Annotated in this window: 41 protein-coding genes, 3 tRNA genes and 1 pseudogene; 12 read left to right on the forward strand and 33 right to left on the reverse strand. The window is 71.2% G+C overall.

The genetic code is table 11. The features are described 5' to 3' along the window. Nucleotides 1-89 precede the first annotated feature (89 nt). From AB0A65_RS26165 to AB0A65_RS26205, 9 genes are all read right to left on the reverse strand, one after another. Nucleotides 90-1,610: an extracellular solute-binding protein gene (locus AB0A65_RS26165; RefSeq protein ID WP_359955647.1), complete on the reverse strand. Its 1,521-nt coding sequence runs from the start codon at nt 1,608-1,610 to the stop codon at nt 90-92. Nucleotides 1,611-1,671: 61 nt separating this feature from the next. Then, a complete protein-coding gene (locus AB0A65_RS26170) occupies nt 1,672-2,313 on the reverse strand; it encodes a DUF624 domain-containing protein (RefSeq protein WP_359955650.1) in 642 nt (213 codons plus the stop codon). 307 nt (nt 2,314-2,620) lie between these two features. Then, nucleotides 2,621-3,304 (reverse strand): glycosyl transferase, encoded by a 684-nt coding sequence (locus tag AB0A65_RS26175; RefSeq protein ID WP_359955653.1) that lies wholly within the window; start codon nt 3,302-3,304, stop codon nt 2,621-2,623. Then, the gene (locus tag AB0A65_RS26180; protein WP_359955656.1) at nt 3,301-4,224 is read right to left on the reverse strand and encodes a carbohydrate ABC transporter permease; all 924 of its coding nucleotides are present in this window, start codon (nt 4,222-4,224) and stop codon (nt 3,301-3,303) included. The genes AB0A65_RS26175 and AB0A65_RS26180 overlap by 4 nt, the downstream gene beginning before the upstream one ends. Beyond that, a complete protein-coding gene (locus tag AB0A65_RS26185; protein WP_359955659.1) occupies nt 4,221-5,192 on the reverse strand; it encodes an ABC transporter permease subunit in 972 nt (323 codons plus the stop codon). The genes AB0A65_RS26180 and AB0A65_RS26185 overlap by 4 nt, the downstream gene beginning before the upstream one ends. Nucleotides 5,193-5,241: 49 nt before the next feature. Further along, the gene (locus AB0A65_RS26190; RefSeq protein WP_359955662.1) at nt 5,242-6,921 is read right to left on the reverse strand and encodes an extracellular solute-binding protein; all 1,680 of its coding nucleotides are present in this window, start codon (nt 6,919-6,921) and stop codon (nt 5,242-5,244) included. A gap of 285 nt (nt 6,922-7,206) precedes the next feature. Then, a tRNA-Cys gene (locus AB0A65_RS26195) sits at nt 7,207-7,280 on the reverse strand. 49 nt (nt 7,281-7,329) lie between these two features. Continuing rightward, nucleotides 7,330-7,401, reverse strand: a tRNA-Val gene (locus AB0A65_RS26200). A 24-nt stretch (nt 7,402-7,425) separates the two neighbouring features. After that, a tRNA-Gly gene (locus tag AB0A65_RS26205) sits at nt 7,426-7,498 on the reverse strand. Between the two features lie 132 nt (nt 7,499-7,630). Here AB0A65_RS26205 and AB0A65_RS26210 point away from each other — a divergent pair. The 6 genes from AB0A65_RS26210 (at nt 7,631) to AB0A65_RS26235 (ending at nt 16,795) form a co-directional block, all read left to right on the forward strand. After that, nucleotides 7,631-9,970 (forward strand): Tex family protein, encoded by a 2,340-nt coding sequence (locus AB0A65_RS26210; RefSeq protein ID WP_359955665.1) that lies wholly within the window; start codon nt 7,631-7,633, stop codon nt 9,968-9,970. Between the two features lie 49 nt (nt 9,971-10,019). Next, a complete protein-coding gene (locus AB0A65_RS26215) occupies nt 10,020-11,162 on the forward strand; it encodes a sensor histidine kinase (RefSeq protein ID WP_359955668.1) in 1,143 nt (380 codons plus the stop codon). Continuing rightward, the gene (locus AB0A65_RS26220) at nt 11,159-11,830 is read left to right on the forward strand and encodes a response regulator transcription factor (RefSeq protein WP_359955752.1); all 672 of its coding nucleotides are present in this window, start codon (nt 11,159-11,161) and stop codon (nt 11,828-11,830) included. The genes AB0A65_RS26215 and AB0A65_RS26220 overlap by 4 nt, the downstream gene beginning before the upstream one ends. Nucleotides 11,831-11,937: 107 nt before the next feature. Next, nucleotides 11,938-14,052: an MMPL family transporter gene (locus AB0A65_RS26225; RefSeq protein WP_359955671.1), complete on the forward strand. Its 2,115-nt coding sequence runs from the start codon at nt 11,938-11,940 to the stop codon at nt 14,050-14,052. A gap of 128 nt (nt 14,053-14,180) precedes the next feature. After that, nucleotides 14,181-14,714: an HdeD family acid-resistance protein gene (locus AB0A65_RS26230; protein WP_359955755.1), complete on the forward strand. Its 534-nt coding sequence runs from the start codon at nt 14,181-14,183 to the stop codon at nt 14,712-14,714. 77 nt (nt 14,715-14,791) lie between these two features. After that, the gene (locus tag AB0A65_RS26235) at nt 14,792-16,795 is read left to right on the forward strand and encodes an acyltransferase family protein (protein ID WP_359955674.1); all 2,004 of its coding nucleotides are present in this window, start codon (nt 14,792-14,794) and stop codon (nt 16,793-16,795) included. Between the two features lie 57 nt (nt 16,796-16,852). On the opposite strand, the gene argH is transcribed toward AB0A65_RS26235, so the two are convergent. From argH to AB0A65_RS26285, 10 genes are all read right to left on the reverse strand, one after another. Then, nucleotides 16,853-18,247, reverse strand: coding sequence for an argininosuccinate lyase (gene argH / locus AB0A65_RS26240; protein WP_359955677.1), 1,395 nt, complete (start codon nt 18,245-18,247; stop codon nt 16,853-16,855). Continuing rightward, nucleotides 18,247-19,458, reverse strand: a complete 1,212-nt coding sequence (locus AB0A65_RS26245) for an argininosuccinate synthase (protein WP_359955680.1) — start codon at nt 19,456-19,458, stop codon at nt 18,247-18,249. Before AB0A65_RS26245 ends, argH begins: the two co-directional genes overlap by 1 nt. After that, entirely contained in the window at nt 19,455-20,012 is a 558-nt protein-coding gene (locus tag AB0A65_RS26250) for an arginine repressor (RefSeq protein ID WP_359955682.1), read from the reverse strand. Before AB0A65_RS26250 ends, AB0A65_RS26245 begins: the two co-directional genes overlap by 4 nt. Further along, nucleotides 20,009-20,935: an ornithine carbamoyltransferase gene (argF, locus tag AB0A65_RS26255; protein WP_359955685.1), complete on the reverse strand. Its 927-nt coding sequence runs from the start codon at nt 20,933-20,935 to the stop codon at nt 20,009-20,011. Before argF ends, AB0A65_RS26250 begins: the two co-directional genes overlap by 4 nt. Continuing rightward, nucleotides 20,932-22,134 carry an acetylornithine transaminase gene (locus AB0A65_RS26260; protein WP_359955688.1) on the reverse strand — a complete coding sequence of 401 codons (1,203 nt, stop codon included), beginning with the start codon at nt 22,132-22,134 and terminating at the stop codon, nt 20,932-20,934. The genes argF and AB0A65_RS26260 overlap by 4 nt, the downstream gene beginning before the upstream one ends. Then, entirely contained in the window at nt 22,131-23,033 is a 903-nt protein-coding gene (gene argB, locus AB0A65_RS26265) for an acetylglutamate kinase (RefSeq protein ID WP_359955691.1), read from the reverse strand. The genes AB0A65_RS26260 and argB overlap by 4 nt, the downstream gene beginning before the upstream one ends. Continuing rightward, complete coding sequence (argJ, locus tag AB0A65_RS26270; protein WP_359955694.1) at nt 23,030-24,184, reverse strand: bifunctional glutamate N-acetyltransferase/amino-acid acetyltransferase ArgJ; 1,155 nt, start codon at nt 24,182-24,184, stop codon at nt 23,030-23,032. Before argJ ends, argB begins: the two co-directional genes overlap by 4 nt. Continuing rightward, nucleotides 24,181-25,194 carry an N-acetyl-gamma-glutamyl-phosphate reductase gene (gene argC / locus AB0A65_RS26275; protein ID WP_359955696.1) on the reverse strand — a complete coding sequence of 338 codons (1,014 nt, stop codon included), beginning with the start codon at nt 25,192-25,194 and terminating at the stop codon, nt 24,181-24,183. Before argC ends, argJ begins: the two co-directional genes overlap by 4 nt. A 148-nt stretch (nt 25,195-25,342) precedes the next feature. Then, nucleotides 25,343-25,993, reverse strand: coding sequence for a response regulator transcription factor (locus AB0A65_RS26280; RefSeq protein ID WP_359955699.1), 651 nt, complete (start codon nt 25,991-25,993; stop codon nt 25,343-25,345). Further along, nucleotides 25,986-27,152 (reverse strand): histidine kinase, encoded by a 1,167-nt coding sequence (locus tag AB0A65_RS26285; protein WP_359955702.1) that lies wholly within the window; start codon nt 27,150-27,152, stop codon nt 25,986-25,988. The genes AB0A65_RS26280 and AB0A65_RS26285 overlap by 8 nt, the downstream gene beginning before the upstream one ends. Nucleotides 27,153-27,267: 115 nt before the next feature. Here AB0A65_RS26285 and AB0A65_RS26290 point away from each other — a divergent pair, with 115 nt between their 5' ends. Then, nucleotides 27,268-27,675 carry a YrdB family protein gene (locus AB0A65_RS26290; RefSeq protein WP_359955704.1) on the forward strand — a complete coding sequence of 136 codons (408 nt, stop codon included), beginning with the start codon at nt 27,268-27,270 and terminating at the stop codon, nt 27,673-27,675. Here AB0A65_RS26290 and AB0A65_RS26295 read toward each other — a convergent pair. The 12 genes and pseudogenes from AB0A65_RS26295 to AB0A65_RS26350 form a co-directional block, all read right to left on the reverse strand. Further along, the gene (locus AB0A65_RS26295) at nt 27,653-28,117 is read right to left on the reverse strand and encodes a DUF4190 domain-containing protein (RefSeq protein WP_359955707.1); all 465 of its coding nucleotides are present in this window, start codon (nt 28,115-28,117) and stop codon (nt 27,653-27,655) included. The genes AB0A65_RS26290 and AB0A65_RS26295 overlap by 23 nt on opposite strands. 148 nt (nt 28,118-28,265) lie before the next feature. Beyond that, nucleotides 28,266-28,859, reverse strand: a pseudogene (locus tag AB0A65_RS26300) (phosphatase PAP2 family protein); the annotation flags it as partial. A gap of 23 nt (nt 28,860-28,882) precedes the next feature. Further along, nucleotides 28,883-30,283: a penicillin-binding transpeptidase domain-containing protein gene (locus tag AB0A65_RS26305; RefSeq protein ID WP_359955710.1), complete on the reverse strand. Its 1,401-nt coding sequence runs from the start codon at nt 30,281-30,283 to the stop codon at nt 28,883-28,885. A gap of 283 nt (nt 30,284-30,566) precedes the next feature. Next, complete coding sequence (gene pheT / locus AB0A65_RS26310) at nt 30,567-33,050, reverse strand: phenylalanine--tRNA ligase subunit beta (RefSeq protein WP_359955713.1); 2,484 nt, start codon at nt 33,048-33,050, stop codon at nt 30,567-30,569. Nucleotides 33,051-33,053: 3 nt separating this feature from the next. Continuing rightward, nucleotides 33,054-34,115 carry a phenylalanine--tRNA ligase subunit alpha gene (pheS, locus tag AB0A65_RS26315; protein ID WP_359955716.1) on the reverse strand — a complete coding sequence of 354 codons (1,062 nt, stop codon included), beginning with the start codon at nt 34,113-34,115 and terminating at the stop codon, nt 33,054-33,056. Nucleotides 34,116-34,262: 147 nt separating this feature from the next. Further along, nucleotides 34,263-35,066: an RNA methyltransferase gene (locus tag AB0A65_RS26320; protein WP_359955719.1), complete on the reverse strand. Its 804-nt coding sequence runs from the start codon at nt 35,064-35,066 to the stop codon at nt 34,263-34,265. After that, nucleotides 35,067-35,450 (reverse strand): 50S ribosomal protein L20, encoded by a 384-nt coding sequence (gene rplT / locus AB0A65_RS26325; RefSeq protein WP_359955722.1) that lies wholly within the window; start codon nt 35,448-35,450, stop codon nt 35,067-35,069. 48 nt (nt 35,451-35,498) lie between these two features. Next, nucleotides 35,499-35,693 (reverse strand): 50S ribosomal protein L35, encoded by a 195-nt coding sequence (gene rpmI, locus AB0A65_RS26330; RefSeq protein WP_359955725.1) that lies wholly within the window; start codon nt 35,691-35,693, stop codon nt 35,499-35,501. 70 nt (nt 35,694-35,763) lie between these two features. Next, the gene (gene infC / locus AB0A65_RS26335) at nt 35,764-36,402 is read right to left on the reverse strand and encodes a translation initiation factor IF-3 (RefSeq protein WP_359955728.1); all 639 of its coding nucleotides are present in this window, start codon (nt 36,400-36,402) and stop codon (nt 35,764-35,766) included. 350 nt (nt 36,403-36,752) lie between these two features. Beyond that, nucleotides 36,753-37,238, reverse strand: a complete 486-nt coding sequence (locus tag AB0A65_RS26340; protein ID WP_359955731.1) for a PH domain-containing protein — start codon at nt 37,236-37,238, stop codon at nt 36,753-36,755. 31 nt (nt 37,239-37,269) lie between these two features. Next, complete coding sequence (locus AB0A65_RS26345; RefSeq protein WP_359955733.1) at nt 37,270-37,665, reverse strand: hypothetical protein; 396 nt, start codon at nt 37,663-37,665, stop codon at nt 37,270-37,272. Then, nucleotides 37,662-37,970 (reverse strand): hypothetical protein, encoded by a 309-nt coding sequence (locus AB0A65_RS26350; protein WP_359955736.1) that lies wholly within the window; start codon nt 37,968-37,970, stop codon nt 37,662-37,664. The genes AB0A65_RS26345 and AB0A65_RS26350 overlap by 4 nt, the downstream gene beginning before the upstream one ends. Nucleotides 37,971-38,136: 166 nt before the next feature. On the opposite strand from AB0A65_RS26350, the gene AB0A65_RS26355 reads away from it, so the two are divergent. The 5 genes from AB0A65_RS26355 to AB0A65_RS26375 all read left to right on the forward strand — a co-directional run bounded on the left by AB0A65_RS26355 (nt 38,137) and on the right by AB0A65_RS26375 (nt 44,800). Continuing rightward, a complete protein-coding gene (locus AB0A65_RS26355) occupies nt 38,137-39,603 on the forward strand; it encodes an aminopeptidase P family protein (RefSeq protein WP_359955739.1) in 1,467 nt (488 codons plus the stop codon). Between the two features lie 369 nt (nt 39,604-39,972). Then, nucleotides 39,973-42,693 carry an aconitate hydratase AcnA gene (gene acnA / locus AB0A65_RS26360; protein ID WP_359955758.1) on the forward strand — a complete coding sequence of 907 codons (2,721 nt, stop codon included), beginning with the start codon at nt 39,973-39,975 and terminating at the stop codon, nt 42,691-42,693. Nucleotides 42,694-42,758: 65 nt separating this feature from the next. Next, a complete protein-coding gene (locus tag AB0A65_RS26365; protein WP_359955742.1) occupies nt 42,759-43,127 on the forward strand; it encodes a VOC family protein in 369 nt (122 codons plus the stop codon). Between the two features lie 94 nt (nt 43,128-43,221). Next, a complete protein-coding gene (locus tag AB0A65_RS26370) occupies nt 43,222-43,680 on the forward strand; it encodes a DUF3291 domain-containing protein (protein ID WP_359955744.1) in 459 nt (152 codons plus the stop codon). A 64-nt stretch (nt 43,681-43,744) separates the two neighbouring features. Further along, complete coding sequence (locus tag AB0A65_RS26375; RefSeq protein ID WP_359955761.1) at nt 43,745-44,800, forward strand: NAD(P)-binding domain-containing protein; 1,056 nt, start codon at nt 43,745-43,747, stop codon at nt 44,798-44,800. Here AB0A65_RS26375 and AB0A65_RS26380 read toward each other — a convergent pair. Next, entirely contained in the window at nt 44,797-45,672 is an 876-nt protein-coding gene (locus AB0A65_RS26380) for an endonuclease/exonuclease/phosphatase family protein (protein WP_359955747.1), read from the reverse strand. The two genes, AB0A65_RS26375 and AB0A65_RS26380, sit on opposite strands and share 4 nt — an antisense overlap. 47 nt (nt 45,673-45,719) lie before the next feature. Beyond that, complete coding sequence (locus AB0A65_RS26385; protein WP_359955749.1) at nt 45,720-46,646, reverse strand: endonuclease/exonuclease/phosphatase family protein; 927 nt, start codon at nt 46,644-46,646, stop codon at nt 45,720-45,722. Nucleotides 46,647-46,884: the final 238 nt, after the last annotated feature.

A 46,884-nucleotide genomic window follows, 5' to 3' on the forward strand; every position in this document is an offset into this window, starting at 1 on the left:
GTGTGGTTGTGCTTCGGCCTCCGTGTGGGGGGGGGGGGGGGGGGGGGGGGGGGGCCCCCCCCCGGGTCGGTCCGGCCCCGCACCGTCGGTCAGTCGAGGTCGGCGTACAGGTCGTTCATCTCCTGCACGACGTCGTCGCCGCCGCTGGAGTGCCACGTGTCGATCGCCGCCTGGAGTCCGGCGTCGTCGATCTGGCCCGCGATGTACTGGATGCGGGCGTCCGCGATGATGGTGTCGAGCTGGGCGCCGCTGGTGGTGTAGGTCGGCGACACGAGCCCGGCGGCCGGGTTGAACACCGCGTTCGCGAGGTCTTCGGCCTGGAGGTCGAGCCGCTGCTGGTAGAGCGCCTGGTCGTACTCGGTCTCCTGCTGGATCGGGTAGGCGTTGTAGCCGGCGACGTTCATGCCGAGCTGCGCCCAGGCCCCGGTGACCTGGTCGGTGAAGTCCTGCTTCGCGGTGTCGAACACGGCCTCGCCGTCCACGACGGAGAAGTTGTCCCCCTCGATGCCGTGGTTCATGAGGTTCTGGGCCTCGGTGCTGTTGAGCTCGTTGAGGGCCGTGAGGACCTGCTTGAGCTGGTCCTCGGTCTGCACGCCGGAGCGGGGGACGGCGAGGAAGCCGGAGTACCCGGAGGTGGGCAGCGCGTAGGTCCCGTTGGGTCCGTCGAGCTGGCCGACGAGCGCGACGTACTGGTCGTAGTTCTCGGGGTCCTGCTCCTTGAACAGGCCCGCGAGCTGGGTGGCGCGCGACTGGACGTCGATGATGATGCCGCCCTTGCCGTTCAGGAACGGCTCGTTCCAGGTGGCGGGGTCCATCGTGGCGTAGTCGGCGTTCACGTAGCCGTTCGCGACGAGGTCGCGCTCGTACTGGAGGGCCTGGAGCCACTCGTCGCTGGTGAAGGCGGGGACGAGCTCGCCGCCCTCCTCGCGCCACAGGTTGCCCGAGCCGTACCAGGTCTCGATGGCGTCGTAGGGGCTGCCGTTGCCGATGCCGCCCCAGGCGGGGTTGATGATCCCGTAGGTGTCGTCCTCGCCGTTGCCGTCGGGGTCGTCCTCGGTGAAGGCGCGGGCGATCTCGTAGAGGTCCTCGGTGGTCTCCGGCTGGGCGAGCCCGAGGTTGTCGAGCCAGTCCTGGCGGAGGATGACGCTGGTGCGCACCACGTCGCGGGCGCGGTAGACGCCGTAGACCTTCCCGTTGACGCTGGACGCCTCCTGCACCTGCGGGTTCTCGGTGACGAGGTTCGGGTAGTCGCCGGAGGCGAGGTAGTCGGTGAGGTCCCAGAACCCGCCGGCCTCGGCGGTCTGGACGAACGACTGGTCCTTGCCCTGGATGACCATGACGTCGGGGATGTCGTCGCCCGCGAGGACGGTGTTGGTCTTGCTGCCGTAGTCGGTGTTGGGCACCCACTGGACGCTGAGGTCGAGCCCGGCGAGGTCGCTGAGCGCCTTGTCGACCGGGTCGTCCTCCTCGGGCGGGACCGCGGAGAAGAACGGCGCCATGATCGTGAGCGACTCCAGCGGTTCAGCGTTGTCGCCGCCGTCCGAGCACGCGGTCAGCGCGAGGGTCGCGACCGCGAGCATCGCCACCGGTATGCGCTTTCTTTTCAACATGGGGGTTTCCTTTCTCAAGGGGATTTCCAGTTCGCGGTCCGGCGGCGGCGCCGGCGGACCGTCAGGCCGCGTCCGGCAGGTTCCGGTCGTTCGCGGCGAAGAAGGAGAGGCACAGCGCGGTGCACAGGTGGATCCACACGCCGACCGACAGCACCGGCAGGAGGCCGGGGACGAGCGCGGTGAGCGCGCCGACGAGCGCCGTCGTGGCGATGAGGAGGAGCGGGGCGCCGGGGAAGCGGAGCAGGAACTCCCAGGCCAGGCGCAGGCACCGGCCGCGACGCAGCTCGTAGTGGGCGTCCATCGCGAGGGCGAGGAGCAGGTGCGCGACGGCGACGGCGAGGGCGGCGACGAGCGCGGCCCGCAGCCAGGGGGTCCCGGCGGCGGCGAGGTTCCAGCCGAGGGCGGCGAGCACGAGCGCCGACGGGGCCGCGAGGAGGTTCGCGTGGACGAACCGGCGCCGCCACTGGGAGGCGAAGGCGCGCACGAGCTTCTGGGTGTCGCCGCGCAGGCGGGTGCGGCTGCACGCGGCCGCCGCGGCGAGCGCCGGGGCCCAGCCGAGGACGATCCCGCCCGCCAGGGTGGAGGCGATCACCAGGAGGTTCAGCGTGCCCACGTAGGCGATCGCGTCGAGCCGGCCGTACCAGCGCTCGGTCCGCGACCCGCCGGGCGCCGCCGGACCGCGAGGGGTGTCCAGTGTCGTCATGCGCGTGCTCCACATCTTCGTCGATGCGTCCGGGCGAGGGGCCCGGCGAGGGGTGCCGCGTCAGGGAGGCGCGGGTAGTACACACAGTTGAAAGGATTCAAACGTGATTGACACAATAGTTAACGATCAACTCCGCGTCAACAGTGCGCAGGTATCGCCCGCAAGGCCCCGAAACGGACCACTGTGGAGGGGTGTTCGGCGCGTCGGCCTTGAATCGGTTCAATCGCGCCGCGGACCGGGGCTCGGTGATGAACGGAGAGGCCCCGGAGCGGTTGGGGGGCATGGCCTCCCGACCGCTCCGGGGCGTTCAGGGCTTGGTGAACCGCGCGGTCACGTCGTCCATCGCGGGGCGGACGACGAGCCACAGGCCCGCGGCAAACGCCCACCCGGCGAGCAGGAGCACCGCCTCGGAGCCGGTGACGACGACCGCCGCGGCGACGACGAGGAGCGCGAGGACGCCGAGGGAGGTCTTCCAGGAGAGGAAGAACTCGGCGGCGGCCACGCGCAGCACGTCGCGGAAGCGGAACGAGAAGAACGACGTCACCGTGAGCAGGTGGCCCGACCAGACCGCGAGTGCGACGAGCAGGACCGCGGCGGCCGGGCGCAGGACCGCCCCGCCCGGCACGGTGCCCGCGAAGAGGACGTTCACGGCGAGGATGGCGGCCAGCGCGAGCACCGGCGCCCACCACGCGAGGGTGTCCTTCAGGTTGAGGCGCAGGCCGCGCAGGAGCGGCCGGGCCGGGCTCAGGTCCGGTTCGGCGGCCCAGGCGCGCTGGGCGTACAGGGCCGCCGAGAGGGCGGGCGCGACGGGCAGGAGCGCCGCGGTGAAGAGGACGGCGTTCCCGGGCTCGGGCGCGAGGAGCGTCCACAGGGCCACCGTGGGCAGGCCCGCTGCCGCGAGGAACGCGGCGAGGACGAGGTACCGGTAGACCGCGGCGGTGGCCCGGGAGAGCGTCCCGGGGCCGATCTCGTCGGCGTCGACTCGGCTCATCCCTTCACCGAGCCCAGCATCACGCCGGTGACGAAGAACCGCTGCACGAACGGGTAGATGCACAGGATCGGGATGACGGTGAGGATCATCGTGACCGCCTGGATATTGGAGGACACCAGCGCGGTCGTGGTCCCGGCCGCGGCGGCGCCTTCGGACGCGGAGGTGGAGGCGCCCGCGATGAGGTTGCGCAGGAACAGGGTCACGGGGAACAGCTCGCTCTTGTCGAGGTACAGGAACGCGGCGAACCAGTCGTTCCAGAACGCGACCGAGTAGAACAGGATCATCGTGGCGATGACGGCCTTCGACAGCGGCAGCACGATGCGCCCGAAGATCCCGTACCAGCCGAGGCCGTCGATCTGCGCGGCCTCTTCGAGCTCCTTGGGGAGGCTCTCGAAGAAGGACTTCATGACCAGGAGGTTGAAGACCGAGATCGCGCCGGGCAGGACGATGGCCCACATGGTGTTCTTCATCCCGAGCGAGGAGATGAGCACGTAGTTGGGGACGAGGCCGCCGTTGAAGAACATCGTGAACACGGCGATGCCGATGAGGGCCTTGCGGCCCTTCAGGTGCGGTTTGGAGAGCACGAACGCGTAGGTCGTGGTGAGGACCATGGCGATCGCGGTGCCGACGACGGTGTACAGCACGGTGTTGCCGTAGTTGCGCCAGAACGTCTCGTTCTGCATGACGGCGGCGTACGTGTCGGTGTTGAAGCCGACGGGCCAGAAGGACACCTGCCCGGCCTTGATGGCGCCGGGCGAGGAGAACGACTGGGCGAGCACGGTGATGAACGGGTACAGCATGACCGCGCAGAGGAGGACGAGGAACACCGCGTTGAACGCGCCGAAGACGCGGGTCCCGCGGGTCTCGCGGCCGCGGCTGGGGCCGCGGAGGACCCGCTCGGGGTCGATTCTGGTCGTCACCACAGGCTCGTCCCCACCATCCGCCGCGAGATCAGGTTCGCGGAGAGCACCATCACGAGGCCGATCAGGGCCTGGAACAGGCCGATCGCCGCCGCATAACTGAGATTGTTCGAGACCAGGCCGACCCGGTACAGGTACGTCGAGATGACGTCGGCGGTCTGGTAGGTCAGGGGGTTGTACAGGAGCAGGACCTTCTCGAAGCCGACGTTGAGGAACGTGCCGATGTTGAGGATCAGCAGCGTGATCATCGTCGGGCGGATGCCCGGGAGGGTCACGTGCCAGGTCTGGCGCCACCGGCCCGCGCCGTCGATCCGCGCGGCCTCGTACAGCGAGTCGTCCACGGAGGTGAGGGCCGCGAGGTAGAGGATCGTGCCCCAGCCGACGGTCTGCCACACCTCCGATCCGACGTAGACGGTGCGGAACCACTCGGGGCGCTGGAGGAACGGGATGCCCTCGCCGCCGAACGCCTCGATGATCTGGTTGACGGTGCCCTGGAGGGACAGGAGCTGCATGAGCATGCCGACGACGATGACCACCGACAGGAAGTGCGGCAGGTACGAGATCGACTGGACGATCTTCTTGAAGTGCCGCTTGCGGACCTCGTTGAGCAGCAGCGCCAGGACGATCGGCAGGGGGAAGCAGACCACGAGGGTGAGGCCGCCGAGGATCGCGGTGTTCGCGAAGACGTGCCAGAACGACGGGTCGTTGACGAACATCTCGATGTAGCGGAAGCCGACCCATTCGTCGCCGAAGATGCTCCCGCCGGGGCGGAACCTCCGGAACGCGATGACGTTGCCGACCATGGGGCCGTACTTGAAGATCGCGAAGAAGACGAGGGGCAGCAGGGCGAGGCTGTAGAGCTGCCAGTCGCGGCGGAACGCCTCGCGCCAGGTCTGGCGGCGCTTGCGGCGCCGCTGCGGCGGGGCGGCGGCCTTGAGGGGCGGCCGCTCGGTGTCGGTGAGGGTCATGCGTGCGCCTCCGGTCCGGGCCGGGGCCGGTGGGGCCCCGGCGGGCGGACTAGGAGTTCTCCTCCTCGAAACGGGTGCGGGCCCCGTTGACGAGGTCGACGTACTGCTGGAGGCCCTGGGCTTCGAGCTCGGCCACGTAGTCGTCCCATTCGGCGATGTCGCGGTCGCCCATGATGAAGCGGAGGGTGTTGGTGTCCACGGTGTCCTTCAGCGGGGTGGCGAGGAGCGACGCCTGCTCCAGCTCCATCTCGTCGAGGGGCGCGGGCGGGTTGGGGTCGCGCGGGGTGCGCGTGGAGAGCACGGAGTCGATGTACTCCACGAAGGTGGGCGTGTTGTAGGACTCCTTGAGGGCGCGGGCCTCGGTGGAGTCGGCGAACACGGAGTTCGACCAGCCGAGGTCGGCCTGGATGTCGGTCGCCGCGCCGGGGTTGATGTTGTAGGCGTCGAGGGAGAACTCGGGCTTGAGGGTGATCGTGCCGTCGGCGTCCTTCGTGTACGTCTCGTCCAGGACGCCCCAGCGGATGAGCTCGCGGGCGTCGGGGCTGTAGTAGAGCCAGTCGAGGAACTGGAGGGTGGCGAGGAAGTACTCGGACTCGGTGGCCTCGGTGTTGAGCATGAAGCCGTTCCAGAAGTTCCGCGGCTCCACGACCTGCCCGGCGGGGCCGCCGGGCGGGGCGATCTGGAGGACCTCGAAGTTGCCGTCGCCGACGGTGGCGCTCAGGGCCTGCGCGAACTCGATCGCGGTGCCGCTGGAGCCGGACGCGGCGAAGACCAGCTCGTTCGCGAACTTCTCGGGGACGCTGGCGCCCCCGCCGCCCGCGTCGGCCGCGGTGAGGGAGTCGGTGTCGACGAGGCCGTCGGCGACGAGGCCGCGGAAGAACTCGACCATCTGCTTGTAGCCCTCGGAGGCCGCCGTGTACTGGAGGCCGCCGTTGCCGTCGTCCATCATGCCGTCGCCGAAGCCCCATCCGGCCTGCGCGCCGAACGCGTGCGCGGCGTAGTTGAGCATCGACTGCGCCTCGAAGCCGTCGGCGAGCGGGTAGGAGTCGGGGTAGGCGGCCTTGATCTTGACGAGGGCCTCGCGCATCTCGTCCCAGGTCTCGGGGATGCCCCCGGCGACGGTCTCGAAGACGTCCTTGCGGACCACGAGCGTGAACACAGGGACGGAGACCTCCTGGAGGCCCGGCAGCATGTAGTACTTGCCGTCGGCCTGCTTGAGGTTGTCGATCATGTCGCCGAGGTCCCACTCCGCAACGTACTTCTGGAAGTTCGGCATGTGCTCGACGTAGTCGCTCATCGGGACGATCGCGCCCGAGGACACGAACGAGTCCTCCTCGCCGGTGTACACGAGCGGGATCACGGAGGGGGCGTCGCCGGCGCTGAGCAGGAGGCTGCGCTTCTCGACGGCATCGCTGAAGGGGATGGTCGTCAGCTCGAACTTGACGTTGGTGCGCTTCTCGATCTCGTCGAAGAACGTCCAGGTGTCCGTCACCGGCAGGTCGGGCCACTCGGTCCACAGCAGCGAGAGGGTGAACGGCTCGGTCGCGGTGAACTGCGTGTCGGCCTCGAAGCCGTCCATCGCGCCCTTGGACTGGGCGTCGAGGTCGACCTCGCCGTCGCCGTCGTCGCTGCACGCCGCGAGCGCCATCGCACCCGAGGCGGCCACCGAGAACCCGATGAGCCCGCGGCGGGTCGCCTTGAAGGGCGTTCGCCCGTACACGTCCGACATGTGTCTCCTCCTTGAGATCGGCCCGGTTCCGCCCGAATGCGCACGATCACACCACGACTTCGACCGAAACTTTCGGAACCTTTACCGGTAATTTCCAGAGCTTAATTCCGAAGCGCAGTGATGTCAATAAATCTCTCCCCGCGACCGCGGGGGCACGCCGAGTGACAGGCCGCGAAACGGCCCGGGAGCGGACGAAAGAGAGCGAAGGAGAAGCGCGAGAACACGAAAGGAGGAGGACATGGAAAAAGCCCGGGGCCACCGGGCTTCATTCCAGAACAGATGTGTTGGAGGTGGGTACGGGATTCGAACCCGTGTGCACGGCTTTGCAGGCCGTTACCTAACCGCTCGGACAACCCACCCTGATGTGAAAAAAGCCCAGGACTTGCGAACCTGGGCCTTTCACTTCGGTGGACGATACTGGGATTGAACCAGTGACCTCTCCCGTGTCAGGGGAGTGCTCTCCCGCTGAGCTAATCGTCCGGGATAGCGCTCTTTCGAGCTCCGAGCGGACGACCGGGATCGAACCGGCGACCTACACCTTGGCAAGGTGTCGCGCTACCAACTGCGCTACGTCCGCATGTCTTCCAGGGTTTTTGCATTCCCCGGCGACGGGATAGAACTTTACCCAACGGGTCGGGGACCGTCCACCGGGGGGTCGGGTCGTGCGACTCGGCCCGGTGTTGTCGCAGCGCTCTGGCAGAATCCTCCCGTGGCTCAAGCTATCGATCAACGCATCGCCGAAGAACTCTCGGTCGGCGCCCACCAAGTCCGCTCGGCCGTCGCGCTCCTCGACGACGGCTCCACCGTCCCGTTCATCGCCCGGTACCGCAAGGAGGCCACCGGGGGCCTCGATGACGAGCAGCTCCGCTCCCTCGAAGAGCGCCTCGGGTACCTGCGGGAACTGGAGGCCCGGCGCAAGGCGGTGCTCGAATCGATCGGTGAGCAGGGCAAACTCACCGAGGCGCTGGCGGCGCAGATCGACGCGGCCGACACGAAGGCGCGCCTCGAAGACCTCTACGCGCCCTTCAAGGTCAAGCGCCGCACCAAGGCCCAGATCGCCCGCGAGGCCGGCCTGGAGCCCCTCGCGGAACTCCTGCTGAGTGATCCCTCACAGGACCCGGAGACCGCCGCCGCGGCGTTCCTCAACCCCGAGAAGGAGGTCGCCGACGCGGCCGCCGCGCTCGCGGGCGCCCGCGCGATCCTCACCGAGCGGTTCTCCGAAGACGCCGACCTCATCGGCGACCTGCGCGAACGCATGTGGCGCAAGGGACGCGTGGTCGCGAAGGTCCGCGACGGGGCCGAGGAGAAGGGCGCGAAGTTCTCCGACTACTTCGACTTCGCCGAGACGTTCACCACGCTCCCCTCGCACCGCGTGCTCGCGCTGTTCCGCGGCGAGAAGGAGGAGGCGCTCTCGCTCGCGCTGGAGCCGGGCGAGGCCGAGACCGACGGCGTCGACTGCGAGGCCGTGATCGCCGCGAAGTTCGGGATCAGGGACGCCGGGCGGCCCGCCGACCCGTGGCTCGCCAAGACCGTCTCGTGGGCCTGGCGCACCCGCATCCTCGTCAAGCTCGGCGTGGACCTGCGGATGCGCCTGTGGCAGCAGGCCGAGGACGAGGCCGTCAAGGTCTTCGCCGCGAACCTCAAGGACCTCCTGCTCGCGGCCCCGGCCGGGCCGAAGGCCGTCCTGGGCCTGGACCCGGGCTACCGCACCGGCGTCAAGGTCGCCGTGGTCGACGCCACCGGGAAGGTCCTCGACGCCACCGCGATCTACCCGCACCAGCCGCAGAACCGCTGGGACGACTCCCTCGCCGTGCTCGGCGCGCTCGTCAAGAAGCACGACGTGCAGCTGATCGCCATCGGCAACGGCACCGCCTCCCGCGAGACCGACCGGCTCGCCACCGACCTCGTCAAGGCGTTCGCGGGCACCGCGGAGATCGCTAAGATCGTCGTCTCCGAGGCGGGCGCCTCGATCTACTCGGCGTCCGCGTACGCCACCAAGGAGCTCCCGGGCATGGACGTGTCGCTGCGCGGCGCCGTCTCCATCGCCCGCAGGCTCCAGGACCCGCTCGCCGAGCTCGTCAAGATCGAGCCCAAGCACATCGGCGTGGGCCAGTACCAGCACGACCTCACCGAGTCGAAGCTCACGCGCTCGCTCGAAGCGGTCGTGGAGGACGCCGTGAACGCCGTCGGCGTGGACCTGAACACCGCCTCCGTGCCGCTCCTGTCGCAGGTGTCGGGCCTGAGCGAGTCCGTGGCCGCGAACATCGTGGCGTACCGGGACGAGCACGGGCGCTTCGCCGACCGCAAGGGCCTGCTGAGCGTGCCCCGCCTGGGCCCCAAGGCGTTCGAGCAGGCCGCCGGGTTCCTGCGGGTGCCGGGCGGGGACAACCCGCTCGACGTGTCCGCCGTCCACCCCGAGGCGTACCCGGTGGTCGAGCGGATCATCGCGGCCACGGGCGCCTCGGTCGCCGGGATCGTCGGCGACGCGAAGACCCTCCGCAAGCTCAAGCCCGGGGACTTCGCCGACGACCGCTTCGGCGTGCCCACGGTGACCGACATCCTCGCGGAGCTGGAGAAGCCCGGCCGCGACCCGCGGCCCGAGTTCAAAGCCGCCGCGTTCAAGGAGGGCGTCGAGAAGGTCGCCGACCTCAAGCCCGGGATGCTCCTCGAAGGGGCCGTGACGAACGTCGCCGCGTTCGGCGCGTTCGTCGACATCGGCGTCCACCAGGACGGCCTGGTCCACATCTCGGCGCTCGCAAACCGCTTCGTGGAGGACCCGCGCGAGATCGTCAAGCCCGGCGACGTCGTCAAGGTCAAGGTCCTGTCCGTGGACCTCCAGCGCCAGCGCATCTCGCTGACGATGCGCCTGGAGGACGAGCCCGAGGCCGGCGGCGGCCAGGGCCAGCGCCGCCCGGGCGGCGGCGGGGAGCGGAACCAGAAGGGCGGCAAGGGCGGCGGGCGCCAGCAGCCGCGCCAGGGCGGGGGCCGCCAGGCCGCGCCCGAGAGCGCGATGGCCGAGGCGCTGCGCCGCGCGGGCCTGACGAAGTGAGCCGCGGGAGCGCCCGGCGGGGGCCGGGCGCTCCCCATAGGCTTGGCGTGTGAAACCACCCGCCACACTGTTCCGGCCCGGCGACCTCGTCGCGGGGGCGGTGAACGCGGTCGTCGTGCTCACCTGGTCGTTCGTGCAGTGGGAGCTGCGGATCACCGACACGCAGGGCCTCAACGAGGGCCTGGCGTGGGCGATGATGGGCGTCTCGGTCGTGGCGCTGTTCTTCCGGACCCCGTTCCCGCTCACGGTCACGCTCGTGACGTGGGCGGCGACGATGGTCTACTACCCGGCGTCGTCCACGGACGGGCCGATGCTCTCGGCGTTCGTGGTGTCGCTGTACACGCTCGCGGCCCTGGGGCACCTGGTCGCGGCGTCGGTGATCGCGGCGAGCACGTTCGTGATCGTCGTGGTCTCGGAAGTCCTCGCGGACTTCGCGCACATGACCGCGAGCGAGACGTTCATGCTCTCGGGCTGGATCATCGCGGTCCCCGCGATCGGCGCGGTCGTGGCGCACCACCGGCGGTACCGGGCCGAGACGCTCGTGGCGCTGGAGGAGACGCGGCGCCGGTCGGTGGCCGAGGAGCGGATCAGGATCGCACGGGACCTGCACGACGCCGTCGGGCACCACCTGTCGCTCATCAACGTGCAGGCCACGGCCGGGCTGCGGCGGCTGCGCAAGGACCCCGGGTACGCGACCGGGGAGGTCCTGGAGGTCGTGGCCGAGACCAGCCGCATGTCGCTGCGGGAGCTGCGCGCGATGGTCGGGGTGCTGCGCGAGGCCGGGCAGGACGCACCGACCGGGCCGGGCCCGAGCATCGAGCAGCTGCCCGCTCTGGCGGAGGCCGCGCGGGCGTCGGGCCTGGAGGTGGACCTGCGCGTCGACGGGAGCGCGGAGGTGCCGGTGGCCGTGGACGCCGCGGCGTACCGGGTGGTGCAGGAGTCGCTGACGAACGTGCTGCGGCACGCGCGGGCGTCGCGCGTCCAGGTGAACGTGGTCATCGGGACGTCGACGCTGGCGATCAGCGTCGCGGACGACGGCGTCGGGGATGCCAAGGGCGCGAACCGGGCCGGGAACGGACTGGCGGGGATGCGCGAGCGCGCGGAAGGGCTCGGCGGTACCTTCGACGCGGGGCCGCGCGAGGACGGCGGCTTCACCGTGGAGGCCGCGTGGCCGTTGGAGGTGCCGAAGTGATCCGGGTGATGCTCGTCGACGACCAGCGGCTGGTGCGGGCCGGGTTCGCGTCGATCCTCGGCGACGAGGAGGACGTGGAGATCGTCGCGGAGGCCGGCGACGGCGCGGAGGCCCTGGAGCTGGTGCGCAGCAAGCGGCCCGACGTGGTGCTCATGGACATCCGGATGCCGCGCATGGACGGCCTGGAGGCGACCGAGCGGATCGGGCGGGACGCGAAGCTCGACGGCGTCAAGGTCGTGATCCTGACGACGTTCGACGAGGACGACTACGTGTACCGGGCGCTGCGCGCGGGTGCGAGCGGGTTCCTCGTGAAGGACACCGATCCGGATGAGCTGGTCCACGCGATCCGGGTGGTCGCGGCCGGGGAGGCGCTCATCTCCCCGAAGGTGACGCGGCGGCTCATCGCCGAGTTCGCGGGGCGCGTGGCGCGGCCCGAGCCGAGCTCGAAGCTCGGCGCGCTGACCGAGCGGGAGACCGAGGTCCTCAAGCTGGTGGCGACGGGCATGAGCAACGATGAGATCGCCGGGGCCCTGTTCCTGTCGCCCGCGACGGCGAAGACGCACGTCAGCCGCATCATGTCGAAGCTGACGGCGCGGGACCGGGCGCAGCTGGTGGTGACCGCGTACGAGGCCGGGCTCGTCCGTCCCACGTGGACCGACGGGCAGTGATGCTACCGGGGTGGTACGGGCCCGCACGGGCCTGATCCCGCGGGGGTAGCGCGAATGCCGCTGCCGGGACGATGCGCCGCGGGCCTCGCGGCGGCGATAGTCGCGGCATGGAAAGAGATCCCTCCCCCGCCCGCTCGCGCATGGCCCGCCTGTCCGACTGGACGCAGCGCCGGCCGCTCGTCGCGCTGTTCGCCTGGGTCCTCGTGTTCGCCGCCTCGATCGGTGCCGCCATCGCCGTCGGCTCGGCGTTCGACGACGACTTCTCGATGCCCGGGACCGAGTCCCAGGAACTGTCCGACCTGCTCGCCGACCGCGCGCCCGACGCGGACCCGGTCACGGTGCAGGTCGTCTTCGCCGCCGATTCGGTCGCGGCGGAACAGGACCGCGTGAACGCACTCCTCGACGACCTGGCCGCGATGCCCGGCGTCGGGGCCGTCTCCGACCCGTACGCCGAGCCCGGCGCGATCAGTGAGGACGGCACGGTCGGGTACGCGACCGCCGCGTTCGACGGGACCACCGAGGAGGCCGCGGACCTGCTGCCGCTCGCCGAGGACGCGGCCGGGGACGGCCTCGGCGTCGCGCTCGGCGGCGACCCGGTCCGCGAGGCCGAGGAGGGCGGCGGCGGGGCCGCCGAGGGCATCGGCGTCCTTGCGGCGCTGGTGATCCTGGTGCTCATGTTCGGGTCGTTCCTGGCCGCGAGCCTGCCGCTCATCACCGCCGTGTTCGCCGTGGGGACCACGTTCTGCCTGGCGCAGTTGGTGTCCCACGTGACGACCCTGCCGACGTACCTGACGCCGATCCTGTTCCTCGTGGGCCTGGGCGTCGGCATCGACTACGCGCTCCTGATCTTCGCGCGGTTCCGCTCCGAGCTGCTCGGCGGCGCGGCCCGGCGCGACGCCGCCGCGACCGCCCTGGACACCGCGGGCCGGTCCGTCCTCTTCGCCGGGTCCGTCGTGATCGTGGCGCTCATCGGCCTGTACGCGCTCGGACTCGGTGCGCTCCAGTCGGTCTCGATCGCCGTCGCGCTCGTGGTGCTGGTGACCATGCTCGCGTCCGTGACGCTCCTGCCCGCGCTGCTCGCCATGTTCGGCAAGCGGATCGAGAAGCGCGTCAAGAAGCACGCGGCGAAGGCCAAGGGCGTGCCCGGGCGGCGCTGGAACGCGTGGTCGCGGCTCGTGGAGAAGCAGGCGTGGCTCGCGATCGTGCTCGTCACCGTCGGCCTCGTGGCGCTCTCCGCGCCGCTCACGGGCATCCGGCTCGGCTTCGCCGACGCGGGCACCGAATCGGAGGAGCTCCAGAGCCGCCAGGCGTACGACATGCTCGCCGACGGGTTCGGGAAGGGCTTCAACGGGCCGCTCCTGGTCGTCACGGACGGGACCGAGGCGGAAGCCGCGGCGGCCTACGACGCGGTCGGCGGACTGGACGCCGTCGAGTACGCGACCCCGGCGTTCCCGATCGGCGAGGACCTGTGGATGTCCACCGTGTTCGGCACCGGCGGGCCCAGCGACGAGGCCACCGTGGACCTCGTCCACGAGCTGCGCGACGACCTCGACGGCGTCGCGGGCGACCAGTACGTCGGCGGCGCCACCGCGGCCGCGATCGACTTCAGCGACATCATCGAGCAGCGCGCCCCGCTGTTCCTGATCCTCGTCGTCGGCCTCTCGATGCTCCTGCTCATGGTCGTGTTCCGGTCCGTGCTCATCCCGGTCAAGGCCGCGATCCTCAACCTGCTCACCATCGGCGCGAGCCTCGGCCTCGTCACCTGGATGTTCCAGGACGGGGCCCTCGGCGCCGAGCCGGGCCCGATCGAGGCGTTCGTGCCCGTCATGAGCTTTGCGATCATCTTCGGGCTCTCGATGGACTACGAGGTGTTCCTCATGTCCCGCATGCGGGAGGAGTGGGTCCGCGGCGGCGACGCCCGCGAGGCCGTCCGCAGGGGACTCGCGTCGACCGGCGGCGTCGTGACCGCGGCGGCCGCGATCATGATCGCCGTGTTCGGGGCGTTCGTGTTCAGCGAGTCGCGGATGCTCCAGCAGTTCGGCGTCGGCATGGCCGCCGCGATCTTCCTCGACGCGTTCGTGATCCGGGTGCTCCTGGTGCCCGCGATCATGAAGGTCCTCGGGCGCTCGGCCTGGTGGATGCCGAAGTGGCTCGACCGCGTCCTCCCCCACGTCACCGTCGAGCCCGAGCGCGAGACGGCGCCCGAGCCCGCCAAGGTCTAGCAACAGGGAACCCAGGGCCCCGGCGCAGTGCGCCGGGGCCCGTTTCGTGCCGTTTCCACGCGTTCCGACCCTGCGGGGGCTAGCGTGGCAGGTACACGCGTTATCGCAGGTGGAACGGGGTGGACGGCATGTTGGAACTGCTCGCCAAGAACTGGGCATGGGTCCTGGTGCGCGGCATCTTCACGATCGTGTTCGGCGCGCTCGCGGTCTTCTGGCCCGGCATCACGCTCCTCGCGCTCGTCATCCTGTTCGGCGCCTACGCCCTCGTCGACGGCATCACCGCGATCGTCATGGGCTTCCGGCGGCACACCGGCCGCGGCTTCCTCATCTTCATGGGCGTCCTCGGCGTCATCGCCGGCCTCATCGCGCTCGTGTGGCCGGGCATCTCCGCGCTCGCGCTGCTGTACGTGATCGCGTTCTGGGCCATCGTCACCGGCATCGGCTCGCTCGTCAACGGCTTCGGCCTCACCGGCGACACCGGCGGGCGCTGGCTGTTCATCCTCTCCGGCATCGCCGGGATCGTCCTGGGCATCCTCCTCCTCGCCAAGCCCGGCGAGGGCGCCATCGCGCTCGTCGTGACGATCGGGTTCTTCGCGATCATCTGGGGCCTGCTCACCGTCATCACCAGCGTGCGGCTGCGGCGCCTCTCCAAGGAGATCTGACCGGCGGACATGCCCTGTTCACGCGCAGTGCAGATCGGGACAACCCAGACGTAGGGGGACATCCGTAGGATGCTCACGTGTCCTCCCCCACCACGTACCGCCCCGAGATCCAAGGACTGCGAGCGGTCGCGGTCCTCCTCGTCGCCTCCTACCACGTCTGGTTCGGCCGGGTCTCCGGCGGCGTCGACGTCTTCCTGCTCCTGACCGGCTTCCTCATCACGGGCTCGCTCCTGCGGGCCGTCGAACGCGACGGGCGCGTCAAGCCCGTCGCGTTCCTCGCCCGCCTCGCCCGCCGCCTCTTCCCCGCCGCGGCCGTCGTCCTCCTCGCCGTGCTCCTCATGGGATGGCTGCTCCTGCCCGGGAACCGCCTGTACGCCATCGCCTCCCAGACCGTGGCCTCCGGCCTCTACTTCGAGAACTGGGCGCTCGCGGCCGACACCGTGGACTACCTCGCCCGCGACGACCCCCAGAGCCCCTTGCAGCACTTCTGGTCCCTGTCGATCCAGGGCCAGTTCTACCTGGTGTGGCTCGCGGTCATCGCGCTCGCGGCACTGGCCGCCAAGGCGCTCAAGGCGACCCCCGCGGCCACCGTGCTCGCGGCCTGCGCGGTCGTGTTCGCCGGGTCGCTCGCCTACTCGGTCGTGACGACCGCCGAACGGCAGCAGTGGGCGTACTTCGACACCGGCGCCCGGCTGTGGGAGTTCGCGCTCGGCGGGATGCTCGCGATCCTGCTGCCGCTGCTGCACTTCCCGGCCCGCGTGCGGGTCGTGCTCGGCTGGGCCGGGCTCGCCGCGCTCCTGACGTGCGGGGCGCTCCTGGAGGTGTCCACGATGTTCCCCGGCTGGATCGCCCTGTGGCCCACCGGGGCCGCGGTCCTCGTCATCGTCGCGGGCCGCACCGGGAGCCGCTGGGGCGCCGACCGGCTCCTCACATTGCAGGCAATGCGAACGGTCGGCGACCACTCGTACGCGCTGTACCTGTGGCACTGGCCGGTCCTCGTGGCGTACCTGTACATCGCCGGGCGGTCCACCGCGACGCTCCTCGGCGGGCTGCTGGTGCTCGCGCTGTCGTTCGGCCTCGCGTGGCTGACGAAGCGGTACGTCGAGGACCTCGCCGCGGGCGAGCCGCGGAGAAGGGGACGCCGGTGGTCGGTGGCCGTCGCCGCCGCGTTCCTCGTGCCCGTGGTCGCCACCGCCGGGGCCGCGCAGGCGCAGCTCGCCGAGCGGCAGGAGCGCATGGAGGCCGAGATCGCCGCGGCCCTGGAGGACGGCGACGCCTACCCGGGCGCCGCGGTCCTCGACGACCCCGCGCTCGCGGCCGCGCTGCCCGCGGACATGCCCGTGGTGCCGCCGCTGGAGACCGTCGAGCAGGACGTGCCCGAGCCGTACAAGGGCGAGGACGACTGCGACGGCGCGAGGCGCCTGTGCGTGTTCGGCGATCCCGAAGGGGCGCAGACGATCGCGCTCGTCGGGGCGTCGCGGGTGGCGCACTACTTCCCCGCGTTCGAGGCGGCGGCCGTGGAGCACGGCTGGCGGCTCCTGGTCCTGTCCAAGAGCAGCTGCCAGTTCACGTCCGAGCCGGGCGTGGAGGAGCCGGACCACGAGCCCGACCCCGAGTGCGCGGCGTACAACGAGTGGGCGCTGGGCCAGTTGGAGGAGGTGCGACCGGACCTGGTGGTGACGCTCGCGGACCGGGCCCACACCGACGACGAGCGGGCCTACCCGGGATTCGCCGACCAGTGGCGGGTCCTCGACGGCTGGGGCGTGCCGGTGCTGGCGCTGCGGGACCTGCCGCGGTTCGCCGACCCGGTCCCGGAGTGCGTGGCGCGCAACGGCGCCGACGCCTGCGTGTTCGACCCCGCGCCGAGCCACGACCGGGTGGACCCGACCGGGGACCTGGAGGACGTGCCCGCCAACGTCAGCTTCGCGGACCTCACCGAGTACGTGTGCCCCGGCGGCGAGTGCCCGGCGACGATCGGGAACATCCTGGTCTACCGCGACACCTCGCACCTGACGGACACGTACGCGGCGACGCTCGCACCGGTCGTGGAGCGCACGGTCCTGGAGGCCACCGGCTGGTAGCACCGGCGACACGACGGCGGCCCGCGCCGAAGCGCGGGCCGCCGACTCGTGACAGTGCTATTCGGACCAGGCGCGCCAGGCGGCGATCTGGTCGCGGACCTGCGCGAGCTGATCCGCGACGGCCTTCGGGCCGGTCGAGCCGGGCGTGGTGCGGCCCGCGAGCGCGCCGTCCACGTCGAGCACGGCCTTCACCGACGGGTCGAGGAGCGGCGAGATCTGCGCGAAGTCCGCGTCGGCGATCTCGTGCAGCCCGATCCCGCGGGCCTCGCAGTGCGCGACGCAGGCGCCCGCGATCTCGTGCGCGGAGCGGAACGGGATGCCCTTGCGCACCAGCCAGTCCGCGATCTCCGTGGCGAGGCTGAAGCCCGTCGGCGCCGAGGCGCGCGGGACCTCCACGTTGAACACCATGGTCGCGACCATGCCGGTGACCGCGGGCAGCAGGAGCGCCAGGTTGTCCAGGGAGTCGAAGACCGGCTCCTTGTCCTCCTGGAGGTCCTTGTTGTACGTGAACGGCAGGCCCTTGAGCGTCACCAGCAGCGCGGTCAGGTTGCCGACGAGGCGCCCCGACTTGCCGCGGGCCAGCTCGGCCACGTCCGGGTTCTTCTTCTGCGGCATGATCGACGAGCCCGTGGAGAACGCGTCGTCCAGGGTCACCCAGCCGAACTCCTGGCTCGACCAGAGGATGACCTCCTCCCCCAGGCGGGAGAGGTGGATGCCGATCATCGAGCAGATGAAGAGCAGCTCGGCCGCGAAGTCGCGGTCGGAGACGCCGTCCATGGAGTTCGCGACGGGCGCGTCGAAGCCGAGCTCCTCGGCCACGGCGACCGGGTCGAGCGGCAGCGACGAGCCCGAGAGCGCCCCGGCCCCCAGCGGGGACAGCGCGGCGCGCTTGTCCCAGTCGCGCAGGCGGTCCAGGTCCCGCAGGAGGCCCTGGGCGTGCGCGAGGAGCTGGTGCCCGAGGGTCACCGGCTGCGCGTGCTGGAGGTGCGTCATGCCCGGCGCGGGCGCGTCCACGAGGCCCGCGGCCTGCCCGGCCAGCGCGTCCACGAGCGCGGTCACGTCCGCGGCCAGGCCCCGGGCGTGGTCGCGGCAGTAGAGGCGCAGGTCGGTGGCGATCTGGTCGTTGCGGCTGCGTCCGGCGCGGAGCTTGCCGCCGAGGTCGCCGAGGCGCTCCACGAGGCCGCGTTCGAGCGCGGTGTGGACGTCCTCGTCGGCGACGGTCCCGGTGAAGGTCCCGTTCGCGACGTCCTCGCCGAGCGCGTCCAGGGCGGACAGCATCTGCGACAGCTCGTCGGCGGTGAGGAGCCCTGCGCGGTTGAGCACGCGCGCATGGGCTTTGGACGCCTTGAGGTCGTACGGTGCGAGCCGCCAGTCGAAGCCGATCGAGGCGTTGAGCGCTTCGAGGGCCGCGGCGGGGCCGCCGGTGAAGCGGCCTCCCCACAGTTTCGCCATTACTCGGCCTCGGCCTTGATCCGCTCGTTCCGGGCGGCGGCGAGCTTGGCCGGGAGGCTCCACAGCTCGACGAAGCCGCGCGCGTTGGACTGGTCGAACGCGTCGCCCTCGTCGTAGGTGGCGAGGTCGAAGTCGTAGAGGCTGGTCTCGGAGCGGCGGCCGGTGACGGTGGCCTTGCCGGCGTGGAGGGTCAGCCGGACCTCGCCGGTGACGTAGGTCTGGACGTCGTTCACGAAGGTCTCCAGGCTCTGCTTGAGCGGGGAGAACCAGAGGCCGTCGTAGACGAGTTCGCCCCAGCGCTGGTCGACGGTGCGCTTGAACCGGGCCTGCTCGCGTTCGATGGTGACGTTTTCGAGCTCCATGTGGGCGGCGATCAGGGTGATGCCGGCCGGGGACTCGTAGACCTCGCGGGACTTGATGCCGACGAGCCGGTCCTCGACCATGTCGATGCGGCCGATGCCCTGGGCGCCGGCGCGCTCGTTGAGCTCCTTGATGAGCTCGAACGCGGACTTCTCGACGCCGTCGAGGGCGACGGGCTTGCCGGAGACGAAGGTGATGACGACCTCGTCGGGCTCGCGCTCCTCGGCGGGGTTCTGCGTGTAGTCGTAGATGTCCTCGATGGGGCCGTTCCAGATGTCCTCAAGGAAGCCGGTCTCGACGGCGCGGCCCCACAGGTTCTGGTCGATCGAGTACGGGGACTTCTTGGTGACGTCGATCGGGAGGTTCTTCGACTCGGCGAACGCGATGGCCTTGTCGCGGGTCCAGGCGAAGTCGCGGGCGGGCGCGACGACCTTGAGGTGCGGGGCGAGGGCGGCGAGGCCGGCCTCGAAGCGGACCTGGTCGTTGCCCTTGCCGGTGCAGCCGTGGGAGACGATCGTGGCGCCGTGCTTCTCGGCGGCGGCCACGAGGTGCTTCACGATGAGCGGGCGGGAGAGCGCGGAGACGAGCGGGTAGCGGTCCATGTAGAGGGCGTTGGCGGCCACGGCGGGGAAGCAGTAGTCGGCGGCGAACTCTTCGCGGGCGTCCACGATCTCGGCGGCGACGGCGCCGCAGCCGAGGGCCCGCTGCTTGATGACCTCCATGTCCTCGCCGTTCTGGCCGACGTCGATGGCCACGGCGATCACTTCGGCGTCGAGCTGCTCGGCCAGGTACGGGATCGCGACGGACGTGTCGAGGCCGCCGGAGTAGGCGAGCACTACCTTCTCGGTCATTTCTGGTTCTCCTTGCTTCCTTTAAAGTGCATGGCGTCGATGGTGTTGGCGTGGTACGGGTCCGGGCCCTGGCCGGCCCAGTTGAGCATCTGGTCGGCGACGTGCTTGCCGGTGACGCCGTCGCGGGCGATGACGGCGATCGTGTCGTCTCCGGCGATGGTGCCGATCACGTCGGCGAGGCCGGAGCGGTCGATCGCCGAGGCGAGGTACTGGGCGGCGCCGGGCGGGACCCGCAGGACGGCCATGTTCGACGAGTGGTCGGCGCCGACGAGCAGTTCGCGCAGGAGGCGCTGGAGCCGGTCGGGGGCCGCCTCGGCGTCGCGGAGGGGCCGTTCGCCTTCCGCGAAGATCGAGTAGACGGCGGAGCCGCCGTCGGTGCCGCGGACCTTGACGGCGCCGAGCTCTTCGAGGTCGCGCGAGAGCGTGGCCTGGGTGGCCTCGATCCCGTCGGCGGCGAGGAGCGCGGCGAGCTCGGTCTGGGAGCGGACGGCGCCGTTCGAGATGTGCTCGACGATGCGGGCCTGGCGTGCGGCTTTCGTGGTCGGCTGGTTCATGACGCGGATTCCTTGAGAATCCAGGCGAGGAGGGCCTTCTGGGCGTGGAGCCGGTTCTCGGCCTGGTCGAAGACGCGCGAGTGGGGGCCGTCGATGACCTCGTCGGTGATCTCCTGGCCGCGGTGGGCGGGGAGGCAGTGGAGGACGATCGCGTCGTCGGCGGCGTGCGCGAGGAGTTCCGCGTTGAGCTGGTAGCGGCCGAGGTCGGCGAAGCGGCGGGCGCTGTCGTCCATGCCCATGGAGATCCACGCGTCGGTGGAGACGACGTCGGCGCCGGATACGGCTTCGACCGGGTCGGCGGTCACGGTGACCGAGCCGCCGGTGGTGGCGTTGATCTGGGCGGCGCGCTCCAGGACCTCGTCGGCGGGCTGGTAGCCCTCGGGGGCGCCGATGCGGACGTGCATGCCCGCCAGGGAGGAGGCGATCACCGTGGAGTTGCCCATGTTGAACGCGGCGTCGCCGACGTAGGCGACGCTCGTGCCCTTGAGGGGCTTGTGCTCGGCGATGGTCTGGAGGTCGGCGAGGAGCTGGCAGGGGTGCCAGCCGTCGGTGAGGGCGTTGACGACCGGGACGGCGGCGTGCTCGGCGAGCTCGGCGATCCGGTCGTCGCCGAAGGTGCGGATGACGATCGCGCTGACGTACCGGGAGAGGACCCGGGCGGTGTCGGCGATGGACTCGCCGCGGCCGAGCTGGGTGGACTGGGCGTCGAGGACGACGGAGTGGCCGCCGAGCTCGGCGATGCCGACGTCGAAGGACAGCCGGGTCCGGGTCGAGGGCTTCTCGAAGACGACCGCGACGGACTTGGGGCCCTTGAGGGCCGGGTAGGCGTAGCGGTCGGCCTTGAGCTTCGCGGCCAGGTCGAGGACCTCCGCCTGCTGGGCGGCGGTCAGGTCGTCGTCTTTGAGGAAGTGCTTCAGGGTCACGGTCGTCCTCCGGGTGCAGGGGTGACGGCGTCGAGGGCCGCGGTGAGCTTGTCGCAGAACGCGTCGAGCTCGGTCCGGGAGATGGTCAGCGGGGGCGCGATCCGGACCGTGTCGGGCCGGGGCGCGTTGGCGAGGACGCCGAGGCCGATGAGGTGCTTCACGACGTCGGCGGCGACGGGTTCGGTGAGGCCGATGCCGCGCCACAGGGCCTGGCCGCGGACCTCGGTGACCCGGGGGTCGGCGAGGAGCCGCGCTTCGAGGTGCGCGCCGAGGGCGAGCACGTTGTCGAAGAGGTGGTCGCGCTCGATCGTGTCGATGACGGCGAGGGACGCCGCGCACGCGATCGGGTTGCCGCCGAACGTGGAGCCGTGCGTACCGGGGGTGAGGAGCGCGGCCGTGGCCTCGGTGGCGAGGACCGCGCCGATGGGGACGCCCCCGCCGAGGCCCTTCGCGAGGGTCACGGCGTCGGGGACGATGCCTTCGGCGTGGTGGGCGAACCAGGCGCCGGTGCGCCCGAACCCGGACTGGATCTCGTCGAGGATCAGCAGGGCGTTGCTCGCGGCCGTGAGCTCCCGTGCGGCCTTGAGGTATCCGGCGGGCGCGGGGACCACGCCGGTCTCGCCCTGGGTTGGTTCGAGGAACACGGCGGCGACGGTGTCGTCCATCGCGGCCTTGAGCGCGTCGGCGTCGCCGTAGGGCACGAAGACGACCTCGCGGGCGAAGGGCCCGAAGGGCTCGCGGATCGCGGCCTTCCCGGTGATCGAGAGCGCGCCGAGGCTGCGGCCGTGGAAGCCGTGCTCGGTGGCGACGATCTTGGCCTTGCCGTTGGCGTTGCCGTGGAGGATCGCGAGCTTGAGCGCGGCCTCGTTGGCCTCGGTCCCGGAGTTGCACAGGAACACCCGGCCGGGGTTGCCCCACAGTTCGAGGAGCTTCTCGGCGAGCTCGACCTCCTTCTCGTGCAGGAAGAGGTTCGAGGTGTGCGCGAGCCGCGCGGCCTGGCCGCCGATCGCCTCCACGAGCGCGGGGTGGTTGTGCCCCAGGCTGGAGACGGCGATGCCGCCGATCATGTCGAGGTAGGCGTTGCCGTCCACGTCGGTGACCGTGGTGCCCGAGCCCTCGCGGATCGCGACGGGCGGGAGGCCGTAGTTGCCCATGAGCGCCTTGGCGTACCGGGCCTTGATCTGCTCGGAGTAGGTCACTGCTCCTCCATCACCATCGTGCCGACGCCGTCGGACGTGAAGATCTCCAGCAGGGTCGAGTGCGGGACCCGCCCGTCGATGACGTGCGCCTGGGGCACGCCGCCCTTGACGGCGCGCAGGCACGCCTCCATCTTCGGGACCATGCCCGCCTGGAGCGACGGGAGGATCTCGGCGAGCCGGTCGGTGGAGATCTGCCGCAGCAGCGAGTCCTTGTCCGGCCAGTTCTCGTAGAGCCCCTCGACGTCGGTGAGGACGATGAGCTTCTGCGCGCCGAGCGCCTCGGCCAGCGCGGCCGCGGCGGTGTCGGCGTTCAGGTTGTAGAGGACGCCGTCGTGGTCGAGGGCCACGGTGGAGACCACGGGGATGCGCCCGGCGGCGATGAGGTCGTCGATCGCGGCGGTGTTGACCGAGGCGACGTCGCCGACCCGGCCGACGTCGACGCGCTCGCCCTCGACCTGGGCCCAGCGGCGCTTCGCGGTGAACAGCTGCGCGTCCTCGCCGGACATGCCGACGGCGAACGGGCCGTGGTTGTTGATGAGGCCCACCAGTTCCCGGCCGACCTGGCCGACCAGGACCATCCGGACCACGTCGGCGGCCTCGGGGGTGGTGACGCGCAGGCCGCCCTTGAACTCGGAGGCGATGTCGAGCTTGTCGAGCATCGCGGAGATCTGGGGCCCGCCGCCGTGGACGACCACGGGCTTGATGCCGACGTAGTGCAGGAACACCATGTCCGCGGCGAACGCGGCCTGGAGTTCGGGGTTGATCATGGCGTTGCCGCCGTACTTGACGACGGCGATGGAGCCGGTGAACCGCTGGAGCCACGGGAGCGCCTCGATGAGCGTCTCCGCTTTGCCGAGGGCCGCCTGGAGGTGCGGGGCGAGTTCGCTGATGTCCGTCATGTGCTGTACGCCGAGTTCTCGTGGACGTAGTCGTGGGACAGGTCGTTCGTCCAGATCGTGGCGGACGCGGCGCCCTCGTGGAGCTCGATGTCGATCGCCACGTCGCGGCCCTTGAGGTCCACGAGGTCGCGGGGCTCCCCGGCGGCGCCGGCCTTGCAGATCCACACGCCGTTGACGGCCACGTCGACCGCGTCGGCGTCGAACGGCGCCTTGGAGGTGCCGACCGCGGCGAGGATGCGGCCCCAGTTCGGGTCCGAGCCGAACAGGGCGGTCTTGACGAGGCTGTCGCGGGCGACGATCCGGGCCACCTCGACCGCGTCGTCCTCGGTCACCGCGCCGGACACGGTGATCGCGACGTCCTTGGTGGAGCCCTCGGCGTCCGAGAGCAGCTGGTGCGCGAGGTCCTTGCACAGCTCGGTGAGCGCCGAGATGAACTCGTCTGCGGCGGCCTCGACGCCGGAGGCGCCCGAGGCGAGCAGGAGCACGGTGTCGTTGGTGGACATCGACCCGTCGGAGTCGAGCCGGTCGAACGAGTACCGGCAGGCGGTGCCGAGCGCGGCGTCCGCGAGCGGCGCGTCCACGACGGCGTCGGTGGTGAGCACCACGAGCATCGTCGCCAGGCCCGGCGCGAGCATCCCCGCGCCCTTGGCGATCCCGCCGACGCTCCAGCCCGCGGGGCTGGCGACGACGGCGTTCTTCGCGACGGTGTCGGTGGTCATGATCGCCGTGGCGGCCTCGGGGCCGCCGTCGGCGGCGAGGGCCTTCGCGGCGGCCTCGACGCCCGGCAGGAGCTTGTCCATGGGGAGCCGCTCGCCGATGAGCCCGGTCGAGCAGACCGCGACTTCGACCGCACCGCAGCCGAGGACCTCGGCGGTCTTCTCGGCGGTGGCGTGCGTGTCCTGGAAGCCCTCGGGGCCGGTGCAGGCGTTCGCGCCGCCGGAGTTGAGGACCACGGCCTTGAGCGCACCGGTGGTGAGCACCTGCTGCGACCACTTGACCGGGGCGGCCTTGACGCGGTTGCCGGTGAACCTGCCCGCGGCGACCTGGAGCGGGCCCTCGTTGACGACGAGCGCCATGTCGGGCTTGCCGGACGCCTTGAGCCCGGCCGTTACGCCGGATGCCTTGAAGCCCTTGGGAGTCGTGATGGTCACGGCGCCACTCCGTTCACGGTGAGCCCCGCGGCCTCGTCGAGGCCGAGCATGAGGTTCGCGCACTGCACGACCTGCGCGGCCGCGCCCTTGCCGAGGTTGTCGATCGCGGCGGTCACGATGATCCGCCCGGAGTCCTTGTCGGTGCCGCCCTGGAGCAGGACCGCGTTGGTGCCGTAGACGGCCGCGGTGGAGGGCCACTGGCCTTCCCGCAGGACCCGCACGAAGTGCTCGCCCGCGTACGCCTTGGTCAGGGCGTCCCGCACGTCCGCCGCCGACACGTCGGCGAGGGGCTTGGCGGTCACCGTGGAGAGGATGCCGCGGGCCATCGGGGCGAGCAGCGGCGTCATCGACAGCGACGCGGCGCCGCTGGCCTGCTTGATCTCGGGGACGTGCTGGTGCGCGCCGACTTTGTAGGGGCTGACCGCACCCATGACCTCGGACGCGAGGAGGGCCTTCTTCGGGGCGTTCCCGGCCCCGGAGGTCCCGGAGGCGGCCACGACCACGACGTCCTCGGCCGAGGCGATCCCGGCGTCCAGGAGCGGCCGCAGCGCCAGGATGGTCGCGACGGCATAGCAGCCGGTCGCGGCGACCCGGTCGGCGGCGGCGATCTTCTCGCGCTGGCCGGGGAGCTCGGGGAGGCCGTAGGTCCAGGTCCCGGCGTGCGGGCCGGGGTAGTAGGACTCCCAGGCCGCGGCGTCTTCGAGCCGGTGGTCGGCGCCGAGGTCCACGATCTTCTGCGCGGAGGGCAGCTGCGCGGCGAGCGCGGCGGACTGGCCGTGCGGGAGGGTCATGATCACGAGGTCGGCGTCGGCGAAGGCTTCCGGAGCGGTCGGGGTGAAACGTCGGTCGCCGTACGCGGACAGGTGGGGGTGGACCGCGGTGATGTACTCACCGGCATTGCTGTGCGCGCCCGCGGCGACGACGTCGAGCTGCGGGTGGTCGGCCAGCAGCCGGAGCACCTCGCCTCCCGCGTAGCCGCTGGCTCCCGCCACGGCGACCTTGAACGTCACTGGAAACCTCCGTCTTGAATGACTATGCAGAGAACTGTATCAGCATTCAGAGGAGGTGCGACAGGGATATTCCGCTGGGTGGGATGTGACTATCGCCCCTGTTCCCGGGCGACATACGGCCGCTGGCCGCCAAGGCCCCGCCCCGCTCTCAACGTGCCTGCTCGCGCGCAAAGATTGCGGCTTGGACGCGGTTGGTCAGGCCCAGCTTGGCGAGGACCCGGGTGACGTGGGACTTCACCGTGGCCTCGGCCATGCCGAGGTCCGCGGCGATCTCGGCGTTCGACATGCCCTCGCCGATGAGTGACAGCACCTCGGTCTCGCGCGGCGTCAGGGCCGCCAGGCCCGCGCCGTCCGCCTCGATCGGCGCATAAGCGGGCCTGGAGCGCGCGAACTCGGCGATGAGGCCGCGGGTGACCGCAGGCGAGATGAGGCCGTCCCCGCGCGCGATCGTGCGGACCGCCTCCACGAGCGTCGCCGCGTCGGCGTCCTTGAGCAGGAACCCGCTCGCACCCGCCCGGAGCGCGTCGAACACGTTCGCGTCGTCGCCGTACGAGGTGAGGACGAGGACGTCGGCGACGCCGCGCAGGTCCGCGGCCGCCGCGATCCCGTCCTTGCGCGGCATCCGGATGTCCATGACCACCACGTCGGGCCGCAGCTCCTTCGCCAGCGCGACCGCCTCGACCCCGTCGGCGGCCTCGCCGACCACTTCGATGCCCTCCTCGGCGCCCGCGCTCTCCAGGAGCATCCGCAGCCCGGCGCGCACCGCCCCGTGGTCGTCGGCCAGCAGGACCTTAATCATTGGTGACTCCTGTCGGGATCTCGGCGTGGACGGCCCAGCGGTCGCCGTCCGGTCCGGCGTGGACCTGTCCGCCCAGGAGGCGGACGCGCTCGGTCATGCCGACCAGGCCCGATCCGGCTCCGGGCACCGCTTCCTCCTTGTCGCCCAAGGCGTTCACGACGGTGACGACAAGTGTCCCCGGTCGGAATTCGATGACGGCGACGGCGTCGCGGCCGTGTTTGAGGGCGTTGGTGAGCGACTCCTGGACGACCCGGTACGCGGTCAGCTCGACCTCGCCGGCCAGCGGGCGGGCCGGGCCCTCGGTGCGGAACTCGACCTTGAGGCCGACGGCCCTCATGCGCTCGGCGAGTTCGGGGATCTGGTCGATCCGGTAGGACGCGAGCTCCTCCCCTTCGTCCCCGGCGCGGAGGATGCCGATGATGCGGCGCAGTTCGGCGAGGCCGTCGACGCTGGAGGCGCGGATCGCGGCGATGGAGGTGCGCACGGCGTCGGAGTCGAGGTCCTTGCGGGACTGGAGGGCCGTGGACTGGAGGGCGATCGCGGAGAGGTAGTTCGCGACGGTGTCGTGGAGTTCGCGGGCCATGACGGTGCGCTCGCGCAGGACCGCTTCGCGGCGGCGCACGTCGGCGAGGCGGGCCATCTGCTCGGCGCGCTCGCGTTCGAGGAGGGCGCGGTCGTGGGCCTGGCGGACGATGATGCCCGTGGCGATCGGGGAGAGGAGGACGACGGCGAGGATCGCGAGGGTGGTGAGGACCGCGGCGGTGTCGGCGCCGTCGAGGAGGACGAGGCCGCCGAGGAGGAGGACCCCGGCGATGACGGCCGGGGTGAGGATGCGGACGCCGCGGCGCGGCCCGTAGCGCGCGAACGCGTAGAGGTTGTCGGTGTAGACGCAGATCGTGGCGAAGGTGACCCCGATGGCGACCTCGGTGCCGAAGCCGAGGGTGCCGAGGGCGAGGCACAGGCCCGGGGAGGCGCGGCGGACGACGACGCCGAGGCAGGTGAGGCCGAAGGGGATGAACCGCACCCACAGCGGCAGGTGGACCATGTAGGGCTCGAAGACGCCGAGGCCGATGAAGAGCGATCCGAGGACGAAGATCACCGCGGCGGCGATGAGGTCGCCCCTGCGGATGCGCCGCAGGAGGCCGGGCGGACTGGTCATGCCCCCATCCCATCACGTCCGGGGGCCCGCGGCCTCGGTCCGGGAGGGGAGCCGGGCTCCGACTTTGGTCGCACCCAACGGACCCCACCCGTCTCGGAGGGTCCATCATGTTCGGGTGACCCAGGTGAATCCTCCCGAGCCCCGTCCCGAGTGGGAACGGTACAGCGGGGTGCTCCGCAACCTCGTGATGGCCAACTCGTTCGTGGCGCTCGTGCTCGAACTGGCCCTGTTCGTCTTCGTCGCCTGGTGGGCGCTCGACCTCGACCACGCGCTCTGGACGCGGCTCCTCATCGCCGTGGCCTCGGTGGGCGCGCTCATCGTCCTGTGGGGCGCGTTCGCGGCCCCGAAGGCGCGGGTGCCGCTGCCGACCGCCGGGACGGTGGCGGTCAAGGCCGTCGCGTTCGGCGCGGGCGCGGCGGCCCTGTGGGGCCTCGGCCTGCCCGCGGCGGCAATCGCGTTCGCGGTGCTCGCCGCCGCGAACACGGCCGCCGTCACGTACTTCAGGCGACCCCGAGGAGCGTGAGCACCACGCTGTAGTCCCAGTCGGTAGGGTCGCTCGTCGGCAGGTCGTCGATCTCGCTGAAGAGCGCCCCGAACATGGTGGCCCAGAAGACCGCGTACAGGATCCAGAACACGATCGACGCGACGCCGATCCAGCCGAGCACGATCCCGGTGGTGGCGAAGCCGTCGCCGCCTTCGCCGCGCTCGGCGATCTGGCGCTTGGCGATCATCCCGAAGATGAGGCCGAGGACGCCGACGGGGTTGCACACGCCGACGATGCCGAGGACGAGCGCGGCGATCGACATGCCGTTGATGGGCGGCGGCGGGGTGTAGTACCCGTACGGCGGCGCGTAAGGGCCCTGCGGCGGGTACTGCTGCGGGTACGGCGGCGGCGGGTAGGCCGCCGGGCCGGGCGGCTGCATCTGCGGCCCTTGGGGGTCGGGCGTGGGGTCGGGCGTGGACATCAGGCACCTCTGCTATCACGGGCTTCCGGTATCCAGCCGAGCGTAAGGCACCGGGGCCACCGGCGTCGGTCGTCAGGGGCGCGTCCTCGGCCTCGCGGTCGGCGCGCTCGCGGTCGAGCAGGGGCGTGCACGCGAACCACACGAGCGCGGTGACGGCCCATCCGGCGGCGGCGCCCGCGATCGTGTCGGTGAGCCAGTGGGCGTGCTGCCAGGTGCGGGCGCCCATCATGAGGACCGTCAGGAACACCGCGACCGGCCACCAGGTCTTGAGGTGGCGGGCGGGGATCCAGACCACGGCGACGATGACGACGAACGCGGCCATGCGCGCGGAGTGCCCGGACGGGAAGGCCCACGAGCCGGTGTGGACCATGACGTCGAGGGGCCGGGGCCGCTCCCCCACGAGCTTGACGAGGTCCACGACGAGCGAGGACGCGGCGACGGCGGCGCACGCGAACACCGCCGAGCGCCAGCGCTTCGCGATGAGCAGGGCGACGACGGCGATGGCGAGGAGCGCGAGGCCCGGTTCGCCGCCGAGGCGGTTGAGGAGCTGCGCGAGCTGCCAGCGGACGCCGTCGGCGGGGCCGCCGACGAGGGCGTTCCAGCGGTCGTCGAGGCCCTGCAGCGGCGGCGTCCCGGCGAGGCGGATCCAGATCGCGTCCCCGAGGACCCCGAGCGGGACGAGGACCGCCAGGGCGAGCGCGGTGCGCGACTTCGGGAAGCCGTTGGGAGTCATGGGCTGCATGGTAGGTCCTGCGGAGGGCCCGCTCAGCAGAAGGGCCAGCTGGTGCACTCCTCGCTGGTGGTCTCCTCGGGCAAGGAGGTGGTGGGTTCGGGCTCGGGTTCGGAGGAGGTGGTGGGCTCGGGTTCGGGCTCTTCGCTGGTCTCCTCGGCCTCGCTTGAGGACTCGGCCTCGCTGGGGCTCTGGGACGGGGCGCACGCGGCGTCGTCGGGGTGGGCCTGGCAGTACTCGCCGTCGGGGTCCATGGAGCCGTCGTCCTCGATGCCGTCGGTGAGGTCCTCGCCCGCGCCGGAGGCGCCGGGGAGGCGCTCGGCCTCGTAGCCCTTGGTCTCGATGGCGGTGTCGATGACGTTGCGCCACAGGGGCATCCCGCCGTCGGCGGCGGCGGACCCGTTGGCCCAGGCGGCGACGCTGAGCTGGGGTATGGCGCCGACGTACCAGGACTGGGTGGTGGAGCCGTGGAAGTCGGCGCCGATGCCGAAGAAGTCGCGGTCCTCCATGGCGTCCGCTTCGCCGAGGCCGATGAACTGGAGGTCCTGCGCGGTGGTCTCGGCAATCGCTTGGTTGGTGCGGATGTCCTGCTCGGCGCCGATCTCGGCGTCGCCGGAGTCGAGGACGGCGTCCACGAGGTGGGTCTCGGCGTACTCGCCCCCGGCGGCGATGGTCGCGTAGACGCCGGCCATGTCGACGACGGGCACGGGGTAGGTGCCGAGCCCGGCGGGGTCGAGGCCGTCGTAGTCGCCGGCGGCGAGGTCGCGGAGGGTCCCGTCGGCGTCGGCCATCGCGGTGAGGCCCATGCCGTTCGCGGTTGCCAGAACGGTGTCGGCGCCGTACTCCCCGGCCATGGTGTCCATGGCGCCGTCGCGGTTCTGCTGCACCGCTTCGGCGAGGGTGACGTCGGTGTCGTCGTCGCTCCACCAGGAGTCGATGGACGCGCCGGATTCGAGGGCGGTCGCGGCGGTGATCATGTCGAACACGGAGGAGGAGGGGTGCGGGGCGGCGGAGCCGACGAGGTCGGCGCCGGTCTCGGCCTCTGCGCCGTAGTAGCAGAGGACGGCGCCGGTGCCGGGTTCGACGGCGACGACGCCCGCTTCGCCGGAGGTCTCCTCGGCGGCGTCCTGGAGGGCCTGGTCGAGGGTGAGGACGACGCGGTACCCGTCGGGGCGGGCGTCCTCGTCGTAGAGCTGGTCGGCGGTGATGCCGTAGCGGGTTTCGAGTTCGGCGTGGATGCGCTCGACGAGGGACGGGTTGGTGTCGGCGAAGTCGGCGGGGAGGGCGCGGCCGTCGTTGTAGAGGAGCGCGGCGTCGTCCGCCCCGGCACCGGCCCCGCCGCCTCCAGGGAGGTTGCCGAGCACGATGGACGCGCCGACGGCGACGACGAGCGCGGCGGCGCCGCCGACGGCGAGGTGCATCCTGCTGAACTGCATGTCGCGCAACCGGTCCGGGAGGGGGAGGTTCCACGCGGCGCGGCGTGCCCCGCTGTACGCGAGGCCCGCCCGGTGGCTCCCCGGGGGTCCGCCTTCCGAGCCGGACCGCCTCAGGCGCCTGCCGATGCGAGAGGGGTTCCCGTTATTCACACCACGTACCTTAAAAGGCGCGGACCATGCGACATGCCGCGGCTCCGGCCTTACTCCGAAATCACGCCTTACCGGGACACGCAGTAAGGGCGCGGTGCCACCGTGGTGACCCCGCGCCCCTTCCGAACCTCCGCTACGCGCGCAGTCCGGCGCCGAAGCGCTCGGCGGCGACCGCGACGGCCGCGTCGCGCACGGCCACGCCCTCCTCGTTGGTGAGGGTCCGGTCGTTCGCGCGCAGCTCCAGCTTGAACGCGAGGGACTTGCGGCCCTCGCCGAGCTTCGCGTCCCGGTACACGTCGAACAGGCGCAGCGAGTCGAGCAGCTCCCCGGCGCCCTCGCGCAGCGCGGCCTCGACCTGCCCGGCGGGGACGGCCTCGTCCACGACCACGGCGACGTCGATGAGCGTCGCCGGGAAGTGCGAGACCACCGGCGCGGGCGCGAGGTCCGGCAGCGGCAGCGCGGTCAGGTCCAGCTCCATCGCGGCGGTGCGGCGCGGCAGGCCGAGGCGCTCGCACACCTCGGGGTGCAGCTCACCGGCGTGGCCGACGACGACGCCGTCCACGCGCAGCTCGGCGCAGCGGCCCGGGTGCCACGGCGCGGCCTGGCCTTGGGCCGCTTCGAGTTCCACACCGGACGCCTGGGCCACGAGTTCGGCGGCCTCGACCGCGTCCGCCCAGTCGACGGCCCGGCCGGGCGAGTCGACCCCGGCGGGCACGGCCTGCCCGCACAGGACCGCGGCGACGTGCCGCGGCTGCACCGGCAGGCGCCGGATCGCGGCCGCGATGGCCTCGTCGTCGGGGCGCTTGGAGACGGGCAGCACGACCGCGTCGAGCTCGGTCCAGCCGTCGGCGGGCCGGAAGACCAGGCCCTCCTCGAAGACCGCGAGGTCCTTCGCACCGCGCGCGAGGTTGATGCGCACGGCGTTCACGAGGCTCGCGAGGACGGTGGTGCGCAGCAGCGGCGCGGCGTCGTCGAGCGGGTTGAGCACGGCGACGGCCTCGCGCTGCGGGTCCTTCTCGTCCAGGCCCAGCTCGTCGGCGCGGTCGCGCGAGACGAACGGGAACGTGTAGGTCTCCACGAACCCGCCGTCCGCGAGCGCGCGGGCGACGCGGCGGCGGCGGCGCTGCGCGGCGGTGAGGCCGGTCCCGGCGATGGCGCGGGGCGTCGCCGAGGGCACGTGCGCGTAGCCGTGCAGCCGCACGACCTCCTCGACCAGGTCGACGGGGTCGGTGATGTCGGTGCGCCAGGGCGCGGGTACGACGCTGAGCACGTCCCCGTCGCCGTCCACAGTGCACCCGGCGGCTTCGAGCATCGCGACGACCGTGGCTCGGTCGTAGTCGACGCCCACGGTGCGCGAGGGCAGGTCCACGGGCAGCTCGATCGCGGGGATCGGCTTCCGGTTGTCGATGTCGGCGACCTCGTCCACGAGGGTCCCGCCGCCGTACTCCACGAGCAGGTCCGCGGCGCGCTGCGCGGCGGTCATGCTCAGGGCCGCGTCGGCGCCGCGCTCGTACCGCTTGGACGCCTCGGAGGTGAGCTTGTGGCGCCGCGAGGTGCGGGCGATGGAGACCGGGTCCCAGTGGGCCGCTTCGATGAGCACGTTCCGGGTGCCCGGCACGACCTCGGAGGTGAGGCCGCCCATGACGCCCGCGAGCGAGAGCGGGCCGGTGGCGTCGCAGATGACCATGTCCTCGGGGTCGAGCTTGCGCTCCACGTCGTCGAGGGTCTTCAGCGTCTCGCCGGGCTGCGCGCGGCGCACCACGAGGACGTCTTCGAGCGCGTCGCGGTCGAAGGCGTGCAGCGGGTGCCCCAGTTCGAGCATCAGGTAGTTCGTGACGTCGACCGCGAGACCGAGTGGGCGCATGCCCGCTTGGACGAGGCGCCGGGCCATCCACTCGGGGGCCTCGGCGTTCGCGTCCACGTCGCGCACCTCGCGGAGCGTGAAACGCGTGCAGCCGTCGGTCTCCACGCGCACCGGGTACGGCGGGTGCTCGGTGGCCTTCGGCTCCGCGGCCTTCGCCGCCGGGTCGGTGAAGGCCACGCCGAGGCGGTGGGCGACCTCGCGGGCGATGCCGCGCACGGAGAAGCAGTACCCCATGTCCGGGGTGATCGCGAGCTCGAAGACGACGTCGTCGAGGCCCACGACCGGGCGGGCGTCCTCCCCCACCGCGGTCTGCTCAAGCACGGCTTCGGGGAGGACGATGATGCCCTCGTGGTCATCGGAGACGCCGAGTTCGCGGGCGGAGCAGATCATGCCGTCCGAGAGGCGCCCGTAGGTCTTGCGCGAGGCGATCTTGAAGCCGCCGGGCAGCTCGGCACCGGGCAGGGCCACGACGACGAGGTCGCCTTCGGCGAAGTTCCGTGCGCCGCAGATGATCGAGCGCGGCTCGGCCTCGCCGACCTCCACCTGGCAGTGGCGGATCGGCTTCTTGAACTCGGTGAGCTCCTCGACGGACGCGACGCGGCCGACGACGAGCGGGCCGGTCACGCGGCCGCGCAGGTCGTCCACCTCCTCGACTTCCAGCCCGGACTCGACCAGCGCGGCGTCGAGCGCCTCGGTGGACAGGTCCGCGGGCAGGGCGGCGTACTCGGCGAGCCAGGAAACGGGAATCCTCATCGTCTACTCCTCCACTCGCAGGCCGGCCGGGAACCGGACGTCGCCGTCGATGATGTCGCGCAGGTCGGTGATGCCGTGGCGCAGCATGAGCGCCCGCTCCACCCCCATGCCGAACGCGAAGCCCGAGTACACGTCGGGGTCGATGCCGCAGGCGCGCAGGACGCGCGGGTTGACCATGCCGCAGCCGCCCCACTCGATCCAGCGGGCGCCGTCCTTGTGGGCGGCGAACCAGACGTCCACCTCGGCGCTGGGCTCGGTGAACGGGAAGTACGAGGGCCGCAGGCGGGTCTTCGCGTCGGGCCCGAACACGGACTTCGCGAAGTGGTCGAGCGTCCCCTTGAGGTCGGCCATGGTGATGCCCTTGTCGACCACGAGGCCCTCGGTCTGGTGGAACACCGGCGAGTGCGTGGCGTCGACCTCGTCGGTGCGGTACACGCGGCCGGGCGCGACCGTATAGATCGGCGGCTCCTGCGTGAGCATCGTGTGGATCTGCACGGTGGAGGTATGGGTGCGCAGCACCATGTTCGACCCGAACTCCCCGTCGCCGTCGGCGATGTGGAACGTGTCCATCATCGTGCGGGCCGGGTGGTCGGGGTGGATGTTCAGCGCGTCGAAGTTGAACCACTCCAGTTCGACCTCGGGGCCCTCGCCGATGGCGTACCCCATGGCGGCGAACAGGTCCGCGATCCGGTCCATCTGGACGTTGATCGGGTGGCGGGCGCCCTGGCGGTGCCGGGGCGTGCGCGCGGTGACGTCCACGGTCTCCTCGCTGAGGACCCGGGCCGCCTCGGCGGCCTTGAGGATCTCCTCGCGGGCCTCGTACACGGCGGTGATCTCGGTGCGGGCGGCGTTGACGTTGCGTCCGGCCTCCCCGCGCTCGGGGCCGGGGATCGAACCGATCGCCCTGCGGGCCAGCGACACCGGGGCCTTGTCGCCGAGGACGGCGGACTTGGCTGCGGCGAGTGCTTCGAGGTCTGCGGCCGCTTCGATGGCGGCGGCGGCGTCTTTCACGGCCCTCGCGAGGGCCTCGGGCTGGAGCAGGCCAGCCTCGTTCTCAGTGCTCATTCGTCTCTCTCCTGGCGGGACCATCAGCAGTCTAGAAAAGACGCGCGGCGCGGCCGCAGCCCGCTGGGGAGGAGTGGTCGGCTAGCCGCCCAGCCCGCACCCGGCGGGCTGGATAAATTCGCGGCGACCGTAAGACATGAGGTCATTCTACTTCCTGCGCTGAGCGGCCGCACTCGCGTAGAGGCACACCCCGGCGGCGACGGCGAGGTTCAGGCTCTCGGCCCTCCCCCAGATGGGCACGCCGACGCGGCGGTGGGCCAGCGCGGCGGTCGCGTCGTCGAGGCCGTGGGCCTCGGAGCCGAACAGCCACACGGTGGGCGCGTCGAGCTCCCCGGCCGCGTCGAGCGCGTAGAGGTCGTCGCCTCCGGCGGCGGCGGCGAGGATCTGGGCGTTGGCGAACACGTCGAGGGTGTCGGCGGTGTCGGCGGCGCGCACGACGGGCAGGTGGAAGAGGCTCCCGGCGGAGGAGCGCACGCACTTGCCGTTGTACGGGTCGACGGAGTCGGTGCCGAAGACGACGCAGTCGGCCCCGGCGGCGTCGGCCGCGCGGAGCACGGTCCCGGCGTTCCCGGGGTCGGTGATGCCGTGGAGGACCGCGATGAGCTTCGGGTCCTCGGGGAGCCGCTGGTCCAGAAAGCGGCAGACGGCGACGAGGCCCTGCGGGGTGACGGTCTCGGCGAGGGCGGCGAGGCCCTCGTCGGTGCAGGGGTGGACGTGGGCGCCCGCGGCGACGGCGGCGTCGATCAGCGCCGAGTGGCGGGTGTCGGCGTCGAGGTCGTAGAACAGGTCGGTGACGACGCCCGCTCCGATCGCCTCGCGCACGGCCTGGGGGCCCTCGGCGAGGAACCGCTCGGCCTTGTCGCGGCCGCGGCGGCGCTGGAGCTTGCGGGCGTTGACGACCCGGGACGAACGCGAGGTGTACGCGTCCGGCCCGGGCTCATCGGTCTGCATTTACGCTTCGACCGGGGCGTTGACGTCCTCGGGGAGGGCGGCCTTGGCGACCTCGACCAGGGCGGTGAACGCCGCGGCGTCGTTGACGGCCAGCTCGGCGAGGATCTTGCGGTCCACCTCGACCTCCGCGAGGGCCAGGCCCTGCATGAAGCGGTTGTAGGTGAGGCCGTTCGCACGGGCGGCGGCGTTGATGCGGGTGATCCACAGCTTGCGGAACTCGCGCTTGCGGGCCTTGCGGTCGCGGTACGAGTAGGTGTACGAGTGGAGCAGCTGCTCCTTGGCCTTGCGGTACAGGCGCGAGCGCTGCCCGCGGTAGCCCTTGGCCTCTTCGAGTACGACGCGGCGCTTCTTCTTGGCGTTCACCGAACGCTTGACGCGTGCCACAGTTGGTCTCCTTGCGGTTAAAAGCGGTTGGAAGTCAATCGGGTCGGGCTACATGCCCAGCAGCTTCTTGACCTGCTTGGTGTCGGCAGGGGAGACCGCCTGGTCGCCCGACTGCTTGCGCTTGAAGCGGCCGCTCTTGGCCAGCATCAGGTGGTTCTTGCCGGCGCCGCGGCGCATCAGCTTGCCCGACCCGGTCACCTTGAACCGCTTCTTGGCACCGCTGTGGGACTTCATCTTCGGCATTGGTTTCTCCTTAGTTGCACCGGACGGGTCGGGCGCGTCGCCGCGCCCGGCACCTTCCGTTCGCCGGGGTCTAGGACCCGGGCGTCTCGTCGGGCTTCTCGGCGGGGGCCTCGGCCGGGGCGTCGGCCTGGACCGGCTCGGCCTGCTCGTCCGCGGGGGCCTGGTCGGCCTCGTCGCGCTCGCGGCCCTTGCGTCCGCCGCCCTTGATCTCGCTCTTGGGGCGGATCGGGGCGACGACCATGATCATGTTGCGGCCGTCCTGCTTCGCGGCGGACTCGATGACCGCGAGGTCGGAGATCTCCTCCGCCAGCTTGTCCAGCAGGCGGCGTCCCAGCTCCGGTCGCGACTGCTCGCGCCCGCGGAACATGATGGTGATCTTGACCTTGTCCCCGGCCGTGAGGAAGCGCACGATGTGACCCTTTTTGGTCTCGTAGTCGTGCTTGTCGATCTTCGGCCGGAGCTTCATCTCCTTGATGACCGTCTGCTGCTGGTTGCGGCGCGAGGCACGGGCCTTCTGAGCGGACTCGTACTTGTACTTGCCGTAGTCCATGAGCTTGCAGACCGGCGGACGGGCGGTGGGTGCGACCTCGACCAGGTCCAGGTCGACGTCCGCGGCCAGTTGCAGGGCCTTGTCGATCGACACGATGCCGACCTGTTCACCCTGCGGGCCGACCAGGCGCACTTCTTTGGTCCGGATCTGGTCGTTCACGCGCAAATCGCTGATGGGGCCTCCTTGGTTGCGATTCTCGCCGGCGCGTTCGCGCCGGCGCCCCTGTGGCTTTCGGGTCGTCGCCGGCGCGGGTGCACCGGCGGCTCGTCGCGCAAGCGTGACCCAGCGGCCTCGGGCATGAGGTCCCAACAAAGAAAGACCCCAGCGTATGCCGGGGTCCACTCCAAAGCACGGCGGACGTCATCCGCCGTCTTGTGACCCGGTCGCCAGTCGGTCCTGAATCACTGGGATTCGGTGGACCCGGCTGCGGGTGGGAGCTGGACTCCGCTTGCTAGCACCGTGCGCATTCCGAAGGACGGCGCGGTGCGATCGACAAGCCATGGTAGCACCTAGCTGCGGGACTGCTCCAAGAGCGCCCGCAGGTGTTTGATCGCCGTCACGGCCCGGTCCTTGTCGCTGACCTGGATCGCCATGATCGACATCTCGTCGTCGTCCGCGAGTTCCACGGTCGCCCAGGTCATCTTGTCGGTGAAGTTGATGGCGGTGACGACCTGCCAGGGGAAGAAGCGGGTGCCCGTGACGTTGCGCACCTCGATGCCCTTGGCGTCGGCGCGCACGCGCAGCCGCAGGAAGCTCAGGGCGATCCCGGCGCCGACGACGCCCAGGCCGATCATCGCGGCCTGGTCGGCGACGGTGACCGCGCCGCCCTCGACGGTGGTCGTCCCGAGGGTGAAGGACAGGGCGGTGAACCCGAAGAACGCGACGGCCGCACCGATCCAGGCCCCGATGCGGGACTTCCGGGGCCGGTATTCGAAAGGCTCGGTCTCAAGCGGGCCGGTGGTGGGCATGGGTTCCTGCTCCTGTACGGCGGTCACGCTGCTCCTCTATTGTCCCTCGTCCGGCCCCTCACGGGAGCTGGTCGATCTCCAGGCTCGCATCGAATGCAAGCAGGGTCTTCGGCTCCCCGGTGACGATGGGCCACCCGGGGCGGTTCAGGCCACACCAGGCGACGTGCCCGGCGGCGATGTTCCCGTGCTGGCGCGAGCGCGACAACATGAGCCCGACGTCGCGGGCGGACTTCTGGTCCAGGTCCATGATGACGGTGACGGGCAGGCCGAGCAGCACCAGGAGCGCGTCCCGGTCGCGGCGGCGGGCCTGCGACCACGCCTCGGCGAGCGCGCCGGAGGGGATCGCGAGGACGACGTTCTGCTCCAGGGCGGTGAAGACGACGGCCTGGGGGTAGGGCATGGAGGTGGCGAAGCCGACGATGGCGGAGACGTCCAGGATGCGGCCGCCGATCATGGGCGCGCCTCCCCGTCGTCCTTCCCTTCGACGCCGAGGACCTCGCGGGCCCAGGCGAGGTGCTCGGCGCTGGGCCCCTGGCCCTTGCGCTCGAACAGGTCCTGGAGCTCGGTGAGGGAGCGGTCGCGTTCGAGGCGCTCGGCGACGGCGGCCCCGACGTACTCGTCGACCGAGCCCGCCCGGCCGACCGCGACGAGGCGGCGGATCTGCTCCAGCTGCCCCTGCGGGAGGGTGACGCTCGGCCGCGACGGCGCCGCCCCCGTGCCGGAGGGCGGGTTGAGCGACGAATTGGCGCGATCGGTCACGATTCTCAGGGTAGCGGGGCCGCTGCGCAATGCACGAGCGGCCAGGACCGTCATGAGTCCTTCGGCCATGGCAAAGCTTGCGTGCCGTAAATGAGTGCGGACGCGGTACCGTCATCTGCGAGCGCCCCTAGTCGCGCGACAAGTGAGTCGATGGAAAGGAACGGCGATGGCCGAGACGAAGTCCGGGGAGCGACCCCACGACCCGAAGTTCCCCGAGAAGTTCCTGGAGTTCATGCGCTCCGGGTGGGGACCGCTGGACCTGGACGCCGCCCCGCTGCCGCAGGCGGCGTTCACCGCGCGGCGCCGCGAGGCGCTCTCGTCGGCCTTCCCGGGCGAGGTGCTGATCGTCCCCACGGGTGAGGAGCAGCGGCGCTCGAACGACACCTTCTACCCGTTCCGCGCGGGCTCGGACTTCGTGTGGCTCACCGGTGACCAGGACCCCGAGGGCGTGCTGGTCCTGCACCCGAGCGGCGGCGGCCACGAGGCGGTCCTGTACCGCCGGCCCCGCAAGGGCACCGACTCCGACGAGTTCTTCCGCTCGGCGAAGTACGGCGAGCTGTGGATCGGCCGCAAGCACTCGCTCGACGAGACCGAGGTGCGCCTGGGCCTGCCGTGCAAGGACGTCGAGGGCCTGGACGAGGCGCTCAAGGGCGCCGACCGCGCGCGGACCCGCATCCTGCGCGGCTTCGACTCCGCGCTGGACGCGCGCTTCGCGGACGAGGACGCCCCCGAGGAGGGCCTCACCCGCGACGGCGAGCTCGCGGCGGTGCTCTCGGAGCTGCGGCTGCGCAAGGACTCGTGGGAGATCGAGCAGCTCCAGGACGCCGTGGACATCACCGTGCGCGGCTTCGAGGACGTCGCCCGGATCATCCCGGCGACCGGCTCGGTCTCCGAGCGGCTCATCGAGGGCGTGTTCCGCTCGCGCGCGCGCCTGGAGGGCAACGGCCTCGGCTACGACTCGATCGTGGGCGCCGGGTCGCACGCGACGACGCTCCACTGGATCACCAACGACGGCGCCACCAAGACCGGCGAGCTGCTGCTCATGGACATGGGCGTGGAGAACCACCACCTCTACACCGCCGACGTCACCCGCACGATCCCCGTCGACGGGCGGTTCACGCCGCTCCAGAAGCAGGTCTACGACGTGGTGCACGCCTCGCAGCAGGCGGGCATGGACGTCATCCGGCCCGGCACCGAGTTCCAGGAGATCCACCAGACGTGCATGCGGGTCCTCGCCGAGGGCCTGAGCGACCTGGGGATCCTGCCCGGCTCGGTGGACGAGGCGCTCGACAAGGACTCGCTGATCTACCGGCGCTGGACGCTCCACGGCTTCGGGCACATGCTCGGCCTCGACGTCCACGACTGCGCGGCCTCGCGGCCCGAGCACTACTACAAGGGCGCGGTCCAGGAGGACTTCGTGCTCACCGTGGAGCCGGGGCTGTACTTCCAGGCCAACGACGAGCTGGTCCCCGAGGAGCTGCGCGGCGTCGGCATCCGCATCGAGGACGACGTGCGGGTCACCGCCGACGGCTGCGAGAACCTCTCGGACGGGCTCCCGCGGAGCTCGGACGAGGTCGAGACCTGGCTGGCCGAGCAGCGCGAGGCCGGACCCCGGATCGCGGGCGCGAACTAGCCTTTCCGCAGGTCGCTCCGGGCACCGCAGGGCCGGTGACGGCCCCGCAGGCCCGGAGCGTATAGTCCGATTTCAGGCTTATATCCACCGCACCGGGCCGGCGGCGGGGGCATCACCGCACACAACCGCTCCCCGCCGCCGGCCTTCAACGTCCCCGTTGCGGTCCCCCTCTTGGCGATCCATGCCACTCGATGCCTCTTAGGCTCGGCTAAGCACCGCTCAACTCAACGCGGGTGCTACAGTTGGAACCGTTAAATAAGACGGACGTACTGTTTAAGAGTCGGCGGCTCTGCCCGACCGTGGTCCCCGACCTCTCGGGTTGCGGCAGACTGAGACCGACCTTCAGTTCTGAATCGAGGAGCTCTCATGGTGAGTACGGACTCCTTCGGCGCCCGCGAAACGCTGCGGGTCGGCGAACACGACTACGACATCTACCGCATCGACAAGGTGGAGGGGCACCAGCGGCTGCCGTACAGCCTCAAGGTCCTCCTCGAGAACCTGCTGCGTAACGAGGACGGCGCGGACATCACCGCCGACCACATCCGCGCCCTCGGCTCCTGGGACCCGAACGCCAAGCCCAGCACCGAGATCCAGTTCACGCCCGCCCGCGTGATCATGCAGGACTTCACCGGCGTCCCCTGCGTCGTCGACCTCGCCACCATGCGCGAGGCCGTCCGCGACCTCGGCGGCGACCCGGCCCAGATCAACCCGCTCGCGCCCGCCGAGATGGTCATCGACCACTCCGTGATCGTCGACTTCTTCGGCCACCCCGACTCCTTCCAGCGCAACGTCGAGCGCGAGTACGAGCGCAACCGCGAGCGCTACCAGTTCCTGCGCTGGGGCCAGACCGCCTTCGACGAGTTCAAGGTCGTCCCGCCCGGCACCGGCATCGTCCACCAGGTCAACATCGAGCACCTCGCGCGCGTCGTCATGACCCGCGACGGCCTCGCGTACCCCGACACCTGCGTCGGCACCGACTCCCACACCACCATGGAGAACGGCATCGGCGTCCTCGGCTGGGGCGTCGGCGGCATCGAGGCGGAGGCCGCGATGCTCGGCCAGCCGATCTCCATGCTCATCCCGCGCGTCGTCGGCTTCAAGCTCTCCGGCGACCTCCCGCCCGGGACCACCGCCACCGACCTCGTCCTCACCATCACCGAGATGCTCCGCGACCACGGCGTCGTCGGCAAGTTCGTCGAGTTCTACGGCGAGGGCGTCTCCTCCGTGCCCGTCGCCGACCGCTCCACGCTCGGCAACATGGCCCCCGAGTTCGGGTCCACCTGCGGCATCTTCCCGATCGACGAGCGCACCGTCGACTACCTGCGCCTCACCGGCCGCTCCGAGGAGCAGATCGCCCTCGTCGAGGCGTACGCCAAGGCCCAGGGCATGTGGCACGACCCGAAGCAGGAGGCCGAGTACTCCGAGTACCTCGAACTCGACCTCTCCACCGTGGTCCCCTCCATCGCCGGACCCAAGCGCCCGCAGGACCGCATCCAGCTCGACAACGCCGGGCACCAGTGGCGCCGCGACGTCGCCAACTACGTGGCCGACGAGCCGGGCATCGAGTCCTTCCCGGGCTCCGACGCCCCCGCGCAGGCCCCCAACGGCTCGCGCCCGCACAACCCGCAGACCGTCAAGACCGGCGAGGGCGAGTTCCAGCTCGACCACGGCGCCGTCGTGATCGCCGCGATCACCTCGTGCACCAACACCTCGAACCCGTACGTCATGGTCGGCGCGGGCCTGCTCGCCAAGAACGCCGTCGAGGCCGGGCTCCTGTCCAAGCCGTGGGTGAAGACCTCGCTCGCGCCCGGGTCCCAGGTCGTCACCGGGTACCTCCAGCGCGCCGGGCTCTCCCCCTACCTCGACAAGCTCGGGTTCAACCTGGTCGGCTACGGCTGCACCACCTGCATCGGCAACTCCGGCCCGCTCCCCGAGGAGACCTCGGCCGCGGTCCAGGCCGGCGACCTCGCCGTCGCGGCCGTCCTCTCGGGCAACCGCAACTTCGAGGGCCGGATCAACCCGGACGTCAAGATGAACTACCTCGCCAGCCCGCCGCTGGTCGTCGCCTACGCGCTCGCCGGGACCATGGACGTGAACCTCACGACCGACGTCATCGGCAAGGGCAAGGACGGCCAGGACGTGTTCCTGCGCGACATCTGGCCCTCCGCCGAGGAGATCCGCGAGGTCGTGGACGGCCACATCGGCCGCGACATGTTCCTCACCGAGTACGCCTCCGTGTTCGACGGCGACGAGACCTGGCAGTCCCTGCCGATCCCGACCGGCAACACCTTCGAGTGGGACGAGTCCTCCACGTACGTGCGCAAGGCCCCGTACTTCGAGAACATGCCCGCCACGCCGGACGCCGTCGAGGACATCCACGGCGCCCGCATCATGGCGAAGCTCGGCGACTCGGTCACCACCGACCACATCTCCCCCGCCGGGTCCATCAAGGCCGACTCGCCCGCGGGCGAGTACCTCAAGGCCCAGGGCGTGGGCCCCAAGGACTTCAACTCCTACGGCTCGCGCCGCGGGAACCACGAGGTCATGGTCCGCGGCACGTTCGCGAACATCCGCCTGCGCAACCAGCTCGCCCCCGGCACCGAGGGCGGCTGGACCCGCGACTTCACGCAGGCCGGCGGGCCCGTCGCCACCATCTACGACGCGTGCCAGAACTACGCCGCCGAGGGCACCCCGCTGGTCGTCCTCGCCGGCAAGGAGTACGGCACCGGCTCCAGCCGCGACTGGGCCGCCAAGGGCACCCGCCTCCTCGGCGTCAAGGCCGTCATCGCCGAGTCCTACGAGCGCATCCACCGCTCGAACCTCATCGGCATGGGCGTCCTGCCCCTCCAGTACCCGGAGGGCGAGTCGCACCAGAGCCTCGGCCTCACCGGCGAGGAGACCGTCGCCGTCACCGGCGTCACCGCCGTCAACGAGGGCATCCCGGACACGGTCACCGTGACCGCCACCAGCCCGGACGGCGCCGTCACCACCTTCGAGGCCGTCGTCCGCCTCGACACCCCGGGCGAGGCCGAGTACTACCGCAACGGAGGCATCCTCCAGTACGTCCTCCGCGGCCTGCTCGCCAAGTAGCGCAACACGAGTAGAGGGGCGGGCCCGGCGGGCCCGCCCCTTTCCGCTTACCCCCGAGGAGCGACATGACCTTCGGCTACGGCCTCCACCACGTGCAGATCGCCATCCGCCCCGCCGCAGAGGACGCCGCCCGCGCCTTCTACGTCGGCGTGCTCGGCATGACCGAGGTCCCCAAGCCCCCCGACCTCGCCAGGCGCGGCGGTCTGTGGCTGCGCACCGACGCCCTGGAGATCCACCTCGGCGTCGAACCGGGCCTCGTGCCCTCGGAGAAGGCGCACCCGGGCATCCTCGTGGACGACCTCGACGGGCTCGCCGCCGCGCTCGACGCGGCCGGGCACGCCGTCGAGTGGGACGGCCTGTTCATCGGCTTCCGGCGCTTCTACGCCCGCGACCCGTTCGGCAACCGCCTGGAGTTCCTCTCCCCCGCCGAGTAGATCCGGTCCTCCGGAAACCCAGTCGACTGGGGTGGTACCTGGATTCGGTTGCGGGCGTTGACGGTGGGGGCGGGGCGCTGGCAGGCTCGGGGGCATGAGTGCGGGTTATGAACTGGCGCAGGTGAACATCGGGCGGATGCGCGCGCCCCTCGACTCGCCCGTGATGAAGGACTTCATGGACGGGCTCGCGGAGGTCAACGCGGCGGCGGACGCGCACGAGGGGTTCGTGTGGCGGCTGGCCGACGGGGAGGGCGAGGGGGCGACCGGGTTCCGGTTCTGGGGCGACGAGTGGCTCATCGTGAACATGTCGGTGTGGGAGGACCCCGAGACGTTCCGGGCCTACGTGTACGGCGCGGTGCACCGGCCGTACCTCCAGCGCCGCCGCGAGTGGTTCGAGCACCTCAAGGAGGCCGTGACCGTGCTGTGGTGGGTGCCCGCGGGCGAGCGGCCCACGGTGGGGGACGCGGAGAAGCGGCTGACGATGCTGCGGGAGAAGGGGCCCACGGCGGATGCGTTCACGATGAAGGAGACGTTCCCGGCTCCGGAGGCGTAGGGCCGCAGTGAGGGCCCTCACCGGGTGGAATCCCCGGCCCCCTTGAGGCGTTTTGCCTGGTGTGATCCGGGAAGTGGACGTCGTCGTGATCGGGGCCGGGCAGGCCGGCCTGTCGGCCGCGTACTTCCTGCGTCGGCACTTCGAGCCCGGGACGGGCTTCGCGGTGCTCGACCACGCGCCGCACGCGGGCGGGGCGTGGCAGTTCCGGTGGCCGACCCTCACGTTCAAGACCGTGAACGGCGTCTACCAGCTCCCCGGCATGCCGGTCCCCGAACCCGACGAGTCGACCCCGGTCGCCGGGGTCATCTCCGAGTACTTCGCCGCCTATGAGCGCGAGTTCGACCTGCGCGTCGAGCGGCCCGTCTCGGTCCGCACCGTGCGGTCCCTCCCCGACAAGCGGCTCGAAGTCGCCACCAACCGCGGCACGTGGATCGCGAAGGCGCTCATCAACGCCACGGGCACGTGGGAACGGCCGTTCTGGCCCCGCTACACCGGGCAGGGCACGTTCCGGGGCCGCCAATTGCACACCGCGCAGTACCGCGGGCCCGCGGAGTTCGCGGGCGAGCGCGTCGTGGTCGTCGGCGGCGGGATCTCCGCGATGCAGCACCTCATGGAGATCCACCCGGTCGCGGCCGCCACCACCTGGGTGACGCGGCGCGAACCGCAGTGGCGCAGCGGCGACTTCAACCCCGACCGCGGCCGCGAGGCCGTCGCGATGGTCGAGGAGCGCGTGCGCAAGGGCCTGCGGCCGCAGTCGGTCATCAGCGTCACCGGCGTCCCGCTCACGCCCGAGATCCGGGCCGCGCGGGAGGCGGGGGTCCTGGACCGGCACCCGGTGTTCGACCGCATCGAGCCCGACGGCGTGGCATGGGACGACGGGAAGTTCGTGCCCGCCGACGTGATCCTGTGGGCCACCGGCTTCCGGGCCGCGCTCGACCACCTCGCGCCGCTGAAGCTGCGCGGGCCGGGCGGCGGGATCGTCATGGACGGCACCAGGGTCGCGGCCGACCCCAGAATCCACCTCGCGGGCTACGGCCCGTCGGCGAGCACGATCGGCGCGAACCGCGCCGGGCGCGCGGCGGTGCGGGAGATCCGCGAGTACCTCGACCGCAGCACCTAAAGGCAGCATAAACGACCGATCGTGAACACCGCCTGGACCGGCCAGTGGTCGGAGGGCGTGAGCCCGTCCCCGGTCCGGGTGTTGACGCCTGCCCTGTGGACCGTCAGCTCCTGCCGCTTCGGTCCGGATTTCGCCATGATCCAGTCGATGCGGCGGCCGTCCTCGGCGGGCGTGGTCCTCCAGCGGTTGAACGTGCCCCAGTCGGGGGTGAGCCGCAGCGGCGCCGCGTCCCAGGCGTCGGCGAAGTCGCGCGTCAGCACCGCGTACGCCTCGGAGTCGGGACGGCAGTTGAAGTCCCCGGCGAGGATCGCGGGCCCTTGGAAGCCCCGCATGAGGTCGCGGCACATCGCGGCGCCCTTGCGGCGGGCCTTCTCGGAGCGGTGGTCGAGGTGGACGTTCGCGACGTGGAAGTCCTTGCCTGTGGCCTTGTCCTCGAAGCGGACCCAGGTGAGCATCCGGACCGCGCCGGTGCCCCAGGCGCGCGAGCCGATCCGGTCGGGGTGGCGCGAGAGCCAGAGGTGGTCGTAGGCGACGGGCACGACCCGCGCGGCGTCCCAGAGGATCGCGGTGGACCCGGACCGGGAGCCCCCGGCGCAGCCGAGGTGGACCCAGTCGTAGCCGTCGAGGTCTTCGCGCAGCTCCCGGAGCTGGTAGAACTGTCCCTCCTGTGTACACAGGACGGTGGGCCGCTCGTCGCGCACGACCTGCGCCACGAACGGGCGGCGCTTCCACCACGAGTGCGGGGCGCGGCCCGAGGCGGTCTTGAGGTTGTAGGTCATGACCTGGATCTCGGGGGCCGCGACCGGGCCGACGAGCGGGACGCCGGCGAGCGCGGGCCGGTCCGGCGGGGCGGCGTTCCGAACGGTGTCCATGGTCGCGACCATAGCGCCGGGTCCCCCGCCCCGCTGGGCCTTCATGTTTACGGCAGTTCGACGAGCGCCTGGGCGGGCCAGTGGTCGGACGGGGTGAGGCCGTCCTTCGCGTACGTGTTGACCCCGGCCTTGAGGATGCGGACGCCGGGCGTCGCGAGGATCCAGTCGATGCGGCGCTCGGTCTCGCTGGGGACGGGGTTCCACCCGTTCCACGTGCCCCACACGGGGGTGACCTGCTCCTCGGCGGCGAGCATGGTGTCGACCAGGCCGCCGTCGGTGAGGATCGTGTAGGTGGGGGTCTCGGGGACCTGGTTGAAATCGCCCGCGGCGATCACGGGGGTTCCGGCCTCGACCCAGGGCGCGATGACGTCGAGGTTCATCTGGGCGCCCTTCTGCCGGGCGTCCTCGGACTGGTGGTCGAAGTGGTTGTTGACCACGTAGAACTCCTTGCCCGTGCGCAGGTCCAGGAAGCGGACCCACGTGAGCATCCGCACCACGTTGTTGCCCCAGCCCTTGGAGCCGATGAGCAGCGGGGTGTCGGAGAGCCACTGGTGGTCGTACTCGACGACCTTGAGGCGCTTGGTGTTCCAGTAGACCGCGGTGGCCTCGGACCTGGAGCCGCCCATGCGGCCCAGGTGGATCCAGTCGTACTGGTCGCCGAGGTCTTCGCGCACGTCCTGGAGCTGCCCGTAGACGCCCTCCTGCGTGAACAGGATCGAGGGCTTCTCTCGCTTGAGGACGGTCTTGACGAGGGGGCGGCGCTCGTCCCACGTGTGGGGCGAGGCGTCGCCGCCCTCGAAGCGGAGGTTGAAGGTGAGCAGGTGGAGCTGGTCGCGGCGCGGCTCGCCGATGAGGGGGCCGCCGAACGACTCCTCCGCTTGCGCGGTGTTCGAGAAGGCGCCGGTGGCGACGGCCGTCGCGCCGACGGCGAGGCCGGCGCCGAGCACGCCGCGTCGACTGAGGACGTTTGTCATTGAACCTCTATATCTCAGGATGAAACCGGGTGGAATGCAAGTTCACGACAAATGCCCCGAGAGTGCAACCCCAACGGGGTGAACGCGGAACGAACTCGCGTCGGACGGGCGCCGAAGACCACAAGAGACGGCGGCGGACGGGTGTCCGCCGCCGGCCGGGGTTCCTGGTGTGGCGAGGTCTGGGTGAGCGCTTACCGGCGTGCGACTCCAGGTAGGCCGCGATGGCGGCGGGGGCGGC

The organism is Glycomyces sp. NPDC047010 (assembly GCF_040644205.1).
GTDB lineage: Bacteria > Actinomycetota > Actinomycetes > Mycobacteriales > Micromonosporaceae > Glycomyces.

What these genes read in the sequence shown, in the direction of transcription:
- pheT (WP_359955713.1), bottom strand. Translation starts at nt 33,050, where the DNA reads ATGAGGATTCCCGTTTCCTGGCTCGCCGAGTACGCCGCCCTGCCCGCG.
- AB0A65_RS26355 (WP_359955739.1), top strand. Translation starts at nt 38,137, where the DNA reads ATGGCCGAGACGAAGTCCGGGGAGCGACCCCACGACCCGAAGTTCCCC.
- AB0A65_RS26345 (WP_359955733.1), bottom strand. Translation starts at nt 37,665, where the DNA reads ATGATCGGCGGCCGCATCCTGGACGTCTCCGCCATCGTCGGCTTCGCC.
- AB0A65_RS26170 (WP_359955650.1), bottom strand. Translation starts at nt 2,313, where the DNA reads ATGACGACACTGGACACCCCTCGCGGTCCGGCGGCGCCCGGCGGGTCG.
- AB0A65_RS26225 (WP_359955671.1), top strand. Translation starts at nt 11,938, where the DNA reads ATGGAAAGAGATCCCTCCCCCGCCCGCTCGCGCATGGCCCGCCTGTCC.
- AB0A65_RS26250 (WP_359955682.1), bottom strand. Translation starts at nt 20,012, where the DNA reads ATGAACCAGCCGACCACGAAAGCCGCACGCCAGGCCCGCATCGTCGAG.
- AB0A65_RS26230 (WP_359955755.1), top strand. Translation starts at nt 14,181, where the DNA reads ATGTTGGAACTGCTCGCCAAGAACTGGGCATGGGTCCTGGTGCGCGGC.
- AB0A65_RS26285 (WP_359955702.1), bottom strand. Translation starts at nt 27,152, where the DNA reads ATGACCAGTCCGCCCGGCCTCCTGCGGCGCATCCGCAGGGGCGACCTC.
- AB0A65_RS26245 (WP_359955680.1), bottom strand. Translation starts at nt 19,458, where the DNA reads ATGACCGAGAAGGTAGTGCTCGCCTACTCCGGCGGCCTCGACACGTCC.
- AB0A65_RS26190 (WP_359955662.1), bottom strand. Translation starts at nt 6,921, where the DNA reads ATGTCGGACGTGTACGGGCGAACGCCCTTCAAGGCGACCCGCCGCGGG.
- AB0A65_RS26175 (WP_359955653.1), bottom strand. Translation starts at nt 3,304, where the DNA reads ATGAGCCGAGTCGACGCCGACGAGATCGGCCCCGGGACGCTCTCCCGG.
- AB0A65_RS26365 (WP_359955742.1), top strand. Translation starts at nt 42,759, where the DNA reads ATGACCTTCGGCTACGGCCTCCACCACGTGCAGATCGCCATCCGCCCC.
- AB0A65_RS26185 (WP_359955659.1), bottom strand. Translation starts at nt 5,192, where the DNA reads ATGACCCTCACCGACACCGAGCGGCCGCCCCTCAAGGCCGCCGCCCCG.
- AB0A65_RS26165 (WP_359955647.1), bottom strand. Translation starts at nt 1,610, where the DNA reads ATGTTGAAAAGAAAGCGCATACCGGTGGCGATGCTCGCGGTCGCGACC.
- argH (WP_359955677.1), bottom strand. Translation starts at nt 18,247, where the DNA reads ATGGCGAAACTGTGGGGAGGCCGCTTCACCGGCGGCCCCGCCGCGGCC.
- pheS (WP_359955716.1), bottom strand. Translation starts at nt 34,115, where the DNA reads ATGAGCACTGAGAACGAGGCTGGCCTGCTCCAGCCCGAGGCCCTCGCG.
- AB0A65_RS26320 (WP_359955719.1), bottom strand. Translation starts at nt 35,066, where the DNA reads ATGCAGACCGATGAGCCCGGGCCGGACGCGTACACCTCGCGTTCGTCC.
- AB0A65_RS26280 (WP_359955699.1), bottom strand. Translation starts at nt 25,993, where the DNA reads ATGATTAAGGTCCTGCTGGCCGACGACCACGGGGCGGTGCGCGCCGGG.
- AB0A65_RS26295 (WP_359955707.1), bottom strand. Translation starts at nt 28,117, where the DNA reads ATGTCCACGCCCGACCCCACGCCCGACCCCCAAGGGCCGCAGATGCAG.
- AB0A65_RS26385 (WP_359955749.1), bottom strand. Translation starts at nt 46,646, where the DNA reads ATGACAAACGTCCTCAGTCGACGCGGCGTGCTCGGCGCCGGCCTCGCC.
- rpmI (WP_359955725.1), bottom strand. Translation starts at nt 35,693, where the DNA reads ATGCCGAAGATGAAGTCCCACAGCGGTGCCAAGAAGCGGTTCAAGGTG.
- argB (WP_359955691.1), bottom strand. Translation starts at nt 23,033, where the DNA reads ATGACGGACATCAGCGAACTCGCCCCGCACCTCCAGGCGGCCCTCGGC.
- AB0A65_RS26370 (WP_359955744.1), top strand. Translation starts at nt 43,222, where the DNA reads ATGAGTGCGGGTTATGAACTGGCGCAGGTGAACATCGGGCGGATGCGC.
- AB0A65_RS26305 (WP_359955710.1), bottom strand. Translation starts at nt 30,283, where the DNA reads ATGCAGTTCAGCAGGATGCACCTCGCCGTCGGCGGCGCCGCCGCGCTC.
- AB0A65_RS26380 (WP_359955747.1), bottom strand. Translation starts at nt 45,672, where the DNA reads ATGGACACCGTTCGGAACGCCGCCCCGCCGGACCGGCCCGCGCTCGCC.